General features: G+C 59.0%; 60 protein-coding genes (1 of these 60 only partly in view). 49 read left to right on the top strand and 11 right to left on the bottom strand.

Annotated features, from left to right (window positions below):
* The 21 genes from AAIE04_RS10430 to AAIE04_RS10330 all read left to right on the top strand — a co-directional run.
* On the top strand, positions 1 to 660 hold the 3' portion of the coding sequence (locus AAIE04_RS10430; protein WP_063918520.1) for a flippase. Its footprint begins 639 nt before the window's first position; the window shows 660 of its 1,299 coding nt (coding positions 640-1,299); its start codon lies beyond the left edge, outside the window; the stop codon is at positions 658 to 660.
* Positions 641 to 1,489: an ATP-grasp fold amidoligase family protein gene (locus AAIE04_RS10425; RefSeq protein WP_019452891.1), complete on the top strand. Its 849-nt coding sequence runs from the start codon at positions 641 to 643 to the stop codon at positions 1,487 to 1,489. Before AAIE04_RS10430 ends, AAIE04_RS10425 begins: the two co-directional genes overlap by 20 nt.
* A gap of 6 nt (positions 1,490 to 1,495) precedes the next feature.
* Complete coding sequence (locus AAIE04_RS10420; RefSeq protein ID WP_498576890.1) at positions 1,496 to 2,650, top strand: hypothetical protein; 1,155 nt, start codon at positions 1,496 to 1,498, stop codon at positions 2,648 to 2,650.
* 3 nt (positions 2,651 to 2,653) lie between these two features.
* Entirely contained in the window at positions 2,654 to 3,559 is a 906-nt protein-coding gene (locus AAIE04_RS10415) for a glycosyltransferase family 2 protein (RefSeq protein WP_019452889.1), read from the top strand.
* Position 3,560: 1 nt separating this feature from the next.
* A complete protein-coding gene (locus tag AAIE04_RS10410; protein ID WP_498576889.1) occupies positions 3,561 to 4,616 on the top strand; it encodes a glycosyltransferase family 4 protein in 1,056 nt (351 codons plus the stop codon).
* 7 nt (positions 4,617 to 4,623) lie between these two features.
* Entirely contained in the window at positions 4,624 to 5,367 is a 744-nt protein-coding gene (locus tag AAIE04_RS10405; protein ID WP_029988798.1) for a glycosyltransferase family 2 protein, read from the top strand.
* Between the two features lie 11 nt (positions 5,368 to 5,378).
* A complete protein-coding gene (locus AAIE04_RS10400) occupies positions 5,379 to 7,238 on the top strand; it encodes a carbohydrate binding domain-containing protein (RefSeq protein ID WP_074054879.1) in 1,860 nt (619 codons plus the stop codon).
* 292 nt (positions 7,239 to 7,530) lie between these two features.
* Positions 7,531 to 11,292: a nitrate reductase subunit alpha gene (locus tag AAIE04_RS10395; protein WP_498576888.1), complete on the top strand. Its 3,762-nt coding sequence runs from the start codon at positions 7,531 to 7,533 to the stop codon at positions 11,290 to 11,292.
* A complete protein-coding gene (gene narH / locus AAIE04_RS10390; RefSeq protein WP_049240570.1) occupies positions 11,289 to 12,833 on the top strand; it encodes a nitrate reductase subunit beta in 1,545 nt (514 codons plus the stop codon). The genes AAIE04_RS10395 and narH overlap by 4 nt, the downstream gene beginning before the upstream one ends.
* Positions 12,830 to 13,552 carry a nitrate reductase molybdenum cofactor assembly chaperone gene (narJ, locus tag AAIE04_RS10385; protein WP_498576887.1) on the top strand — a complete coding sequence of 241 codons (723 nt, stop codon included), beginning with the start codon at positions 12,830 to 12,832 and terminating at the stop codon, positions 13,550 to 13,552. The genes narH and narJ overlap by 4 nt, the downstream gene beginning before the upstream one ends.
* Before the next feature lie 2 nt (positions 13,553 to 13,554).
* Positions 13,555 to 14,232 (top strand): respiratory nitrate reductase subunit gamma, encoded by a 678-nt coding sequence (gene narI / locus AAIE04_RS10380; protein ID WP_019452883.1) that lies wholly within the window; start codon positions 13,555 to 13,557, stop codon positions 14,230 to 14,232.
* A gap of 273 nt (positions 14,233 to 14,505) precedes the next feature.
* The gene (locus AAIE04_RS10375) at positions 14,506 to 15,513 is read left to right on the top strand and encodes a 3-oxoacyl-[acyl-carrier-protein] synthase III C-terminal domain-containing protein (RefSeq protein ID WP_498576886.1); all 1,008 of its coding nucleotides are present in this window, start codon (positions 14,506 to 14,508) and stop codon (positions 15,511 to 15,513) included.
* Entirely contained in the window at positions 15,510 to 16,526 is a 1,017-nt protein-coding gene (locus AAIE04_RS10370; protein ID WP_154746366.1) for an NAD-dependent epimerase/dehydratase family protein, read from the top strand. The genes AAIE04_RS10375 and AAIE04_RS10370 overlap by 4 nt, the downstream gene beginning before the upstream one ends.
* Positions 16,519 to 17,325 carry an MBL fold metallo-hydrolase gene (locus AAIE04_RS10365; RefSeq protein WP_019452880.1) on the top strand — a complete coding sequence of 269 codons (807 nt, stop codon included), beginning with the start codon at positions 16,519 to 16,521 and terminating at the stop codon, positions 17,323 to 17,325. The genes AAIE04_RS10370 and AAIE04_RS10365 overlap by 8 nt, the downstream gene beginning before the upstream one ends.
* On the top strand, positions 17,322 to 18,608 hold the full coding sequence (locus AAIE04_RS10360; protein WP_498576885.1) for a F390 synthetase-related protein: 1,287 nt from the start codon (positions 17,322 to 17,324) through the stop codon (positions 18,606 to 18,608). Before AAIE04_RS10365 ends, AAIE04_RS10360 begins: the two co-directional genes overlap by 4 nt.
* On the top strand, positions 18,605 to 19,222 hold the full coding sequence (locus AAIE04_RS10355; protein ID WP_498576884.1) for a phosphatase PAP2 family protein: 618 nt from the start codon (positions 18,605 to 18,607) through the stop codon (positions 19,220 to 19,222). The genes AAIE04_RS10360 and AAIE04_RS10355 overlap by 4 nt, the downstream gene beginning before the upstream one ends.
* Entirely contained in the window at positions 19,219 to 20,352 is a 1,134-nt protein-coding gene (locus tag AAIE04_RS10350; protein WP_154746363.1) for a sterol desaturase family protein, read from the top strand. Before AAIE04_RS10355 ends, AAIE04_RS10350 begins: the two co-directional genes overlap by 4 nt.
* A complete protein-coding gene (locus AAIE04_RS10345; protein ID WP_498576883.1) occupies positions 20,345 to 21,427 on the top strand; it encodes a fatty acid desaturase family protein in 1,083 nt (360 codons plus the stop codon). Before AAIE04_RS10350 ends, AAIE04_RS10345 begins: the two co-directional genes overlap by 8 nt.
* Complete coding sequence (locus AAIE04_RS10340) at positions 21,424 to 22,509, top strand: acyl-CoA desaturase (protein ID WP_498576882.1); 1,086 nt, start codon at positions 21,424 to 21,426, stop codon at positions 22,507 to 22,509. Before AAIE04_RS10345 ends, AAIE04_RS10340 begins: the two co-directional genes overlap by 4 nt.
* A gap of 106 nt (positions 22,510 to 22,615) precedes the next feature.
* Positions 22,616 to 22,840: a hypothetical protein gene (locus AAIE04_RS10335; protein WP_004934623.1), complete on the top strand. Its 225-nt coding sequence runs from the start codon at positions 22,616 to 22,618 to the stop codon at positions 22,838 to 22,840.
* Positions 22,837 to 23,103: a hypothetical protein gene (locus AAIE04_RS10330; RefSeq protein ID WP_063918511.1), complete on the top strand. Its 267-nt coding sequence runs from the start codon at positions 22,837 to 22,839 to the stop codon at positions 23,101 to 23,103. The genes AAIE04_RS10335 and AAIE04_RS10330 overlap by 4 nt, the downstream gene beginning before the upstream one ends.
* Positions 23,104 to 23,112: 9 nt before the next feature.
* Here the strand turns inward: AAIE04_RS10330 and AAIE04_RS10325 are convergent, their stop codons facing one another.
* From AAIE04_RS10325 to AAIE04_RS10315, 3 genes are read right to left on the bottom strand one after another with little or no spacing between them, the layout of a single operon-like run.
* Positions 23,113 to 23,265 (bottom strand): DUF2474 domain-containing protein, encoded by a 153-nt coding sequence (locus AAIE04_RS10325; RefSeq protein ID WP_004934619.1) that lies wholly within the window; start codon positions 23,263 to 23,265, stop codon positions 23,113 to 23,115.
* A gap of 14 nt (positions 23,266 to 23,279) precedes the next feature.
* The gene (gene cydB, locus AAIE04_RS10320) at positions 23,280 to 24,287 is read right to left on the bottom strand and encodes a cytochrome d ubiquinol oxidase subunit II (protein ID WP_063918510.1); all 1,008 of its coding nucleotides are present in this window, start codon (positions 24,285 to 24,287) and stop codon (positions 23,280 to 23,282) included.
* Between the two features lie 2 nt (positions 24,288 to 24,289).
* Positions 24,290 to 25,690, bottom strand: coding sequence for a cytochrome ubiquinol oxidase subunit I (locus AAIE04_RS10315; RefSeq protein ID WP_004934615.1), 1,401 nt, complete (start codon positions 25,688 to 25,690; stop codon positions 24,290 to 24,292).
* Between the two features lie 144 nt (positions 25,691 to 25,834).
* Between AAIE04_RS10315 and AAIE04_RS10310 the strand changes: the two genes are divergently transcribed.
* From AAIE04_RS10310 to AAIE04_RS10285, 6 genes are all read left to right on the top strand, one after another.
* Positions 25,835 to 27,253, top strand: a complete 1,419-nt coding sequence (locus tag AAIE04_RS10310; protein WP_019452872.1) for an aminotransferase-like domain-containing protein — start codon at positions 25,835 to 25,837, stop codon at positions 27,251 to 27,253.
* A gap of 187 nt (positions 27,254 to 27,440) precedes the next feature.
* Positions 27,441 to 29,096 carry an ABC transporter substrate-binding protein gene (locus tag AAIE04_RS10305; protein WP_498577065.1) on the top strand — a complete coding sequence of 552 codons (1,656 nt, stop codon included), beginning with the start codon at positions 27,441 to 27,443 and terminating at the stop codon, positions 29,094 to 29,096.
* A 48-nt stretch (positions 29,097 to 29,144) separates the two neighbouring features.
* Positions 29,145 to 30,101: an ABC transporter permease gene (locus AAIE04_RS10300; RefSeq protein WP_498576881.1), complete on the top strand. Its 957-nt coding sequence runs from the start codon at positions 29,145 to 29,147 to the stop codon at positions 30,099 to 30,101.
* A 4-nt stretch (positions 30,102 to 30,105) separates the two neighbouring features.
* Positions 30,106 to 31,056, top strand: a complete 951-nt coding sequence (gene opp4C / locus AAIE04_RS10295; RefSeq protein ID WP_063918507.1) for an oligopeptide ABC transporter permease — start codon at positions 30,106 to 30,108, stop codon at positions 31,054 to 31,056.
* Positions 31,053 to 32,039, top strand: coding sequence for an ABC transporter ATP-binding protein (locus AAIE04_RS10290; RefSeq protein ID WP_019452868.1), 987 nt, complete (start codon positions 31,053 to 31,055; stop codon positions 32,037 to 32,039). Before opp4C ends, AAIE04_RS10290 begins: the two co-directional genes overlap by 4 nt.
* A complete protein-coding gene (locus AAIE04_RS10285; protein ID WP_498576880.1) occupies positions 32,029 to 32,997 on the top strand; it encodes an ABC transporter ATP-binding protein in 969 nt (322 codons plus the stop codon). The genes AAIE04_RS10290 and AAIE04_RS10285 overlap by 11 nt, the downstream gene beginning before the upstream one ends.
* Before the next feature lie 2 nt (positions 32,998 to 32,999).
* Here AAIE04_RS10285 and AAIE04_RS10280 read toward each other — a convergent pair whose 3' ends face one another.
* On the bottom strand, positions 33,000 to 33,974 hold the full coding sequence (locus AAIE04_RS10280; protein ID WP_498576879.1) for an alpha/beta hydrolase: 975 nt from the start codon (positions 33,972 to 33,974) through the stop codon (positions 33,000 to 33,002).
* Positions 33,975 to 34,614: 640 nt separating this feature from the next.
* On the opposite strand from AAIE04_RS10280, the gene AAIE04_RS10275 reads away from it, so the two are divergent.
* The 7 genes from AAIE04_RS10275 (at position 34,615) to AAIE04_RS10245 (ending at position 43,997) form a co-directional block, all read left to right on the top strand.
* Positions 34,615 to 35,829 carry an aspartate aminotransferase family protein gene (locus AAIE04_RS10275; RefSeq protein WP_154746358.1) on the top strand — a complete coding sequence of 405 codons (1,215 nt, stop codon included), beginning with the start codon at positions 34,615 to 34,617 and terminating at the stop codon, positions 35,827 to 35,829.
* Positions 35,830 to 35,881: 52 nt separating this feature from the next.
* Entirely contained in the window at positions 35,882 to 36,916 is a 1,035-nt protein-coding gene (astA, locus tag AAIE04_RS10270) for an arginine N-succinyltransferase (protein ID WP_004934585.1), read from the top strand.
* Complete coding sequence (astD, locus tag AAIE04_RS10265; protein WP_498577064.1) at positions 36,916 to 38,388, top strand: succinylglutamate-semialdehyde dehydrogenase; 1,473 nt, start codon at positions 36,916 to 36,918, stop codon at positions 38,386 to 38,388. The genes astA and astD overlap by 1 nt, the downstream gene beginning before the upstream one ends.
* 52 nt (positions 38,389 to 38,440) lie before the next feature.
* Positions 38,441 to 39,781, top strand: a complete 1,341-nt coding sequence (astB, locus tag AAIE04_RS10260; protein WP_498576878.1) for an N-succinylarginine dihydrolase — start codon at positions 38,441 to 38,443, stop codon at positions 39,779 to 39,781.
* 10 nt (positions 39,782 to 39,791) lie between these two features.
* Entirely contained in the window at positions 39,792 to 40,775 is a 984-nt protein-coding gene (astE, locus tag AAIE04_RS10255) for a succinylglutamate desuccinylase (protein ID WP_498576877.1), read from the top strand.
* Positions 40,776 to 41,342: 567 nt separating this feature from the next.
* Positions 41,343 to 42,425, top strand: a complete 1,083-nt coding sequence (ompC, locus tag AAIE04_RS10250; protein WP_498576876.1) for a porin OmpC — start codon at positions 41,343 to 41,345, stop codon at positions 42,423 to 42,425.
* Positions 42,426 to 42,803: 378 nt separating this feature from the next.
* The gene (locus AAIE04_RS10245) at positions 42,804 to 43,997 is read left to right on the top strand and encodes an acyltransferase family protein (protein ID WP_498576875.1); all 1,194 of its coding nucleotides are present in this window, start codon (positions 42,804 to 42,806) and stop codon (positions 43,995 to 43,997) included.
* Positions 43,998 to 44,133: 136 nt separating this feature from the next.
* Here AAIE04_RS10245 and AAIE04_RS10240 read toward each other — a convergent pair whose 3' ends face one another.
* Positions 44,134 to 44,358, bottom strand: coding sequence for a biofilm development regulator YmgB/AriR family protein (locus AAIE04_RS10240; protein ID WP_063918502.1), 225 nt, complete (start codon positions 44,356 to 44,358; stop codon positions 44,134 to 44,136).
* 122 nt (positions 44,359 to 44,480) lie between these two features.
* A complete protein-coding gene (locus AAIE04_RS10235; protein ID WP_004934567.1) occupies positions 44,481 to 44,672 on the bottom strand; it encodes a YdfD/YebW family protein in 192 nt (63 codons plus the stop codon).
* 228 nt (positions 44,673 to 44,900) lie between these two features.
* On the opposite strand from AAIE04_RS10235, the gene lysM reads away from it, so the two are divergent.
* The 5 genes from lysM (at position 44,901) to AAIE04_RS10210 (ending at position 47,782) form a co-directional block, all read left to right on the top strand.
* Complete coding sequence (gene lysM / locus AAIE04_RS10230; protein ID WP_019452859.1) at positions 44,901 to 45,347, top strand: peptidoglycan-binding protein LysM; 447 nt, start codon at positions 44,901 to 44,903, stop codon at positions 45,345 to 45,347.
* A 262-nt stretch (positions 45,348 to 45,609) separates the two neighbouring features.
* On the top strand, positions 45,610 to 45,765 hold the full coding sequence (locus tag AAIE04_RS10225; protein ID WP_019452858.1) for a hypothetical protein: 156 nt from the start codon (positions 45,610 to 45,612) through the stop codon (positions 45,763 to 45,765).
* Between the two features lie 23 nt (positions 45,766 to 45,788).
* Positions 45,789 to 45,953: a hypothetical protein gene (locus AAIE04_RS10220; RefSeq protein ID WP_019452857.1), complete on the top strand. Its 165-nt coding sequence runs from the start codon at positions 45,789 to 45,791 to the stop codon at positions 45,951 to 45,953.
* A gap of 106 nt (positions 45,954 to 46,059) precedes the next feature.
* Entirely contained in the window at positions 46,060 to 47,001 is a 942-nt protein-coding gene (locus AAIE04_RS10215) for a pirin family protein (RefSeq protein ID WP_498577063.1), read from the top strand.
* A 427-nt stretch (positions 47,002 to 47,428) separates the two neighbouring features.
* Positions 47,429 to 47,782 carry a DUF1304 domain-containing protein gene (locus AAIE04_RS10210; RefSeq protein WP_019452855.1) on the top strand — a complete coding sequence of 118 codons (354 nt, stop codon included), beginning with the start codon at positions 47,429 to 47,431 and terminating at the stop codon, positions 47,780 to 47,782.
* 24 nt (positions 47,783 to 47,806) lie between these two features.
* Here AAIE04_RS10210 and AAIE04_RS10205 read toward each other — a convergent pair whose 3' ends face one another.
* Positions 47,807 to 48,193: a helix-turn-helix domain-containing protein gene (locus tag AAIE04_RS10205; RefSeq protein ID WP_004927697.1), complete on the bottom strand. Its 387-nt coding sequence runs from the start codon at positions 48,191 to 48,193 to the stop codon at positions 47,807 to 47,809.
* Positions 48,194 to 48,640: 447 nt separating this feature from the next.
* Complete coding sequence (locus tag AAIE04_RS10200) at positions 48,641 to 48,853, bottom strand: YccJ family protein (protein ID WP_004927694.1); 213 nt, start codon at positions 48,851 to 48,853, stop codon at positions 48,641 to 48,643.
* 184 nt (positions 48,854 to 49,037) lie between these two features.
* On the opposite strand from AAIE04_RS10200, the gene AAIE04_RS10195 reads away from it, so the two are divergent.
* The gene (locus tag AAIE04_RS10195) at positions 49,038 to 49,277 is read left to right on the top strand and encodes a DUF2766 family protein (protein ID WP_025303170.1); all 240 of its coding nucleotides are present in this window, start codon (positions 49,038 to 49,040) and stop codon (positions 49,275 to 49,277) included.
* Positions 49,278 to 49,317: 40 nt separating this feature from the next.
* Here AAIE04_RS10195 and AAIE04_RS10190 read toward each other — a convergent pair whose 3' ends face one another.
* Positions 49,318 to 49,551 (bottom strand): YobH family protein, encoded by a 234-nt coding sequence (locus AAIE04_RS10190; protein ID WP_004927690.1) that lies wholly within the window; start codon positions 49,549 to 49,551, stop codon positions 49,318 to 49,320.
* Positions 49,552 to 49,727: 176 nt separating this feature from the next.
* Between AAIE04_RS10190 and mgrB the strand changes: the two genes are divergently transcribed.
* Together mgrB and AAIE04_RS10180 are read left to right on the top strand one after the other, a co-directional pair.
* Positions 49,728 to 49,871, top strand: a complete 144-nt coding sequence (mgrB, locus tag AAIE04_RS10185) for a PhoP/PhoQ regulatory lipoprotein MgrB (RefSeq protein WP_016927395.1) — start codon at positions 49,728 to 49,730, stop codon at positions 49,869 to 49,871.
* 80 nt (positions 49,872 to 49,951) lie between these two features.
* Entirely contained in the window at positions 49,952 to 50,227 is a 276-nt protein-coding gene (locus tag AAIE04_RS10180) for a YebO family protein (RefSeq protein WP_019452852.1), read from the top strand.
* Between the two features lie 38 nt (positions 50,228 to 50,265).
* On the opposite strand, the gene fos is transcribed toward AAIE04_RS10180, so the two are convergent.
* A complete protein-coding gene (gene fos, locus AAIE04_RS10175) occupies positions 50,266 to 50,673 on the bottom strand; it encodes a fosfomycin resistance glutathione transferase (protein WP_498576874.1) in 408 nt (135 codons plus the stop codon).
* A 168-nt stretch (positions 50,674 to 50,841) separates the two neighbouring features.
* On the opposite strand from fos, the gene AAIE04_RS10170 reads away from it, so the two are divergent.
* The 3 genes from AAIE04_RS10170 (at position 50,842) to AAIE04_RS10160 (ending at position 52,997) form a co-directional block, all read left to right on the top strand.
* Positions 50,842 to 51,144: a phage protein NinX family protein gene (locus AAIE04_RS10170; RefSeq protein ID WP_154746352.1), complete on the top strand. Its 303-nt coding sequence runs from the start codon at positions 50,842 to 50,844 to the stop codon at positions 51,142 to 51,144.
* A gap of 76 nt (positions 51,145 to 51,220) precedes the next feature.
* Complete coding sequence (locus tag AAIE04_RS10165; protein WP_004927680.1) at positions 51,221 to 51,457, top strand: DUF4060 family protein; 237 nt, start codon at positions 51,221 to 51,223, stop codon at positions 51,455 to 51,457.
* A gap of 175 nt (positions 51,458 to 51,632) precedes the next feature.
* A complete protein-coding gene (locus AAIE04_RS10160) occupies positions 51,633 to 52,997 on the top strand; it encodes an amino acid permease (RefSeq protein ID WP_498576873.1) in 1,365 nt (454 codons plus the stop codon).
* A gap of 41 nt (positions 52,998 to 53,038) precedes the next feature.
* Here AAIE04_RS10160 and AAIE04_RS10155 read toward each other — a convergent pair whose 3' ends face one another.
* The gene (locus AAIE04_RS10155) at positions 53,039 to 53,329 is read right to left on the bottom strand and encodes a hypothetical protein (RefSeq protein WP_498576872.1); all 291 of its coding nucleotides are present in this window, start codon (positions 53,327 to 53,329) and stop codon (positions 53,039 to 53,041) included.
* Positions 53,330 to 53,548: 219 nt separating this feature from the next.
* On the opposite strand from AAIE04_RS10155, the gene AAIE04_RS10150 reads away from it, so the two are divergent.
* The 4 genes from AAIE04_RS10150 to cspE all read left to right on the top strand — a co-directional run bounded on the left by AAIE04_RS10150 (position 53,549) and on the right by cspE (position 55,621).
* Complete coding sequence (locus AAIE04_RS10150) at positions 53,549 to 54,574, top strand: MBL fold metallo-hydrolase (RefSeq protein WP_498576871.1); 1,026 nt, start codon at positions 53,549 to 53,551, stop codon at positions 54,572 to 54,574.
* Positions 54,575 to 55,017: 443 nt separating this feature from the next.
* Positions 55,018 to 55,185, top strand: coding sequence for a hypothetical protein (locus AAIE04_RS10145; RefSeq protein ID WP_154746349.1), 168 nt, complete (start codon positions 55,018 to 55,020; stop codon positions 55,183 to 55,185).
* 68 nt (positions 55,186 to 55,253) lie between these two features.
* A complete protein-coding gene (locus tag AAIE04_RS10140; RefSeq protein WP_002211058.1) occupies positions 55,254 to 55,370 on the top strand; it encodes a DUF2627 domain-containing protein in 117 nt (38 codons plus the stop codon).
* A 41-nt stretch (positions 55,371 to 55,411) separates the two neighbouring features.
* The gene (gene cspE / locus AAIE04_RS10135; RefSeq protein WP_002221949.1) at positions 55,412 to 55,621 is read left to right on the top strand and encodes a transcription antiterminator/RNA stability regulator CspE; all 210 of its coding nucleotides are present in this window, start codon (positions 55,412 to 55,414) and stop codon (positions 55,619 to 55,621) included.
* Positions 55,622 to 55,659: the final 38 nt, after the last annotated feature.

The raw sequence follows: 55,659 nt of genomic DNA, 5'->3' as shown, positions 1-55,659 counted from the left end.
CTGCCGTTGGCCATCTCCAGCCTGTCGATAGTGATCTATACCCGCATCGATCAAATCATGCTGGGCAATCTGGTCGGCGAGCAGGCGGTAGGTTGGTTCAGTGCCGCCACCACCCTCAGCCAAGGCTGGGTTTTCGTGCCGATGGCGCTGATCACCTCGTTGATGCCGGGCATTGCCAGCTGTCGCGATCCGTTGGAGCAAGAATACCGTATACGGGTGCTGTATTTGGTGGTCTTGGGCCTATCGTTGCCGGTGTTGCTGGGCCTGTGGTGGTTCGCCCACCCGGCCATTGCGCTGCTGTACGGTGCCGCTTTCCAACCGGCCGCCAGCATCCTGGCTATTTGTACGCTGACCTCGTTGTTCTCGGTAATGGGGACAGTTTCTTACCGCAGCATCGTGCTGTTCGCCGGCTATCGCTTTATCGCCATCAAGATGCCGTTGGTGGCAGTGGCGAACGTGGTGATGAATCTGCTGCTGATCCCGCGCTACGGCCTGATCGGCGCGGCGGTGTCTACGCTGCTGGCGGAATTCATTTCGTTCTTCGTGCTGAACAGTTTATTCCGTGGCGGAAAAATTACCCGACTGCAGCTGACCTGTTTTTACTGCTTGCCGCGTCTTGTCAGCAAATTAAGGAGAGAACATGTTAAACATCCTGGTTAAAAACATTTCCAAGCGCCTGCCCGATGCCTGGCACCATCAGGTTAAATACGCGCTCTATTTCAAGAAGCTGCCGCACCTGTCAAAACCGACCGGCTTCAGCGAAAAGATCATGCGACGCAAAATTTACCCGCGCAGCATCTACACCACCTTGTCGGACAAGTTCAAGGTACGTGAATTTATCGCCGGTCTGTGGGGCGAGGAGTATCTGGTAGAGCTGTATGCGCATGGCACCGAGCTCAGCTACGACATGTTCAGGCAATTGCCCAACGCCTTTGTACTGAAGGCCAACCACGGCAGCGGTTATAACCGGTTGGTGTTCGACAAACAGCAGGTTAGCTACGCGGAGTTGTACGATCTCAGCAACGCGTGGATGCGCAGCAACTTCTACGAGCAGAGTCGCGAAAAGCATTATCTGGATATCGAACCCTGCATCATGGTGGAGCGCCTGTTGCTGGATGGCGAGCAGGTGCCGAACGATATCAAGTTTCATTGTTTCAACGACAATCATGAAATTCGCATGTTCATCCAGGTGGATTATCAGCGTTTTGGCACTCATCGGCGCGATATTTTTGATATCGACTGGAACCGCACCGAAATCCGTATCAGCTTGCCGAATGCCGACGAACCGATGCCGCGTCCTACGCGGTTGGACGAAATGACGCGTTTGGCTCGCCAGGCAGCGCAGCAGTTCTCTTATGTCCGTGTGGATTTCTACCAGATCGGCGAGAAGGTGTATTTCGGTGAGTTGACGTTTACGCCTGGCGCGGGGCTAAGCAAGCTCATGCCGAAAAACATTGAGCAGGAATGGGGCAGTTATTTTACTGAGTAAACACTTATGCAAAGAGTCGCCTCCAATTTTCAAATGCATGCCAATGCCGGTTATAATCAGTCACGGGATTTAGTCAATCAATCCATCGTATTGACCTTTCTGCTGATGTTTTTCGTGAAAACTTTCCTGACCTCGGGATCGTTCAACAGCGAGCTGATTAATAAAACCGTGATGGGGCTTAATGGCCTGATGTTGCTCTATGTCGGTTATGCATTTTTTATCGCTACGCTGGCGGAAAAAGCGGTTGCGGGTTTTTTGGCTCTGTTGTTTCTGGTTAATATTGCCACCGGGCATGGCGATTATCTTTTTGGCGCGGTATTCAGTACGGCGGTGATAATTTTATTTCGCCGCATAGACATGGGACGTGGCGCTGAAATGTTTGCCATTGCCTTTGTGGTGGCAGGGTTGCTGATGGTCATTCCCTATACCTTTTACACCAATGGATTTGTTTATCTTGATGAGCGTTACGGCAACAGATTAACGCTGGGTTTCGATAACCCGAATACCCTGGCGTATTATTCTTTTGCCTTGTTCGCCACCCTGCTGTGCCTGATCGACCATGCGAAATTAACGCGTGGAATGAAAAATATCGCGTCGTTGGCGGCGTCGACGTTAATTCTCCCGGTGCTGATGTATTCCTATTCGCGCACCTGTTTTATGCTGGCGTTGTTGATGTTATTGCTGTTTTGGCTGGCGCCGCTGCTGCGTGTCGCCCCCAATAGAAAAGTCTGCATCGTGCTGACGTTGATCATTATCGGCTTTCAATTCGCCAGCGTTATGCTCTGGGGTAGCAATCCGGCATTGGACGTCCTCTTGAACCAGGCGTTGACCGGGCGAGTCTGGTTCTCCTGGCAGATGTTTCAGGCGGTGGGACTACCCAATCCTCTGTTCGGTATGAATATAGAACCTTATAAACCCGTCGATTTCTTCTTCATTGCCATGTTTTATTCGGCCGGTGGCATCGCCTCTGTTGTCATGCTTTTCTGTTATTTTCACCTGTTGGGTAACATGCGCAAACTGAGTCGATTCATGCGCTGGGTGGTGGTGGTTTTCCTGTTAACTACGTTGACGGAAACCTATTTTTTGGTCCCGGTATTTAACGTGTCGTTATTGTTGCTTTGCCGTGGAAAAGAAATGATAAATTCTAAATTAGAGGGCTAAGAAATGGATTTCTCGATCGTGATCCCTATTTATAATAGTGCACGTTATCTGCCTAAAACTCTGAAGCGGGTTTTCAACGCTTGCCAGGGGTTCGACTATCAGGTGATTTTGGTTGATGATTGCTCTGACGAGGATGATATCAAATATATTCGCCAGATAGCAGCGACCAATAGCAACGTGATGTTGCATGAGAAAAAAAAGAAGAGCAATGCGGCGGTATCGCGTAACTTAGGTATCAGGTTGGCGCAATCGGAGATCGTGTTTTTTCTCGACTCTGATGATTACTTCACGACCAACTATATTATTCGCCGCATGAATAAACATGAAGATCGCCAGATTGATATTATCTTCGGTAACTATGCGGAGGTGAGCGGCGATTCGGTACGTGACTTCAACTTCAACTACAAATCCGGTTCTTCCGGCGAAGATTTCCTTTTTCTGGAAATGGGTGATATCCGTTCATCCACCATCAGCATACGTAAAAAAAGCGATCGCCGCTTTTTATTTCCCGAATTCCTCAATAAGCATCAGGATTGGGGCTTTTTAGTCAATGCCACCAATTTGGGCGCGCATGTGGCACACGACGCCGGCGGAGGGGTGTTTCTCGACGTAGGACGCTACGGGCGCATGACGGCGAAGCTAAATTTGGAGGCCAGCGATCGCTTTATCAATACCTTTCTCAGCCCCAGCGATCGCCATATCAGCGGATTCGCCTGCAAGCACCTGCTGGCCTCGCTGTATTCGGAGAACGCCCAGGCGTTCAATTATTACTCGTCGCGCATCGTGCGGCACAGTCTGAGCGGCAAGTTCAAGATGATCAAATGGTATGGCGATTGTCTGGCGCGGTTGGGGTTGTTCTCGGTTGGCGGCCGGCTACTGCGCAATGTGCGCCAGGGATTCAGGAGATGATATGCAACCACGCAAGGTAATCATCGTTATCGAAAATATAGCGGGCAAGGGCGGTACTGAACGGGTCGCCAGCGGCTTGGCCAATGCGCTGGCACGTCTGCCGGGTTACGAGGTGGCGGTGTTTTCGCTGTTTGGCGAGCGGAGCTTCTTTCCGTTGGTGAGCGACGTCCGGCTGCGCTGCGGCGGCGGCGATTCGCTGTTCTGGCCATGGCGGCTGGCGATGGCCCTGCGGCGTGAACGCGCGGACGTGATCATTACCGTTTCCATGGGGAAACTATCGGTGGTGATGACGCCTTTTCTGCGTTTGTTCTGTGCCCGCAGCCGGCTGCTGTTGAGTGAACACGTCAGCTTTCACCAGTATCCACGCGTATTTAAGTGGTTGAAGTTGCTGGTTTACCGTCTGGGCGACCGCGTGATTTTCCTGACGCAGCAAGATAGCGACGCCATCGCTCGCTGGGTGGGGGCCGGGAAATGTCGGGTGATCGAGAACGTTTCACCGTTCGGCACGCAGGCGCCGACGCCGGCGCTGCAGAACAAGGTGGCGCTGGCGGTGGGGCGATTGAGCAATCAGAAAGGCTTCGATCGTCTGATCGCGTTGTGGCGAGGAGTGGCGGCGCAGGTGCCGGATTGGCGGCTGTTGATTATTGGCGACGGTCCAGAGCGCGACGCATTGCGGCGGCAGATTGAAGACGCCGGGTTGGAGCAGCAGGTGAGCCTACTACCGGCCACCGCCGACGTGGCGGCCTATTATCGCCAAGCCAGTCTGTATCTGATGACTTCTCGCTATGAGGGGTTGCCGATGGTGCTGATCGAAGCCATGAGTTTCGGCCTACCGCTGGTGGCCTACGACTGCAAGACCGGCCCGGCCGAGTTGATAGACGACGGCGTCAACGGCTATCTGGTGCCCGATGACGACGCCGCCGCCTTCAGCGAAGGGGTGATCAAATTGATGCTCGATCCGGGTTTGCGCGAGCACTTTTCTATTGCCGCGTTAGAGAAGTCTCGTCGTTTTACCCCCGAACGTATTTATCCCCAGTGGCAACAGCTCACCGAGTGAGGACAGTATGGAAAAGATATCCGTGATAATGCCGGCCTACAATGCTGCGAACTCTATTAAAGAGTCGATTTTAGGCGTGCTGAACCAGCGATTTACCGATTATCACCTGTATGTGATCGATGATGCGTCTACCGACGATACTGCCGAGGTTGTGCGGCCGTTTATCCACGATCGCCTCACCTATATACGTAATGAGCATAACCAGGGCGTGGCGGAAACGCGCAACATCGGCATTGAGGCGGCGAAGGGCGACTATATCGCCTTCTGTGACAGTGATGACGTATGGCTGCCCAACAAGCTGTCGCGCCAGGCGAGCATTTTGCAAACCCGCCGCTATGACGTGGTGTGTTCCCATTATTACACCTTCGAAGACGACCTGAAATTGGTCAAAAACACCCGTGGTGCGGATGAGCTTATTGGCTATCAGGACATGTTGAAAAGCAACTGGATCGGCAATCTCACCGGGATCTATAACCAGAAGCGCATCGGTAAGGTGTATCAGCAAAAAGTAGGCCATGAGGACTATTTGATGTGGCTGGCGGTGCTGCAGAAGGCGCGCAACGGCCTGGCTTACTGCATTCCTGAACCGCTGGCCTGCTACCGATTGTCTACCCATTCGCTGTCGGGCAACAAAATCCGCGCCGCAGACTGGCAATGGCGGATTTACCGTCAGCATTTGGGGCTGTCTTACCAGAAATCCTGTTATCTGTTCGCCACCTACCTGTTCAATGCCGTGGTGAAAAGGAAATGACCATGAAGGGGATGTATCAGAGGGTGGCTCTGGTCTGTTGTGCCTGGTGGAGTGCTTCTGCTCTGGCGCAGAGCTGCCAACCCAATCTGTTGGCCAACCCCGGCTTTGAACAGGGTCTCAGCGGCTGGCGTGCGCAAGGCGCGCAGGCCGACGGCGATACGCACAGCGGCCGTGGAAGTCTGCGTTATGACAATGCAGATGCCGCGCAGTACCGCACCTTCAGCCAGATGCTGCGGGTTGTGCCCGGTCAGACGATCGATTTCGGCGTCTGGCTCAAGACCCATGGCGTACGCGGGCAAAGCCGCGACGGTGGTGCCGGGGTTTATCTGCAGAGCTTCGATGCGCAAGGGCGCTTTCTGGAAGGCAGCTACCCGGCAGGGGTGACCGGTGACAGCGGCTGGCGGCAGGTGAGCGCCAGCTATACCGTGCCGCCGCAGGCGGCGCGAGTCACTTTTGGCGTCTATCTGCGCAAGGGGAGCACCGGTACCGCCTGGTTTGATGACGCCTATGCGTGTGCTCGAGCGCCTACGCCGGCGTTATATCAGCTCGGCGCGTCGACACAGGGGAAAGTCGACACGCTGCTGGTTACTCCGCAGCCGCAGCATTTGCAGGTCGACAGCGAATTGCTCAATGCCGCAGGGCAGGTTGTTCACAGTAGCCGCGACCGTTATCAGGTTGAAGGGCAGCGCCGTATCGAATATCAACTGCCGACTGGCCTGGCCCAGGGGGAATATCGCCTGCGTCAGCAGGTCACCGGGCAGCAGTCCCAGCCGGTACAGGGTAGCGAGCTGTCTTTTCGCGTCGGGCAGCCTGCGGCCAAAGTGGCGATCGACAGCGAAGGCTTTACCCTGCGAGATGGTCAACGACTTTTCCCGTTGGGCATTTATGCCAACGTGGCTACCGATGAGCATTTGGCGCGCATCGCATCGGCGGGATTCAACACGGTGCTGAACTATGATTATGGGGAAAAGAAAGATCCTTACACCTTTTTCCGCAACGCACGCAACCGCGGGCTGCTGGTCATTTACTCCGTCAAAGATCAGTACAGCGGCAGCCGTTTCGCTCCGGCCGTTCGCGGTGGCGACTACGCGGCGATGACGGCCTGGTACGTGCAGCGTTTGCGCTCTCAGCCCAACCTGCTCGCCTGGTACATCAACGATGAACTGGGGCCGGAATATCTCGATAAGATCGAGGAAAAAAACCTGCAAATAAAGCGGCTTGACGGCGATCATCCTACCTTCCAGGTGTTGAACAAAACCGGGGAGTTGGACGCCTACTTTAACAGCAGCGACATTTTGGCGACCGATCCTTACCCGGTGGGGAACGATAGCGATCTGACGCGCACCACGCGTTATACCGCCCTGACGGTACAGGCCGCCCGTCAGGCTCGCGGGGCTTGGGTGGTGATGCAAATCATGGATCACGCCGCTTATGACGCTCGCCGTAGGCCACATCCACCGTCAGAGGCGGAAATTCGCAATCAGGCCTGGCAGGCGCTGATCGGCGGCGCCAAGGGACTGTTGTTTTATTCTTATACCGATCTGTTTTACAAGCGCAAAACCGGCCGCTTCGACCAACGGGAGTTTGACGCTACCTGGCGTGGTGTGGCTGCCGTGTCGCAGCAAATCGCCGCCTTCACCCCTTATCTGCTGACAGGAAAATCGACGCCGCTGGCGGGAAGCGACCCTCAAATGCCGGCGCGGATGTTTATTCTGGGCGATCGCGCCTTGCTGCTGGTAGCCAACCCCTATTATCGAGAGGGGAGCACCCGATTGCGCCTTCCGGCGGGCTGGCGGCAGCAGGGAGGGGGGGCGGAGCTCATGCTGGCGTTGCCCGCCGTGGGCACCGCGACGCTGTGGCTTCAACGCTGAAAGCATCGAGTGAACGTCACGCGGGAGGTTTCTCCCGCGTCCTACCCCCAAATACCTCGTCTTGCCTCCCGCCCGTTCGCCTTTACCCTAATGCTCCATTTTATTTATTTTAATTCAATCAATTAACCTCATTTTTCACCCCTATACTTTGGTGGTATTCCTCTTCCGACGCGCGCGTCGCCGCCCGCTTTCTCTTGATCGCAATCAATTTGCCGCCGCTTGGCCGTCAGTAGGCTGGCGGCAGATTGAGCATGTCTTCTTATAACGACAAGAGCCTTCAGGAGCATTCCGGATGAGCAAATTTTTAGACCGTTTCCGCTATTTCAAGCAGTTGGCGGAGCCTTTTTCTGGCGAGCACGGCCAGACCTTGAACACCAACCGCGACTGGGAAGACGGCTACCGCAGCCGCTGGCAGCACGACAAAGTGGTGCGTTCCACCCACGGCGTGAACTGCACCGGTTCCTGCAGTTGGAAGATCTACGTGAAGAATGGTCTGGTGACCTGGGAAACCCAGCAAACCGACTATCCGCGCACCCGTCCCGATCTGCCCAACCATGAACCGCGCGGCTGCCCGCGCGGCGCCAGCTACTCCTGGTACCTGTACAGTGCCAACCGGCTGAAATACCCGCTAATGCGCAAGCGCCTGCTCCAGCTGTGGCGCGAGGCGAAAGCGCAGCACAGCGATCCGGTCGCGGCCTGGGGCTCTATCGTCGGCGATGCGGAAAAAGCCAAAAGTTACAAGGTCGCGCGCGGCCGCGGCGGTTTCGTCCGCTCCAGCTGGCAGGAGGTCAATGAACTGATCGCCGCCGCCAACGTCTACACCGCCAAAACCTTCGGTCCTGATCGCATTATCGGCTTCTCGCCGATCCCGGCGATGTCGATGGTGTCCTACGCCGCCGGCGCCCGCTACCTGTCGCTGATCGGCGGCGCCTGCCTGAGCTTCTACGACTGGTATTGCGATCTGCCGCCGGCCTCGCCGATGACCTGGGGCGAACAGACCGACGTGCCGGAATCCGCCGACTGGTATAACTCCTCCTACATTATCGCCTGGGGCTCCAATGTGCCGCAGACGCGCACCCCGGACGCCCACTTCTTTACCGAAGTGCGTTACAAGGGCACCAAAACCGTGGCGGTGACGCCGGACTATGCCGAAGTCGCCAAGCTGTGCGACCACTGGCTGAACCCGAAACAGGGCACCGACAGCGCGATGGCGCTGGCGATGGGCCACGTGATGCTGAAAGAGTTCCACCTGGATCGCGAAGTTGGCTACTTCCGCGACTATGTGCGTCGCTATACCGACATGCCGATGCTGGTGCTGCTGGAGCCGCGTGAAGGCGGCCATTACGCCGCCGGTCGCCTGCTGCGCGCCGCCGATCTGGTGGACGGGCTGGGCCAGGAAAACAATCCCGAGTGGAAAACCGTCGCTATCGACGGCCGCAGCGGCGATCTGGTGGCGCCGCAGGGCTCCATCGGTTTCCGCTGGGGCGAAAAGGGCAAGTGGAACCTGGAACAGCGCGAAGGCAAGGCGCAGCAGGAAGTCGAGCTGCAGCTCAGCCTGTTGGGCGTGCATGACGAGGTTGCCGAGGTGGGCTTCCCATACTTCGGCGGCGCCGACAGCGAGCATTTCAACAGCGTGGCGCTGGACGAGATCCTGCTGCACAAGCTGCCGGTGAAACGCCTGCAGCTGGCTGACGGCAGCGAAGCGCTGGTGACCAGCGTGTACGATCTGACGCTGGCCAACTACGGCCTCGAGCGCGGGCTGGGCGACGCCAACTGCGCCGCCGACTATGACGAGGTCAAGGCCTACAGCCCGGCCTGGGCCGAACAGATCACCGGCGTGTCGCGCCACAACATCATTCGCATTGCCCGCGAGTTCGCGGAAAACGCCGAGAAGACCCACGGCCGTTCGATGATCATCGTTGGCGCCGGCGTCAACCACTGGTATCACATGGACATGACCTACCGCGGCCTGATCAACATGCTGATCTTCTGCGGTTGCGTCGGCCAGAGCGGCGGCGGCTGGGCGCACTACGTCGGCCAGGAAAAACTGCGGCCGCAAACCGGCTGGCTACCGCTGGCGTTCGGCCTCGACTGGCAGCGCCCGCCGCGCCACATGAACAGCACCTCGTTCTTCTACAACCATTCCAGCCAATGGCGCTATGAAACCGTCGGCACCGACGAGCTGCTGTCGCCGCTGGCGGACAAGTCGCGCTTCGGCGGCAGCCTGATCGACTTCAACGTGCGCGCCGAGCGCATGGGCTGGCTGCCGTCGGCGCCGCAGCTGGGCACCAACCCGCTGCGCCTGGCGGAGCAGGCCCGCGCGGCCGGCCAATCGCCGGTCGAATTTACCGTCGACAGCCTGAAGAACGGCTCGCTGGGCTTTGCCGCCGAGCAGCCGGACAATCCGCAGAACTTCCCGCGCAACCTGTTCGTCTGGCGCTCCAACCTGCTGGGCTCTTCCGGCAAGGGCCATGAGTACATGCTCAAATACCTGTTGGGCACCGAAAACGGCATTCAGGGCAAAGATCTCGGCCAGCAGGGTGGCGTGAAGCCGCAGGAAGTGGAATGGCGCGAGCAGGGCGGCGAAGGCAAGCTGGATCTGGTGGTGACGCTCGATTTCCGCATGTCGAGCACCTGCCTGTACTCCGACGTGGTGCTGCCGACCGCCACCTGGTACGAAAAAGACGACATGAACACCTCCGACATGCACCCGTTCATTCATCCGCTGTCGGCGGCGGTCGATCCGGCCTGGGACTCGAAGAGCGATTGGGAGATCTACAAAGGCATCGCCAAGGCCTTCTCCGAGGTGTGCGTCGGCCATTTGGGCCAGGAAACCGACGTGGTGACGCTGCCTATCCAGCACGATTCCGCTGCCGAACTGGCGCAGCCTTACGGCGTGCAGGACTGGAAGAAAGGCGAATGCGACCTGATCCCCGGTAAAACCGCGCCGCACATCATCGCGGTGGAGCGCGATTACCCGGCCACCTACGAGCGCTTCACCTCGCTGGGGCCGCTGCTGGACAAACTGGGCAATGGCGGCAAGGGCATCAGCTGGAATACCCAAACCGAGGTCGATTTCCTCAAGCAGCTGAACTACGTCAAGGCCGACGGCCCGGCGGCGGGGCGGCCGAAGATCGAAAGCGCGATAGACGCGGCGGAAGTGATCCTGTCGCTGGCGCCGGAAACCAACGGCCAGGTGGCGGTAAAAGCCTGGGAAGCCTTAAGCAACGTCACCGGCCGCGATCACCGGCATCTGGCGCTGAACAAGGAAGACGAAAAGATCCGCTTCCGCGACATTCAGGCGCAGCCGCGCAAAATCATCTCCAGCCCGACCTGGTCTGGCCTGGAGGATGAACACGTTTCCTATAACGCCTGCTACACCAACGTGCACGAGCTGATCCCGTGGCGCACGCTCAGCGGCCGCCAGCAGCTGTATCAGGATCACGAGTGGATGCGCGCCTTCGGCGAAAGCCTGCTGGTGTACCGGCCGCCGATCGACACTCGCGCCGCCCAGCCGCTGCTCAACAGCAAGCCGAACGGCAACAAGGAGAAAGCGCTGAACTTCCTGACGCCGCACCAGAAGTGGGGTATCCACTCCACCTACAGCGACAACCTGCTGATGCTGACGCTGTCGCGTGGCGGGCCGATCGTCTGGCTGAGCGAAGACGACGCCAAAGATCTGGGCATCGCGGACAACGACTGGATCGAGGCCTTCAACGCCAACGGCGCGCTGACGGCGCGCGCGGTGGTCAGCCAGCGTATCCCGGCCGGCATGACCATGATGTATCACGCGCAGGAGCGCATCGTGAATCTGCCTGGCTCGGAGATCACTAGCCAACGCGGCGGCATCCACAACTCGGTGACCCGCGCCTGTCCGAAGCCGACCCACATGATCGGCGGCTATGCGCAGCTGGCCTACGGCTTCAACTACTACGGCACCGTCGGCTCTAACCGCGACGAGTTCGTGGTGGTGCGCAAGATGAACCGCATTGATTGGTTGGACGACGAAGGCAACGACTACGCGCAGGGCAGTCAGCAGGAGAACAGCAAATGAAAATTCGTTCGCAAGTCGGCATGGTGCTGAATCTGGACAAGTGCATCGGTTGCCACACCTGTTCGGTCACCTGCAAGAACGTCTGGACCAGCCGAGAAGGCATGGAATACGCCTGGTTCAACAACGTGGAAAGCAAACCCGGCGTCGGCTATCCGCACGCCTGGGAAGATCAGGAAAAATGGAAGGGCGGCTGGATCCGTAAAATCAACGGCAAGCTGGAGCCGCGCATGGGCAACCGCGTCGGCGTGCTGGCGAAAATCTTCGCCAACCCGGACGTGCCGGCGCTGGACGACTACTACGAGCCGTTCGATTACGACTACCAGCATCTGCACACCGCCAAACAGGGCAAACACCAGCCGGTGGCGCGCCCGCGCTCGCTGATCACCGGCCAGCGCATGAACAAGATCGAAAGCGGCCCGAACTGGGAAGAGATCCTCGGCGGGGAATTTGAAAAGCGCTCGCAGGACAAGAACTTCGACAACCTGCAGAAGGCGATGTACGGCCAGTTCGAAAACACCTTCATGATGTATTTGCCGCGTCTGTGCGAGCACTGCCTTAATCCGGCCTGCGTCGCCACCTGCCCGAGCGGGGCGATTTACAAACGCGGCGAAGACGGCATCGTGCTGATCGACCAGGACAAGTGCCGCGGCTGGCGCATGTGCCTGACCGGCTGCCCGTACAAGAAAATCTACTTCAACTGGAAGAGCGGCAAGTCCGAGAAGTGCATCTTCTGCTACCCGCGCATCGAAGCCGGGCAGCCGACGGTGTGTTCGGAGACCTGCGTCGGCCGCATTCGTTACCTCGGCGTGCTGCTGTACGACGCCGATCGCATCGAGCAGGCGGCGGCGGTGGAGAACGACAAGGACTTGTATCAGAGCCAGCTCGATATCTTCCTCGATCCGCATGACCCGGCGGTGATCGCTCAGGCGTTGGCGGACGGCGTGCCGCAGGGCGTCATTGAAGCCGCCCAGCAGTCGCCGGTGTACAAAATGGCGATGGACTGGAAACTGGCGCTGCCGCTGCACCCGGAATACCGCACGCTGCCGATGGTCTGGTACGTGCCGCCATTGTCGCCGATTCAGTCTGCCGCTGACGCCGGCGAGCTGGCGCACAGCGGCGTATTGCCGGACGTCGAGAGCCTGCGCATTCCGGTGCAGTATCTGGCGAACCTGCTGACCGCCGGCGATACCGAACCGGTATTGTTGGCGCTGAAGCGCATGCTGGCGATGCGCCACTACAAACGGGCGGAAACCGTCGACGGCGTAGTGGACACCAGCGCGCTGGAGCAGGTCGGTCTGAGTGAAGCGCAGGCGCAGGAGATGTACCGCTACCTGGCGATCGCCAACTATGAAGATCGCTTTGTGGTGCCGTCGAGCCACCGCGAACTGGCGCGCGAAGCCTTCCCGGAAAGCAAAGGCTGCGGCTTCAGCTTCGGCGACGGTTGCCACGGCAGCGACGGCAAGTTCAACCTGTTCAACAGCCGCCGTATCGATGCCATCGACGTGACCGCGAAAACCGCGCGGCCGGAGGACGCCTCATGATCAGCCTGAAAGTGATCGCCCGCCTGCTGGATTACCCGGAGCAGGCGCTGTTTGACCATCAGCAGGCGCTGATCGAAGCATTGGAGCCGGCCAGCGAGCTGGATCTGCACCACAGCGCGCAGCTGATTCTGTTTATCCGCCGCCTGTGCGCGCGCCCGTTGCTGGACGCGCAGGCCGACTATTGCGAACTGTTCGATCGCGGCCGCGCCACCTCGCTGTTGCTGTTTGAACACGTGCACGGCGAATCGCGCGATCGCGGCCAGGCGATGGTCGATCTGATGGCCCAGTACCGCGCCGCCGGGCTGGAGATCGACAGCCGTGAGCTGCCGGACTTCCTGCCGCTGTACCTGGAGTATCTGGCCAGCCGCAACGCGGCGCAAGCGCGCGAAGGGTTGCAGGACATCGCGCCGATCCTGGCGCTGCTGGGTGCGCGTTTGCAGCAGCGTGAAAGCCTGTATGCGGTGCTGTTCGATTTGCTGCTGGCGTTGTCCGGCAGCGAGGTGCAGGCGCAGGCGCTGGAGACGCAGGTGGCGCAAGAGGCGCGCGACGATACGCCGCAGGCGCTGGATGCGGTGTGGGAAGAGGAGCAGGTCAAGTTTCTCGGTGAACAGGGCTGCGCTTCCGCCCAGCAGACGGCGCACCAGCGGCGCTTCGCCGGCGCGGTGGCGCCACAGTATCTGGACCTGACGGATGCGTTAACCGGAACCAAAGGACTCTAATCATGCAATTTTTGAATCAGTTCTTCTTCGACATCTACCCTTATCTGGCCGGTGCGGTGTTCCTGATCGGCAGCTGGCTGCGCTACGACTACGGGCAGTACAGCTGGCGCGCCGGCTCCAGCCAGATGCTGGATAAAAAGGGCATGCGCCTGGCGTCCAACCTGTTTCACATCGGCATTATCGGCATCTTCGCCGGCCACTTCCTCGGCATGCTGACGCCGCACTGGATGTATGAGGCCTTCCTGCCGATCGACGTGAAGCAGAAGCTGGCGATGATCGCCGGCGGCGCCTGCGGCCTGATGACGCTGATCGGCGGCGCACTGTTGCTCAAACGCCGGTTAACCAACCCGCGGGTGCGTGCTACCAGCAGCTTCGCCGACATCATGATCCTGACGTTGCTGGTGGTGCAGGTGTGCCTCGGCCTGCTGACCATTCCGTTCTCCGCCCAGCATATGGACGGCAGCGAAATGATGAAGCTGGTGGCCTGGGCCCAGGCGGTGGTGACCTTCCACGCCGGCGCCTCTGCGCATCTCGAAGGGGTGGCGCTGATCTTCAAGCTGCACATGGTGCTGGGTATGACGCTGTTCGTGCTGTTCCCGTTCTGCCGCCTGGTGCATATCTGGAGCGCGCCGGTGGAATACCTGACCCGCCGTTACCAGCTGGTGCGCAACCGCCGTTGAGCCTGACCTCGCCGCCGCTGATCGCCAGCGGCGGCGCTATTCCGATAATTCGCCCGCCGTCTGCCCATTCTCCCCGCCATGTCGTAAACTGAATATCTCAGTCATGTTACGCTTATGCTTACGCCGACGGACGTCGGCCCGTGGTAGCCGATAACAAGAGATACCGCCTTGATGAAAGGCATTTTGGGATATAAAAACCGGGGATGATCCGCGTGGCCTTCGCGTCGTGCGGGAGAATCGCTTTATGGATAGTCAGGTTAATCAATAACAATAATGACCACACAATTTCGCTCACCCGAGCCGCTGCCTCTGAAAATCATCGCCACCGGGGCTGCGTTGCCGCCCAACCGCGTGGCTTCTTCTACGCTCGATGCCCGCCTGGGGAAACCGGCCGGCTACGTTGAGAAACGCTCGGGCATCGTTTACCGCTATCATGCCGCCGACGACGCCAGCCAGGCCGAGCTCGCCGCCGCCGCGCTGCAAGACGCGCTGGCTCGCAGTGCCCTCCCGGCAGCCTCTATCGACCTGCTGATCTCCGCCTCGGCGATTTCGGTGCAGGCGCTGCCGTGCACCGCCGCGCATATTCTCAAGGTGGCGGGGCTGGCGCCGGGCACGCCGGGCTTCGACATCAACAGCAGCTGCGTCAGCTTTATCTCTGCGCTGCAGGTGGCGGCGGGGCTGTTGAACGCCGGAACGTATCGACGCATCGCCATCGTCTCGGCCGATCTCGCTTCACGCGGCATCGACTGGCAGCACGAAGAGTCGTCGCTGATCTTCGGCGACGGCGCCGCCTGCGCCATCGTGGAACGCGGCGACGGCGCCAGCGGCATCCTCGCCAGCCTGGTGGAAACCTATCCCGCCGGCAGCGAGCTGTGCGAAATCCGCGCCGGCGGCACGCGGCGCAACCCGCGCGCCGGCATGTGCGAGCAAGATTTCCTGTTTCATATGCAGGGCAAGCCGCTGTTCCGCCAGGCGTCGGCGCTGATTGAGGATTACCTCGACCGGCTGCTGAGCGCCAGCGGCTTGACCCTGGCGCAGATCGCCACCGTGGTGCCGCATCAGGCCAGTCATCTGTCGCTCGAACATATGCGCAAGCGGCTGCACGTCTCCAGCGAGGCGCTGGTGGATATCTACCGCCATCATGGCAATCAGGTGGCGGCGTCGATTCCGACGGCGCTGCATGCCGCCGTGACCACCGGGCGCTTCAATCCCGGTCGGCCGGTGATGCTGATCGGCACCGCCGCCGGGCTGGCGCTGGCCGGCATGGTGTTGCTGCCATGAGGGTGCTGGTCACCGGGGCGACCAGCGGGCTGGGGCGCAACGCGGCGCAGTGGCTGCTGGAGGCGGGACATCAGGTGCGCGCCACCGGCCGCGACGAGCGGGCCGGCGAAGCGTTGCGTCAACTGGGTGCCGAGTTTTTCTCGCTCGATCTGGCGCAGGCCACACCGCAGCAGTGCCGGCAGTTGGTGACCGGCTGCGAGTGGGTGTGGCACTGCGCGGCCAAGTCCTCGCCCTGGGGCGGCAAAGCGGAGTTTCACCGCATCAACGCCGCCGCAACGGAGAAACTGGCGGAGGCGGCGGGGCGCTGCGGCGTGCGGCGCTTCGTGCATATCTCCACGCCGGCGATCTACTTCGATTTTCGGCCGCATTACGATCTTGACGAAGGTTTCCGTGCCCGGCGCTTCGCCAATCATTATGCCGCCAGCAAGCACGCCGCCGAGCAGCGGCTGTTGGCGCAGGCGAAAACCTATCCGCAAACCACCTACATTATTCTGCGGCCGCGCGGCCTGTTTGGCCCGCACGATCGAGTGATCGTGCCGCGGCTGTTACAGCAGCTCGAACGCGATCGCGGCGTGCTGCGGCTGCCCGGCGGCGGGCAAGCGCTGCTGGACCTGACCTTCGCCCCCAACGTCGTGCACGCGATGGAACTGGCCAGCCGGCAGCGCGGGTTGCCGTCCGGCGCCGTTTACAACATTACCAACCACCAGCCGCAGCGGTTGGCGGAGATGCTGGATGCGTTGCTGCGTCAGGAGCTGGGGCTGAGCTACCGGCTGCAGGCCGTGCCTTATCCGCTGCTGCACGCGCTGGCCGGCGGCATGGAGCTGTGGGCGACGCTGAGCGGCAAGGAACCGCTGCTGACGCGCTACAGCGTGGCGGCGGTGCATTTTGACATGACGCTGAGCCAGACCCGCGCGATTGAAGAGCTGGGCTATCGGCCGCGTTACTCGATGGAGGAGGGCATCCGCCTGACCGGCGAGTGGCTGCGGCAGCAAGGAGGCATACAGCATGGCTAAGGTCACCGTTTTTGAAGTGGGTTACTGCACGCATATCGGCTGCATGGCGCTGCGCGGCGCCGGGTTCCGGGTGTGCAAATTCCCGGCGCGCGCCTATCTGCTGGAGGTGGGAGAGCGGCGCTGGCTGTGGGATACCGGCTATGCGCGTTATTTTCAGCAGCACACGCAGTCGGGGCTGTTCAGCCTTTACCGCCGAATGACGCCGGTCTATTTCGATCCCGCCGAGTCGTTGGCGCATCAGTTGCGCGCCGCCGGTTACGCCGAGGGGGATATTCAGACGCTGATCGTCTCGCATTTTCACGCTGATCACATCGCCGGGCTGCATGATTTCGGTCAACTCGACTTTATTTGTTCAGGCGAGGGCTGGCGGCAAACCCGTGATCTGCGCGGTTTCGCGGCGCTGAAGCGCGCCTTTATTCCCGGCCTGATCCCGCCGGATTTCGAGAGCAACCTGCAGTTTATGGAAGCTTTTCCCTCGGTGGCGTTGCCCGCGCTGCTGGCACCGTTCGAGCGCGGCTATGCGTTGCCGGGCAGCGAAGGGCAGATCGTGCTGGTGCCGTTGCCGGGGCATGCGGCCGGTCATATCGGCGCCTTTATTCTCACCGACGCCGGTTGGACGCTGCTGGCCAGCGACGCCGCCTGGTCGCCGCAGAGTTACCAGACGCTGCGTGGGCCTTCGCGCCTGGCCAATCTGGTGATGGACGACGCGGCGGCCTATACCCGCACGCTGGAGCGGCTCAACCAGCTGTGGGCGGGCGGCCAGGTCAACATTTTGCTGTGCCACGAGGGGGACCTGTGATCCCCTTCATGACCCTTTGGCACTATTTCCGTGCCCGGCGCCTGCGCTTTGGCGATCGTGCGGCGCTGGAGGCGCATCAGGCCCGCCAGCTCGCGGGCTTTGCCCGCCGGGTGCTGAGCAAGAGCCCCTATTTTCAAGGCTTCAGCCGCCGGCCGTTCGCCGAATGGCCGCAGATGGACAAGGCGTTGATGATGGAGCTATTCGATCGGATGAACACCGCCGGGCTGCAGCGCGATGCGGTGCTGGCCTGCGCGCAGCGCAGCGAGGCGGATCGCGATTTCACGCCGAAGATCGGGCGCTACAGCGTCGGATTGTCGTCCGGCACCTCCGGGCAGCGCGGCGTGTTTGTCGTCAGCCCGCGCGAACAACAGGTGTGGGCCGGCGGCATGCTGGCGAAGATGCTGCCGGACGGGCTGTTGGCCGGCGAGCGCGTCGCGCTGTTTCTGCGGGCGGACAATAATCTTTATCACAGCGTGAACAACCGTTGGCTGAGCCTGGCGTTTTACGATCTGCTGGCGCCGTTCAGCGGGCATCTGCCCGCATTGGAACGGCAGGCACCCAGCATCATCGTGGCGCCGGCGCAGGTGCTGCGCGCGTTGGCGTTGGCGGTGCTGGCCGGGCAGGTGAAGCTGCCGGTCAAAAAAGCGATCTCGGTCGCCGAGGTGTTGGAAGAGCAGGATCGCCGCCTGCTGTTGCAGGTATTTCCGGCGGTCGGTGAAGTGTATCAGGCTACCGAAGGTTTCCTCGCCGCCACCTGCGCGCACGGTACGTTGCATCTGAACGAAGAGTTCTTGCATATTGAACCGCAGTGGATCGACGAATTGCGTTTCACGCCGCTGATCACCGACTTTACCCGCCGCACCCAGCCTATCGTGCGCTATCGGCTGGACGATGTGCTGGTGCTGCGCAAGGAGCCCTGTCCGTGCGGGCAACCGACGCGGGCGATCGCCCGCATCGAGGGGCGGCGTGACGATCAGCTGATGCTGCCTGATGCGCAGCGGCAACCGCAGGCGGTGTTCGCCGATGCCTGCAGCCGGACGATCGCCAATGCGCTGCCGTTAACCAGCGATTACCGGCTGATCCAGCATGGCGAACGGCGACTGGAGCTGATCGCCGATTGCAGCCAGTCTGAATTGGCGCACTGCCAGGCGCAGTTGAGCGCGCTGTTCGCTCGCCAGGGCATCGCCACCGAGCGGCTGGAATGGCGGTTGACGGCGCAGGCGGTGCTGCCGCAGTTCGACCGCAAACGGCGGCGCATCGTGCGCCAGGCGGAGGAGGCATGAAAAACGCACTGTTCAGGCTGTGGCAGATGCTGCTGGGCTGGGGGACGGTTGGCATCGTGTATAACCTGACCGATCGCTTGCAGGGGGCGGGAACGCTGTTGCCGCCGTCGGCGCTTGACCGGGCGATCCCGTTCAGCTCCTCGGCCATCTGGCTGTATCTGTCGTTCTTCCTCATCGTCCCGGCGGGCTATCTGTTGGCGCCGCTGCAGCGGATAAAATGGCTGACGCTGGCGATGCAGCTCACCGCGTTGGGCGCCGGTGCGGTTTATCTGTTGTGGCCGACCACCATGGCCTATCCTCAGAACGATGGCGTTGGGATCAGCGCGCAGCTGCTGGCGGCGTTAACCCAGGTGGATTCGCCGCAAAACTGTTTACCTTCGTTGCACATGGCGTTGACGGTATTGGCGGTGTGGGCGCTGAGCGACGGCGAGCGCAAAATGCGCACGGTGCTGTGGATGCTGTGGGGCGTGGCGATCGCGTTCTCCATTCTGCAACTGCGCCGCCATTTGTTTGTCGATCTGGCCGGCGGCGTGCTGTTGGCGCTGTTCGCCGGCTGGTTGGCTCTGCGCATGCAGACCCTGCGTGGGCGCGTGGTTAAAGGAGAAATGGGATGAGCGATCTGGCGTTGCCGATAGTGTTCATGCTGTTCATCGTGGTGGCCGAGGCGGTGGCGTTGCAGTGGGGGCGCCGTGAACCGGTTAACTGGCACGATCTGGTGTTCAACCTGAACTCCGGCCATATCATGCTGTGGCTGTTCCGCGGCCTGGAAATTACCTGCTACGGCTACGTGGCCGCACATTTCAGTCTGGGGCTGCTGGACGCCTGGCCGCCGCTGTTGATGTGGCTGTTCGCTTTGCTGGCGTGGGACTTCGGTTTCTACTGGCTGCACCGTCTGCACCACCGTTTCCGGCTGCTGTGGGCGGTGCACGTGGTGCACCATCAGGGCGAGCATTTCAATCTGTCGTTGGGGGTGCGCAACTCCTGGTATTCGTCGTTGACGTCGATCCCGTTCTTTTTGCTGCTGGCGCTGGCGGGCGTGCCGCTGTCGGTATTCGTCACGGTGTCGATTTTTCATTACAGCATCCAGCTGTTTAATCACAACGCGCTGACGCCGAAGCTCGGCGTGCTGGAAAACATTCTGGTCACGCCCGCGCACCACCGGGTGCACCACGTCAAGGACATGGCGTATTCCAATAAGAATTTCGGCGGCAGCTTTATCTTCTGGGACAAGCTGTTCGGCACCTTCTGCCCGGCATTGCCGACCACGCCGTTCAGCTATGGCGTCAGCGGCGACAGACCATCCGCCAACCCGTTCTGGGCGAGCAATCTGCCGTTCCTGCGTTATTTACGGCTGGGTTGGCGCCCGACGCCCGGGCGGCCGCGCGACCGCCGTTCGGCGTTCAGCGTATTCAGCGGCGCCATGCTGTTGTTCTCATTGGTGGTCGGTTACGTCTACCAATACGGCTATGGCTACGCTGACGTCAGCTGGCCGCAAATGGCGCTGCTGGCGTTGCTGGCGTTGGGATCGGTGGCATTGGGCGGCATGACGGAAGGGCGGCCGTGGGCGAGCGCGCTTTGGTTGTTGATCGCAGTAGGCATGCCGCTGCTGTTTATCGGCTATCTCGGCTGGCCGCAGCGCTATTGGCATATCGCCATGGCTGCCGTGGCGCTGCATGCCCTGTGTGTCGCGCTGGGCTGGGGGCGCATGGCCGCGTCGGTCGCCGTGGAGGAGCCGCATGGTTGAATCACTGCCGCCGCTGAGTTTTCCCGCCGATGGCGAACAGGCATTCCACCGCGATCTCAAACGTGCGGCGCATGCCTGCCTGGCGGGCGATCATCGCTATGCCGATGCCGCGCGATTGGCCAAGGCCGCGCTGCTGATGGCGTTGTGCATCGGCTTTTACGCGCTGAGCCTGCTGCAGCATCAGCCCTGGGCGTTTTTCCTCTGTTATTTCCTGTTCGTGACCATGGGCATGCTGCTCAACGTCAACGTCAATCACGATGCTTCGCACAACGCTTTCCTGCGCGCGCCCTGGGCCAATCGCCTGGTGGGTCGGTTGGTGACGTTGCCGCTGGGCGTCGATCCGGACTATTGGCGCACGCGGCACGTGGATTACCACCATGTTTACGCCAACGTCGAACACTACGATCTGGACACCGAAGAGAACGGCTTTTTCCGCCAGACGCCGTTCCAGCGCTGGCGGCCCCATATGCGCTATCAGCATCTTTACTGGCCGCTGATCGCCGCGCTCTCGTTGCCTTACATCGCCTGGATTTTCGATTGGTCCGATCGGCTCGATAAAACGCCGCTGCGCGAAAAACGCGTGCTGGCCGGGCGCGGCGGTTGGGCGCTGTTCGTGCTGTGCAAGCTGGCCCATCTGGCGCTGGTGCTGATTGTGCCGCTGATCCTGTGTCATTTGCACGGCATCGGTTGGGGATGGGTGTTGCTGGCCTACGCGCTTAGCCAGATGTGCGCCTCGCTGCTGGTGGTGTTCCTGCTGTTGGGCACCCACTGGGCGCAGGCCGAGTTTTACCCGGCGCCGACGGGCGAGACCATGCCGCACGGCTGGTACCGGCACAATTTTGCCACCGCCTGCGACTGGCAGCCCGAGCCGCGCTGGCTGGAGCACCTGACCGGCGGCTTGAACTATCACCTGACGCATCACCTGTTCCCCGGCTGGAATCACCGCCATTACCCGGCGCTGGCCGCGGCGGTGGCGGAGGTGGCGCAGCGGCACGACATGGCGTACCGCTGCATCGGCTATCGCGAACTGCTGGCGCAGCAACAGCGTTTCCTGCGCCGCATGGGGCAGCCATGAAAGCGCTGCGACCGTTAGCCTATCGGCGCGACGACAGCGGGTTGCATCGCGCGCTGATGCAGGCCGCCCAGCATTATCTGGCGATCAATGGCGACCACCGCTTCGCCGACGGCGGCATGCTGGCGAAGGTGGCACTGCTGCTGGCGCTGTGCGGTCTGTGTTACGGGCTGAGCCTGCAGCAGCAGAACGGCTGGGCGTTTTTCGCCTGTTACTTCGGTTTTATCTTTATCGGCATGTTCCTGACGGTCAATGTGGTGCACGACGCCTCACACAACGCGTTTTTCCGTCGGCCCTGGGCCAACCGCTGGCTGAACGCCCTGGTGAGCGTGCCGCTGGGGCTGGATCCTGACTGCTGGCGCGTGCGGCATGTGCTGTTCCACCATGCCCATAACAATATCGAACATTACGACCCCGACATCGACGCCAACGGCGTGCTGCGGCAAACGCCGTTCCAGCGTTGGCGGCCCTTTATGCGCGCACAGCGTTACTATTGGCCGCTGGTGGCGGCGCTGACGTTCCCGTACTACATCTGGCTGTTCGACTGGCTGGACCGGGCGGGCTGCACTCGCGTCGCGGCCCGCATGGCGCAGCAGGGCGTGCGTGGCTGGAGCGCTTTTCTGGCGGGGAAGGCGGCGCACCTGCTGCTGGCGCTGGCGATCCCGTGCTGGCTGCTGCCGCCGGCCATCGGCATCGGGCAAATCCTGCTGGTCTATTTGCTGAGCCAGATGCTTTCTTCATTGCTGTTCGTGATGTTGATCATCGGCACCCACTGGGCCAAGGCCAACTTTTACCAGGCGCCGGCGCAGGGCGCGATGCCGCACGGCTGGTATCATCATGTGTTCGCCACTACCTTCGACTGGTTGACCCGGCCGCGCTGGCTGGGCTACTGGCTCGGCGGGGCGAACCTGCATTTGACGCATCATCTGTTCCCGCACTGGAGCCACCGCCATTACCCGGCGCTGAGCCGCATTATCGGCGAGGTGGCGCCGCGTTTCGGCATCGACTACCGGCTGCTTGAGTTGGAGGAACTGTTGCGTCTGCAGCAACGCTTCCTCAGCGCGATGGGACGCAAGCCGCACTAGCGTTGCATGCGGGTTATGCGAGACGTTACGCAGTTCACTAATTGAACGATATTTACCCTTCCAGTAGACTTTCTCCCTGTGAATCAACGGCCACAGGAGGTGGAGTATGCGGAGTTTACCTATTCGGTTATCCAATGAGATCGACGACAGTTTGAACGATATCGCCCGGCGTCACGGGATGGCCAAAACTGACGTCATACGGCTGGCGTTTGCTTTAATGACGATTGCCGACCGTGAGTGGATGAAACAGGATGGTTCCCGCCTCGGTATCGTGCGTGAAAGCGACGAGGGGCTGGAGGCCGTCGCCGTGGTGGTGGGGATTTTTCCATGAAGCCGCAAAATGAGCGCCCGCAGCTCGATGCTGAAAGGTTGTATTTGGATCCTTCGCTGGTTTTCGACGAAATGGAGCGGCTGCGCCTGGCGCGTCAGGTGCTGTGCGGGATATTTGCGGTCAGCGTGGGCGTATTCGCCGCCCACGCGTATTGGGATAAAAATGAAGCGCTGAATCAGGTGTTCGAGCTGGTGAAGATCGGTGCCTTGCCGCTGGTCACGCTGGTGGTCTCTTTCTACTTTCCCAACAGCGCGGCCAGATAAGGCGCCGCGTTAATGCGACTTCATGCCCGCCGCGGTCATCAGCAAGCGGAACAGTGAGGCGACCACGAACAGCCCCAGCACGCTGGCGCTCCAGATGATCACCAGCCAACCGATGCGTTTCCACCAGGGCGCCGGGGCGGCTGCGGCCGTTTTATCTTGCATAGCGTCCTCCCTCCTCAGTGATAGCCGTGTTCATGGCTGATCTTGCCGCGGAACACGTAGTAGCTCCAGAAGGTGTAGACCAGAATGATCGGGATGATAAACAGCGCGCCTACCAGCATAAACCCAAGGCTCTGCGGCGGTGCGGCGGCGTCCCACAGGCTGATGGCCGGCGGGATCAGGTGCGGCCAGATGCTGATGCCGAGCCCGCTCAGGCCGAGGAACACCAGCAGCAGCGTCAGCATGAACGGCGAGTAGTGCGCGCCGCGTTTCACCCCGCGTTGAATTCCCCAGGCGCTGAGCAGCACCAGCACCGGCACCGGCAGCAGCCAGAACAGGTTCGGCAAGGTAAACCAGCGGGCGGCGATTTCCGGATGGGCGATCGGCGTCCAGATACTGACCGCAGCCAGCACCAACAACAGGATCGCCAGCAGCGGCGTCGCCAGGTGATACATGCGCGCCTGCAGATCACCGGCGGTTTTCATCACCAGCCAGGTGCAACCGAGCAGGGCGTAGGTCACCACCAGCCCCAGCCCGCAGAACAGTGCGAACGGCGTCAGCCAGTCCAGCGCGCCGCCGGCGTAGGTGCGCCCCTCGACCGGGAAGCCGTTGATCACGGCGCCCACCACCACCCCCTGGCTGAAGGTGGCGAACAGTGAGCCCCAGATGAACGCCTTGTCCCAGATATGGCGCTTTTCCGGTGTTGCCTTGAAGCGAAACTCGAAGGCTACGCCGCGGAAAATCAGCCCGATCAGCATCAGCGTCAGCGGGATCGCCAGCGCATCGAGGATCACCGAGTAGGCCAGCGGGAAGGCGCCGAACAGCGCCGCGCCGCCCAGCACCAGCCAGGTCTCATTGCCGTCCCACACCGGGGCGACGGTGTTCATCATCAGATCGCGGTCGTCGCTCGCTTTCACCCACGGAAACAGGATGCCGATGCCCAAATCGAAACCGTCCATCACCACGTACATCATGGTGCTGAACACGATGATCACAAACCAAATCAGCGGAAGATCGATGCCCATGTTCAGCTCCTGTCATCCAGAGTGTCGTTGACCGCGGACAGCGGACGCGCCGGGCGGCCCTCGGTATTGTCTTCTTGGTGCTCATGCGGCTGCGGCCCTTTGCGGATCAGGCGCATCATGTAGGAATAACCCACGCCGAACACCGAGCAATAGACGATAATAAACGCCAGCAGGCTGATGCTCATGTGCAGATCGCCATGCGCGGAGACCGCATCCTTGGTGCGCAGCAGGCCATACACCACCCAGGGCTGGCGGCCGATCTCGGTGGTGAACCAACCCGCGAGCAGCGCCAGCAGCCCGGACGGGCCCATCCACAGAATGAAGTACAGGAACGGACGCGACTGATACAGCCCGCCGCGCCAGCGCAGCCACAGGCTCCATACCCCGGCCAGAATCATCAGCATGCCCAGCCCGACCATGATGCGGAACGACCAGAACACCACGGTGGAGTTGGGGCGATCTTCCGGCGGGAAGGATTTGAGCGCCGGCACTTGCTCGGTCAGGCTGTGCGTCAGGATCAGGCTGCCGAGATAAGGCACCTCCAGCTTGAAGCGAGTCTCTTCACGCTGCATGTCCGGCCAACCGACCAGGATCAGCGGCGTAGCTTCGCCCGGCGGGTTTTCCCAATGGCCTTCGATGGCGGCGATCTTCGCCGGCTGGTGTTTCAGCGTATTCAGGCCGTGCGCATCGCCGATCAGCGCCTGCACCGGCGCGACGATCAGCGCCATCCACATCGCCATCGACAGCATCTTGCGCATCGCCGGCGTATCGCGGCCGCGCAGCAGGTGCCAGGCGGCGGAAGCGCCGACGAAGAACGCCGAGGAGAGGAAGGCGGCGGTGGACATGTGCAGCAGGCGATACGGGAAGGACGGGTTGAATATCACCTTCAGCCAGTCGACCGGCACCACCTGGCCGTTGATAATTTCGTGTCCCTGCGGGGTTTGCATCCAGCTGTTGGAGGCCAGGATCCAGAAGGTGGAGATCAGCGTGCCGAGTGCCACCATACAGGTAGCGAAGAAGTGCAGCCCTGGGCCGACGCGGTTCCAGCCGAACAGCATCACACCGAGGAAACCGGCTTCGAGGAAGAAGGCGGTCAGTACTTCGTAGGTCAGCAGCGGCCCGGTAATGCTGCCGGCGAACTCGGAGAAGAAGCTCCAGTTGGTGCCGAACTGGTAGGCCATCACCAACCCGGAAACCACGCCCATGCCGAAGTTAACGGCGAAAATCTTTGACCAGAAATGGTAAAGCTCACGATAGGCTTCATTGTGCGTTTTCAACCATAATCCCTCCAGCACCGCCAGATAGCTGGCTAAACCGATGGTGATGGCGGGGAAGATGATATGGAAAGACACGGTGAAGGCGAACTGTATTCTGGCGAGTTCCAGTGCATCAAGACCCAGCATGGCGCCTCCTAGGGTTGAACATAAATTAACCTCTTGAGTATAGCTGTCATTTTTATGTGAAAAGCTTGGCGTGAAGTTAATCACGAAGTACAGTGACTATAATAGTGACAGTTATTTTACTTTTTCATATAACAGTTAAGAGCTATGACCCGATACGAACAGCTTGCGCAGCAGATTAGAGAACAGATCCAGAACCGGGTGTGGCGGGCGGGCGACAAGCTGCCTTCGCTGCGCGAAAGCGGCAAACGCGCCGGGCTGAGCCTGATGACGGTGGTGCAGTCTTACCAGCTGTTGGAGAGCCAGGGATGGATCGTCGCCCGGCCGCAGTCGGGCTATTATGTGGCGGCGCGCCCGCAGCCGTTGCCGCAGCCTTCGCGCGGCGAGAAGCTGGTGCTGAGCGAGCAGGTGGACATCAACGCCTTTATCTTCGACGTGCTGCAGGCCTGCAAGGACCCGGACATCGTGCCTTTCGGTTCGGCGTTTCCCGACGCCACGCTGTTCGCGCAGCCGAAGCTGGCGCGGGCGCTGAGCAGCGTGGCGCGCAAGTTCACGCCGCACAGCTCGCTGGCTAACCTGCCGCCGGGCAACGACGCGCTGCGGCGGCATATCGCCCAGCGCTATGCGCTGAGCGGCATGCAGGTGGCGCCGGACGAGATCGTCATCACCGCCGGGGCGATGGAGTCGCTCAGCCTCAGCCTGCAGGCAGTGACCCAGCCGGGTGACTATGTGGCGATCGAGTCGCCGGCGTTTTACGGCGCGCTGCAGGCGCTGGAGCGGTTGCGACTGAAGGCGGTGGCGATCGCCACCCATCCGCAGGACGGCATCGATCTGGATGCGTTGCAGCAGGCGGTGGAACAGTATCCGATCAAGGCCTGCTGGCTGATGACCCATTTCCAAAACCCGCAGGGCGCCACCTTGCCGGAGGCCAACAAACAGCGTCTGGTGGCGCTGCTGCGCGAGCGGCAGATCTCGCTGATCGAAGACGATGTCTACGGGGAACTCTATTTCAGCGCCGAACGGCCGCTGCCGGCCAAGGCGCTCGACAGCGGTGGCCAGATCCTGCACTGTTCGTCGTTTTCCAAATGTTTGGCGCCGGGCTTTCGCGTTGGCTGGGTGGCGGCGGGGCGTTACGCGCAACAGATCCAGCGTTTGCAACTGATGAGCACCGTTTCCACTAGCGTGCCGACCCAGATGGCGCTGGCGGATTATCTGTTGCACGGCGGCTACGATACCCACCTACGGCGGTTGCGTCGCCTGCTGGCTCAGCGCCAAAGCGCCATGCGTCAGGCGATCGCCCACCATTTTCCGCCGACGGTGAAAGTCAGCCAGCCTGACGGCGGTTATTTTCTGTGGCTGGAGCTGGATCCGGCGCTGTCGTCGATGGAACTGTACCGGCGCGCTCTTTCTCGGGGTATCAGCATCGCGCCGGGGCGCATGTTCACCACCGGCGACCATTTCAATCACTGCTTCCGTCTCAACGCCTCGTTTGAATGGAACGACCGGTTTGAAGAGGCGATAAAAACCTTAGCCAAACTTATCCGGGGGCTGGCGGCGACCGGTTGAACCGCGTTTGGCACGACGGTTCGCCCCAGAAAAATTCATAATGCTTTTTTCGGCAATGGAATGCCGGTTTCGTTGTTAGACAGCCCTCCAGCCGCCCATTACTCTGCGATAAATTTTGTCACATTTTTATCAACGGGAAGACGAGGGGCAGTGGGTGAGTGGAATAAAAAATAAACTAAACAAACTGTTGCGTTATCGGCTGACGCCGCTGGCGTTGGTCTGCGCGCTGGGGCTGAGCGCCGGCGTTCAGGCGGAAACGCTGGCCGAAGGCATCACGCCGGCCAGCGACGCCGCTCGGGTGCCGGCCGCCGCCAAACTGCGCAAAGACACCGTGGTGGCAGGCATCTCGGAGCCGCAGGGGATTTTCAACCCGTATCTGTTCACCAACGGCTGGGACGAGAACGTGACCGACGTGATCTTCAGCCGCCTGATCGGCCTGGACAGCCAGGGCAAGCCGGAAGGACGCCTGGCTGAGTCCTGGCAGGTCAGCCCCGATAATCTGACCTACACCATCAAGCTGCGGCCGAACCTGGTCTACAACGACGGTTCGCCGTTGAAGGCCGACGATATCGCCTTTACCCTGACGCTGCTGCACGACCCGGCCTATGACGGCGATACCGATATCACGCCGGCGCACATTCAGGGCGGCGCCGACTATAAAAACGGCACCGCGGCCAGCATCAGCGGGCTGAAGGTGATCGATGATCGCACCATTCAGATCGTCACCACGCAACCGGGCGCGACCACTTTACAATTGATCGGCGGGCCGGTGCTGTCTCGTGCTTACTACGGCAAAGACTATCAGCGCGGCAAGCTCGACGGCGTGCGCGCCTTCAACGGCAAGCCGCTCGGCAACGGCCCCTACATTTACGACAGGTATGTGCCGGGGCAAGAGATTCGCTTCCACGCCAACCCGAACTTCTACCTTGGCCCGCCGCCGATGGCGCGCTTTATCTATCGCGTGACCAACCCGGCTACCAACTTCCAGCTGTTCCAGACCGGCGAGACCGACTACGACGCCTTTACCGCCAAGCCTGACGATATCGAACAGCTGAAGCTGCTCGGCTTCGCCAATATCAACCTCTACAGTTCGAGCGATTACAGCCGCGTCGACTTCAACCTCCGGCGCCCGGCGCTGCAGGACAAACGGGTGCGCCAGGCGCTGATCTACGGTCTGGATCGGCAGAGGCTGATCGCCGTGGTATACCAGGGGTACGGCAAGGTCGCCAACCAGCCAATCTCGCCGATCTCCTGGGCCTATGACGCGAACGGCATCAATCCCTACGCTTACGATCTCGATAAGGCCGGTAAGCTGTTGGACGAGGCCGGTTGGCGAGTGGGGGCGGATGGCATTCGGCAAAAAGACGGTAAAAAGCTGGAGCTGACGCTGTTGGTGACCAAAAAACTGATCAACGATGCGTTGGTGCCGATCGCCAAGGACAACTACCGCCGGCTCGGCGTGGTGCTGAAACCGCAGGTATTGGATTTCAACGCGCTGCTGGCGCAGCGCAAGGCGGGCAATTATGACCTGGCGTCCCTCAGCACCAGTACGTTGAACGATCCGCACGACGGCGTGCGCGATTTCATCAGCCGCGAGAGCCAGACCGGGTATCACAACCCGCAGGTGGATGCACTGATCGCCAGGGCCAACGCCACGCTGGACATCGCGCAGCGCAAACCGCTGTACCATCAGCTGTATCAGGTGTTGGCGGACGATCCGCCGGTGATCTTGCTGGGCAACCGCGAAATCTTGAGCGCCAGCAGCGCGCGCGTCACCGGCTTTAAACCGGATATCTACAACGGCTTGGTCGGCAGCCTGCCGAACGTCAAACCGGCACCGTAACGCCCTGAAGCCGCTGCGCCGCTTCGGGCGGCGGCGATGGAAACCGCAATGAGAAACTTTATCCTGCGCCGTCTGTTGCAGACTATCCCGATGCTGCTGTTGGCTTCATTGCTGATTTTTTGCATCTTCGCCCTGGCGCCCGGCGACTTTATCGATGGCAACATCAACCTGACCGCGCAACGCGCCGCCGAGCTGCGGGCGCTGTACGGGTTGGATCAGCCGCTGTTCAGCCGTTACCTGCACTGGCTTGGCCGATTGCTGCAGGGCGACCTCGGCTTTTCGCTGCAGTACCAGATCCCGGTCAGCACGCTGCTGAATCAATACATCTGGAATTCGTTCCTGCTGGCGGCGGTGGCGATGGTGCTGTATTGGGGCATCGCGCTGGCGGTGGGGGTGGTCTCGGCGATGAAACCCTATTCGCTGTTCGATCATCTGATCACCGTGGCGGTGTTCGCGGCCATGTCGTTTCCGACCTTTTTTCTTTGCCTGTTGCTGATCAAATGGTTCGCCGTCGATCTGCACTGGCTGCCGGCGGGCGGTATGTTGCGCACCGGCAGTGAGTCGAGCGGGCTGGCCTGGGCACTGGAGGTGGCGGCGCATCTGCTGTTGCCGGTGCTGGCGCTGGTGATGCTGCAGGCCGGCAGCCTGACGCGCTATTTCCGCGCCAGCATGCTGGAGGTGATCCGCATGGACTATATCCGCACCGCGCGCGCCAAGGGGCTCAGGGAGAAAACGGTGATCCTCAAACACGCGCTGCGCAATGCGCTGTTGCCGATCATCACCCTGCTGGGGTTCGAGCTGCCGGGATTGTTCTCCGGCGCGCTGATCACCGAAAAAATCTTCAACTGGCCGGGGGCCGGGCATATTCATATCGATTCGCTGGCGGCGCGCGACTACCCGGTATTGATGGGTTTTACGCTGTTTCTGGCCGCCTTGACCATTCTCGGCAACCTGCTGGCGGACATTCTGTACGCCTACGCCGATCCGCGCATTCGCTTGAGGTAATACGATGTTGGTTACGCTGTTTTTCGGCCGCCGTCGCCGCTGGCGACAGGCGCAGCTGCCGGTGCTGGCTCAGCTGTCGCCGCCGCCCGCCGCGCAGGCCTGGCGACGTCTGCGCCGCCACCGGCCGGCGATGATTTCGCTGGCGTTGCTGGTGCTGCTGGCGTTGCTGTGCCTGATTGGGCCGCCGCTGTCGCCGTGGCGCGACGACGCTGGCGATATGCTGAATATCAATCAGGCACCGAGCGGTGCGCACTGGTTGGGCACCGACTTTCTCGGCCGCGATATCTGCACCCGGCTGCTGCTGGCGGGGCGAATATCGCTGACTATCGGCCTGGTGTCGATGCTGTTGTCGGTGACGCTGGGCTATGTGCTGGGAGCGCTCGCCGGTTATCTGGGGGGCGTGGCGGATCGGCTGATCATGCGTTTCGCCGATCTGCTGATGACCATCCCCGGCCTGCCGCTGCTGATCATCATGGGGGCGATGCTGACCGAGCTCGACGTCTCGCCGGACTACCGCATCTACATGGTGATGATCATGCTGAGCCTGCTGGGGTGGCCGTCATTGGCGCGGCTGGTGCGCGGCCAGATCCTGTCGCTGCGCGAACGGGATTTCATGCTGGCCACCGAAGTGCTGGGGCTCTCCACCCGGCGGCGGCTGTTTGGTCATCTGCTGCCCAACACCGTGCCGATTCTGGTGGTGGTGGCCACCATGGCGGTGGCCAATGCCATCCTCAGCGAATCGGCGCTGAGCTACCTCGGGCTGGGTGTGGTACCGCCGACGCCGTCGTGGGGCAACATGATGGACGCTGCCAATAGCCTGATCGATTTTCAGCGCCGCCCCTGGCTGTGGATGCCGCCGGGGCTGGCGATCTTCGTCACCGTGGTGGCGATCAATATTTTGGGCGACGGCCTGCGGGACGCGCTCGATCCGAAAATGAATGGGGTAAAACGATGAGTCAACCGCTGCTGGCGTTCGATCGATTGTCGGTGTCGTTTCAGGGGGAGCAAGGGCCGGTGCGGGCGGTGCAGCAGGTCAGCCTTGAACTGCATGCCGGGCAAACGCTGGGGATCGTCGGCGAATCGGGTTGCGGCAAAAGCGTGACCGCCATGGCGTTGATGGGGCTGTTGCCGCAGCCGCTGGCGCAGGTAGACGGCGGTGAAATCCGCTTCGAAGGGCAAAACCTGCTGTCGCTGCGGGCATCAAACATGGCGGATCTGCGCGGCAACCGGTTGGCGATGATCTTTCAGGAACCGATGAGCGCGCTCAATCCGGTGCTGACGCTCGGCGAACAGCTGGTGGAGCCGCTGATACGTCACCGGCTGCTGTCGCCGAAAACGGCCTGGCGGCAGGCGATTCAGTTGCTGGCGGAAGTGGGGCTGGCGCGTGCGGAGGCGCTGATGGGCTGTTATCCGCATCAACTGTCCGGCGGCATGCTGCAGCGCGTGATGATCGCCATGGCGATCGGGTGCCGACCGGCGCTGTTGATCGCCGATGAGCCGACCACGGCGCTCGACGTTACGGTACAGGCGCAGATCCTGGCGCTGCTGCGCGAACAGAGCCGGCGACACAATATGGCGATGATCTTGATCACCCACGATCTTGGGGTGATCGCCCAAATGGCGGACCGGCTGGCGGTGATGTACGCCGGGCGCGTTGTCGAACAGGGAACGACGCGGGAAGTGTTGGCCGAACCGCAGCATCCCTACACGCAGGGGCTGATCGCCTCGCGGCCGTCGCCGGGGCAGCGGCGTCATCGCTTATATTCCATTCCCGGCCAGGTACCGGATCTGGCGCGGCTGCCTGAGCATTGCGCTTTCGCCGAACGCTGTGCACAGGCCACCGCGCGCTGCCGCGACGGCATTCCTCCGCTGTACGGCTCCCGGCAGCGCCAGTCCGCCTGTTTTCTCAACGCCGGAGGGCGCCCGCATGTCGACTGAACCTTTGGTGGAAGTGAAGGGATTGAAGAAATATTTCCCGCTGCGCGACGGGCTGTTCGGGCGTACCACCGGCCAGTTGAAGGCGGTGGACGACGTCAGCTTCAGCATTCGCAAGGGCCGCATTTTCGGGCTGGTGGGCGAGTCCGGCAGCGGTAAAACCACCGTCGGCCGCACGTTGCTCGGCCTGCACGACAAAACCGCCGGCGAGGTGCGGTTTAACGGGCAGGCGCTGGATAGCCTGAGCAAAGAGGCGCTGCGCGCGCTGCGGCCGAAAATGCAGCTGGTGTTTCAGGATCCGTACAGTTCGCTGAATCCGCGCCTGCGCGTGGGCGACGCCATCGGCGAAGCGCTGTTGCAGCACGGTCTGGCGAGTAAGGCGGAACTGCGCGAGCGGGTGCTCGACACTCTGGCGATCTGCGGGCTGTCTCCACAGCATTACGGGCGGTTTCCGCATGAGTTTTCCGGCGGCCAGCGGCAGCGCATCGGCATCGCGCGCGCGCTGATCCTGCAGCCGGAGTTTATCGTCGCCGACGAACCGATATCGGCGCTCGACGTGTCGATTCAGGCGCAGATCATCAATCTGTTTTCCGATTTGCAGGAACGGCAGGGGGTGACGCTGCTGTTTATTTCGCACGATCTCGGTGTGGTGGAGCATCTGTGCCAGGACGTGGCGGTGATGTATCTGGGGCAGATTGTCGAGAGCGCCGACCGCGATGCTCTGTTTCGCCAACCGCTGCATCCCTATACGCAGGCCCTGTTGGCGGCGGTGCCGACGCTGGATACGCAACGTTTACCGACGCAGGTGGCAAACGGTGAACCGCCCAATCCCGCCAACCCGCCGCGCGGCTGCCGTTTCCACCCTCGCTGCCCGCAGGCTACGGCGCAGTGCCGTGAACAGGCGCCGCGCCTGCGCAGCGTGGCGCCCGGCCATCAGGTGGCCTGTCACCTTGTCGGTTAGCATCAGGACAGGTAATGCTTCAGCGCGCGCCCGGCCTGGTGGATCGCCGAATGCACCGTCGGGACATGGGCGAGCGGGTTCAACAGACCGTAGTCGTGGATCAATCCGTTGTAGCGGGTGGAAGTGACCTCGACCCCGGCGGCGTCGAGCAGGCGCGCGTAGGCTTCGCCCTCATCGCGCAACACGTCCAGCTCGGCGGTCTGCACCAGCGCCGGCGGCAACCCCTGCAGCTGTTCCGCCGTGGCGTTGAGCGGCGAGGCGTAGATCTCCTTGCGCTGCGCCTTATCGGGCGCATAGCTGTCCCAAAACCACTTCATCATGTTGCGGGTCAGGAAATGGCCTTCGGCGAACTGATGATAGGAGTCGGTATCAAACTGGGCGTGCGTGACGGGCCACAGCAGGATCTGGCAACGCAGCGCCGGTATGCCTTTCTCTTTGGCCATCAGGCTGACCACCGCCGCCATGTTGCCGCCGGCGCTGTTGCCGACCACCGCCAGTCGTGAGCCGTCGACGTTGATCTTTTCACCGTACTCGGCCACCCATTCCGTGGCGGCGTAAGCCAGGTTGATCGCCTCAGGGTATCGCGCTTCGGGCGAGCGGGGGTAGTTGACGAACACTGCCGCCGCCCCGGAGCTGTGCACCAGATCGCGCACCAGGCGTTCGTGGGTGGGGAAATCGCCCAGCACCCAACCGCCGCCGTGAAAGAACATGAAGACCGGCAGCTTTTCCTTGACCCTGGCCGGCCGCACCAGCTGCAGCAAAATATCCTGCCCCTCTACATGAATGCTTTTCTCGCTGATCTCGACCTCACGCAGCGGCACCTCGGCGCTGCGCTGCGCGTCTTCCAAAACCCTGCGCGCCTCTTTGGGCTTCATGTGTTCCATGGGTTTGTCGCCGGCGGCATTCAGCGCGTCGAGAAAGGTACTGATGTCATGCAGGGGGAGCGGCCGACCGAGGTCGACGTTTTTCTTGGACATGGTGACTCCTTGTGCGCGGAAGAAGAAAAGGTGCGATCAGAATCACAGTGTAGTCGTTGGCGCATAAAGCGAGAGCCGCGGTAGGCGGCATAGGCGCTTCGCCGCCGCATTGCACGATCCTGGCGCACCGCTGCACCGGATTGGGGCAAAAAGTGTGATGGTGAGCAAATCGGTAGAAATTATTTTTGCGAGCCCGATCAGAAATTCTGAAGTTTTTCGTAATTGAATAGGATTTCGCGGGCAATGATGATTTTAGGCCTTATTTTTTAATTTATGCATTACCAATGCATAAAAAATGAATATGTATGCATTATAAGCCGTTGTTTTAACGTAAAAAATAGCAAAATCCGGCAAAAATCCCGTTTTGGCACGATAGCTGCTCTACACTCTTTATCAAACGACATGTATTTTAACTGCTCGTTAACATTTACTCCCCGCTCAGGGACCGGATATACGCCATAAATAGTGAAAAACCGATTTTATGTAACAGATTTGTTTCTAAATCAGCGGTGAAAGGCAGCATTTTCTCCGCGGGGAAAGTCGGTTTTGAACAGCGTTTTTTTTGCATTGTGGCGGCCTAGCCGGGCTTGAGCGGCCCTTACAGTCAAAATTCAGCCTTTGCTGAGATTATGAGGTCACTATGGAACAGCCAATCGCAGTTACCCGCCAGTCTTTCGATGACTGGATGGTCCCGGTTTATGCCCCTGCCGATTTTATTCTGGTGCGGGGAGAAGGCTCGCAGGTGTGGGATCAACAGGGTAAGTCTTACATCGATTTCGCCGGCGGCATCGCGGTTAACGCGTTGGGCCATGCGCACCCGGCGGTCAAGGCGGCGCTGGTGGAGCAGGCGGGCAAACTGTGGCATCTGGGCAATGGCTATACCAACGAACCGGTGCTGCGTCTGGCCAAAAAGCTGATCGACGCCACCTTCGCCGACAAGGTGTTTTTCTGTAACTCGGGCGCCGAAGCCAACGAAGCGGCGCTGAAGCTGGCGCGCAAACACGCGCACGACCAGTACGGCGCCGGCAAAGATCAGATCGTGGCCTTCAACAACGCGTTCCACGGCCGCACGCTGTTCACCGTCTCCGCCGGCGGTCAGCCGAAGTATTCGCAGGACTTTGCGCCGCTGCCGGGCGGCATCACCCACACGCCGTATAACGATCTGGCGGCGGCGGCCGAGCTTATCAACGATCGCACCTGCGCGGTGATCGTCGAGCCTATCCAGGGCGAAGGCGGCGTGCTGCCGGCGGAGGCCAGCTTCCTGCAGGGGTTGCGCGAGCTGTGCGATCGCCATAACGCGCTGCTGATCTTTGACGAAGTGCAGACCGGCGTCGGCCGCACCGGCCACCTGTATGCCTACATGCAGTACGGCGTGGTGCCGGACGTGCTGACCACCGCCAAAGCGTTGGGCGGCGGCTTCCCGATCGGCGCCATGCTGACCACCGACGCCCTGGCGAAAACGCTGGGCGTCGGCACCCACGGCACCACCTACGGCGGCAACCCGCTGGCGACGGCGGTGGCGGGAGAGGTGTTCTCCATCATCAACACCCCGGAAGTGCTGGCAGGCGTCAAACAGCGGCACCAGTGGTTTATCGACGGGTTGAACGACATTAACCGCCAGTATCCGATCTTCGCCGAGATTCGCGGCGGCGGCTTGCTGATCGGCTGCCAACTGAAGAAAGACTATGCCGGCAAAGCGAAGCAGATCACCCAACTGGCCAACGAAGAAGGCGTCATCGCGCTGATCGCCGGACCGGACGTGGTGCGTTTCACGCCGTCGCTGATCATCCCTGAACAGGATGTGAAAGAGGGGCTGGCGCGATTCGCGCGCGCCGTGGCGCGCATTTGCAGCTAATCAGCGGGCTGCGCCTTCACCGGCGCAGCCTGATTCAGAAGAGGTTCGCATTATGATGATTATTCGCCCTATAGAGCGCCGCGATCTGGCAGATTTGCTGACGCTTGCTGGCAAATCCGGTATCGGTCTCACGTCGCTGCCGCAAAACGAAGATACTCTGTCGGCACGTATTGAGCGGGCGTTAAAAACCTGGCAAGGCGAACTTCCGCAAAGTGACCAGTGTTATTTGTTCGTGTTGGAAGACAGCGAGCGCCGGCAGGCGGTGGGGGTCTGCGCGATCGAAGTGGCCGTCGGCCTGGCGGAACCCTGGTACAGCTTCCGCGTCGGCACGCAGGTGCACGCGTCCAAACAGCTGAACGTCTATAAATCGGTGCCGACGCTGTTCCTCAGCAACGACCACACCGGCCATTCGGAGCTGTGTACGCTGTTCCTCGATCCGGACTATCGTCACGGCGAGAACGGCAAGCTGCTGTCGAAGGTACGTTTCCTGTTTATCGCCGCGTTCCGTGAACGCTTCTCCCGGCGTCTGATCGCCGAAATGCGCGGTTTCTCCGATGAAAACGGCCGTTCGCCGTTCTGGGAGAGCGTCGGTCACCGTTTCTTCTCCATCGAGTTCGCCAAGGCGGACTACCTGAGCGGCACCGGGCAAAAGGCGTTTATCGCCGAGCTGATGCCGAAGCATCCGCTGTATGTCGACTTCCTGGCCGAGGACGCGCAGAAAGTGATCGGCGAGGTGCACCCGCAAACCCTGCCGGCGCGCCGCCTGCTGGAAGCGGAAGGCCTGAGTTATCAGGGCTACGTCGATATCTTCGACGGCGGCCCGACGCTGGAAGCCGAGATCGACCACATCCGTGCGGTGAAGCAGAGCCGCCTGGTGAAAGTGGTACTGGATGACACGCCGATGCGCGCCGATGCGCCGGTGCATCTGGTGGCCAACGACAACTATCAGAATTACCGCGCACTGCTGGTCAATGCCGATCTGTATGACGACCGCCTGCATATCAACGCCGCCACCGCCGCGGCGCTGGGCGTCGAGCAGGGCAGCCCGGTGCGGGTGCTCCCCCTTATTGCACAGGAGAAAGCATGATGTCCCATCCTGCTCTGTTGATTAATGGCGTCTGGCGGCAGGGCCGCGGCGCTGAGTTCGGCAAGACTGACCCGGTCGGCAATCAGCCGCTGTGGCGCGCCAACGCCGCTGACGTCGATGACGTCGCCGCCGCCTGCGAAGCCGCGCGCGCCGCTTTCCCCGCCTGGGCGCGCACGCCGTTCGAGCAGCGTGAACAGCTGGTGAAACGCTTCGCCGCCTTGCTGGAAGAACACAAACAGTCGCTGGCGGAAACCATCAGCCGTGAGACCGGTAAACCGCGCTGGGAAACGCTGACCGAAATTCAGGCGATGATCGGCAAAGTGGGCATTTCGCTGCAGGCCTATCAGACGCGCACCGGATTTAGCCAGACGGCGATGGCCGACGGCGCTTCGGTGCTGCGCCATCGCCCGCACGGCGTACTGGCGGTGTTCGGCCCTTATAACTTCCCCGGCCATCTGCCCAATGGCCATATCGTGCCGGCGCTGCTGGCCGGAAACTGCGTGGTGTTCAAGCCGAGCGAACTGACGCCGCTGACCGCCGAAGAGACCCTGAAGCTGTGGCTGAAAGCCGGTCTGCCTGATGGGGTGATCAATCTGGTGCAGGGCGGCCGGGAAACCGGCGAAGCGCTGGCGGCCAGTACGGATATCGACGGGCTGTTGTTCACCGGCAGCGCCGGGACCGGCTACCATCTGCACCGCCAATTAGCGGGGCAGCCGGAGAAGATCCTGGCGCTGGAAATGGGCGGCAACAACGCCCTGATCGTCGATGGTTTCGAGGATCGCGATGCGGCGGTCAACCTGGCTATCCAGTCGGCGTTTATCTCCGCCGGCCAACGCTGCACCTGTTCACGCCGCATTCTGGTGAAGCAGGGAGCGGAAGGCGACGCCTTCATCGCGCGTTTGGTTCAGGTGGCGGGTGAACTGCGCGTCGGCCGTTGGGATGCCGAACCGCAGCCGTTTATGGGCGGCGTGGTGTCGTCCGCCGCGGCGGAAAACATGCTGAAAGCGCAGCAGCGCTTGCTGGCGCTGGGCGGCAAATCGCTGCTGACCCTGCGCCTGCTGGAGCCGGGCAGCTCGTTGCTCAGCCCGGGGATCATCGATCTGACCGGCGTGGCCGGCGTACCGGACGAAGAGTATTTCGGGCCGTTGACCACCATTGTGCGTTACCGCGATTTCGACGAGGCCCTGCGGCTCGCCAACCAGACGCGCTACGGCCTGTCGGTGGGGCTGGTCTCGCCGCAGCGCGAACTGTTCGAGCGGCTGCTGTTGGAAGCGCGCGCCGGCATCGTCAACTGGAACAAGCCGCTGACCGGGGCGTCCAGCGCGGCGCCGTTCGGCGGCGTGGGGGCCTCCGGCAACCATCGCCCAAGCGCCTTCTATGCGGCGGACTATTGCGCCTGGCCGATGGCTTCGCTGGAAAGTGAAAGCCTGTCGCTGCCGGCGACGCTGTCGCCGGGCTTGTCGTTCCGTTAATCGTCTGCGGCGGTGCTGTGGCGCCGCCGCAGGCCATCCCCAGGGGATAGCCATGTCAGGATATGAAGTCAATTTCGACGGTTTGGTGGGGCCGACGCACCACTATGCCGGGCTGTCGTTCGGCAACGAGGCCTCGACGCAGCATCAAAACAGCGTATCGAACCCGAAGCTGGCGGCGAAACAAGGGTTGCTGAAAATGAAGGCGCTGGCCGATCTCGGTTTCCAGCAAGGGGTATTGCCGCCGCAGGAGCGGCCGCATTTGCCGATGCTGCGGCGTCTGGGGTTCAGCGGCAGCGATGAGGCGGTGCTGGCGCAGGCGATGCGTCAATCGCCGCGCCTGCTGTCGGCGCTCAGCTCGGCGTCGTGCATGTGGACCGCCAATGCGGCCACGGTGTCGCCTTCGGCGGACAGCGCCGACGGTAAGGTGCATTTCACCGCCGCCAACCTGAACAACAAATTCCACCGCGCCATCGAAGCGGAAACCACCACCGACGTATTGCGGGCGATGTTCAACGACGATCGGCATTTCGCCCACCACGAGGCGCTGCCGCAGGTGGCGTTGTTCGGCGACGAAGGGGCGGCCAACCATAACCGTCTGGGCGGCGACTACGCCAAGCGCAGCGTGCAGGTGTTCGTTTACGGTCGTCAGGAGTTTGGCGGCGAAACGGCGCCGGCGCGTTACCCTGCGCGCCAGACGCGCGAAGCCGGTGAGGCGATCGTGCGTTTGCACCAGTTGGACGAGCGGCATACGGTCTTCGTGCAGCAAAACCCGGCGGTGATCGATCAGGGCGTGTTCCATAACGACGTGATTGCGGTCAGCAACCAGAACGTGCTGTTCCACCACCAGCAGGCGTTTTATCGCCAGCAACAGGCGCTGGATGAAGTGCGACGCAAGATGGCGACGCTGGACAGCGAACTGGTGGCGATCGAAGTGCCGACGGAGCGCGTGTCGGTAGCGGACGCGGTGGCGACCTATCTGTTCAACAGCCAAATTCTCACCAAGCCGAACGGCAAGATGATGATCGTGGTGCCGGAGGAGTCGCGCCAGCATGCCGGCGTCTGGCGTTATCTGAACGACATGGTTGGCGGCGGCGGCCCGATCGATGAGATCCGCGTGTTTGATCTGCGCGAAAGCATGCGTAACGGCGGCGGCCCGGCCTGTCTGCGCCTGCGGGTGGCGCTCAATGAGCAAGAGCTGCGGGCGGTGAATCCGCGCGTGATGATGAACGATCGGCTGTTTACGACGCTGAACGAATGGGTGGATCGCCATTACCGCGATCGTCTGACGCAGGATGACCTGGCCGATCCGGCGCTGCTGCGCGAAGGGCGTGAGGCGTTGGATTCGTTGACGTCGATCCTCGGTCTCGGCTCTATCTATCCGTTCCAACGCTAAGGGAGGCTGTATGATCGATCTACTGCCCCTGACGCTGGAAGGGAATGAACCCGCCGAATGGCAAGGTGAAACGCCGCAGCTGCGCTGGCGTTGGCAAGGGGAAGGGGTATTGGAGCTCACGCCGCGGCAGCCTTATCGCCAGGCGATGGTAGTGTCTGCGGGCGTGCATGGCAACGAAACTGCGCCGATTGAACTGCTCAATCAGCTGGTCGGCGATCTGCTGGCCGGCCGCTTGCCGCTGACGGTGCGGCTGTTGGTGGTGCTGGGTAATCCGGCGGCGATGCGTGCGGGCAAGCGTTACCTGCACAGCGACATGAATCGTATGTTCGGCGGCCGCTATCGCAACTTCGCCGCCAGCGGGGAAACGGCGCGTGCCCAGCAGCTGGAGCGCACGCTTGCCGCCTTTTTTGATGGCGAGCAGGCGGCGCGTTTCCACTACGATCTGCACACCGCCATTCGCGAGTCGCACTTGCCGCGCTTCGGTATTCTGCCATTTCAGAAACGGCCGTACAGCGATGCTATGTTAACGCTGCTGGATGCTGCCGATCTGGATGCGCTGGTGGTGCACAGTGCGCCGGGCGGTACCTTCAGCCACTATTCCAGCGAGCATCTCAATGCCGCGAGCTGTACGCTCGAGCTGGGCAAGGCACGGCCGTTCGGCAGCAACGATCTGCAGCAGTTCGCCGCCATCGATCGCGCTCTGCGGGCGGCGGTCAGCGAGGGGGCATTGCCGGTGCGCGCGGGTGATGCGATCCGGGTATTCCGTGTGATGCACTCGTTGATCAAACACAGCGAGGATTTCAAACTGCACCTGGACGATGATACGGCCAACTTCACCGAGCTGAAAGCGGGCATGTTGCTGTGCGAGCAGCCGCAGGAGGAATACCGCGTCGGCCAAGAGGGCGCATGGATCCTGTTCCCTAATCCCAATGTGGCGCTGGGGCTGCGTGCCGGGATGTTGCTGAACGAAGTTTCCCGCTCTACGTTGTATTGAATTATCCACGGTGGCGCCGTCAGCGCGCCGCCGTTATTCATTTAACTACTTTAATCTGCTATTTCCCGCTATTTTAATTGCCTCAAAGCGAATTTTATTCGCCGCAGATGCCTGCATTTCCGCGCATCAATAAAGATCCTATTAGGCCGTTATAGAAAAGCCTTAATTGCCTGATGTCTTTGTTAAGATAAAAATGTGAAATAAGTAACGTTTTTAATAACCATGCTAATCTTGTTGCTACTTTTGAATCGCGCAGAAAGCACGCAAAACGAAACCAAAATGCACCATTTTAGTGCAATGCACCATTTTGGTTATAACTTATGTGATAAAATATTCTTATATTCAATGGGTTGGGTGGTTGTTTTGTTGTAATATCTGGTTACAAATAAACATGCTTTCTCCTCGTTGTTTCATGAACTTTTTGATTTTAAGTTTTGATTCATGATGCTAATGTCACATCACCCCCACATTAGGGGCGCTCATAAAATACCAAAAGATAAAATCACAGCCCAAATTATAAATTGGGCGTGACGGGCAGGGTTCTAATTATAATATCTAGGAAAATAAATGATGAAACGCAGTGTATTAGCCTTAGCTGTCGCCCTCGGGGCGGTCACCTCCTTCGCCAACGCGGCTGAAATCTATAATAAGGATGGCAATAAACTCGACCTGTACGGCCGCGTTGCCGCCAAGCACGTTTTCAGCAAAGACAAAGGTGAAGACGGGGACAAAACTTATGTTCGTCTGGGTTTTAAAGGCGAAACCCAAATCAACGATCAGCTGACCGGTTACGGCCAGTGGGAATACCAGGTTGCTTCCAACCACGACGAAGCGCAGGGCACCACCGGCACCAAAACGCGTTTGGGCTTCGCCGGCCTGAAGTTTGCCAACTACGGCTCATTCGACTATGGCCGCAACTACGGCGTGGTGTATGACGCCGAAGCCTACACCGATATGCTGCCGGAATTCGGTGGCGACTCCTACAGCTACACCGACAACTACATGACCGCGCGTTCCAACGGCCTGGCGACCTACCGCAACCGTGACTTCTTCGGCTTGGTAGAAGGCCTGAACCTGGCGTTGCAATACCAGGGTAAAAACGACGGTGACGGCCGCAGCGTGACCAAGCAAAATGGCGACGGTTACGGCATGTCTCTGGACTATCAGGACATCGGCGGTACCGGCATCGGCGTAGCGGCGGCGTTCTCCGACTCCAACCGCACCAGCGCTCAGAAAGCGCTGCAGTACGGTAAAGGTGACAAGGCCACCGCCTGGACCACCGCGGTCAAATACGACGCCAACCAGGTCTACCTGGCGGCCATGTATGCCGACACGCGCAACATGACGCCGATCAGTGGCAACGGCGTTTCCGGCTTCGCCAACAAAACGCAAAACTTCGAAGTTGTGGCCCAGTACCAGTTCGAGAACGGTCTGCGTCCGTCCGTGGCCTACGTGCAGTCTAAAGGCAAGGATATTGAAGGGATTGGCGACGTCGATCTGGTGAAATACGTGGAAGTGGGCGCGACTTACTACTTCAACAAAAACATGTACACCTACGTCGACTACAAGATCAACCAGTTGAACGACGATAACAAACTGAAGCTGAGCACTGACGACATCGTTGCCGTCAATCTGACCTATCGCTTCTAAGCGGCTCCATTCATTGTTATCAGTCAGCAACAGGGACACCGCTGCCTGATAATGAAAGGTATTACCTTCTTCCTGTGTCGGGAAAAAGCGGCTTGTCCTTCATAGTGAAAGCTCGGATGAGGTTATCGCGGGCAATGAAGGGCAAGCCTTCCTTGTAATGCGCATCATGCTTTAATCCGCACGGCTGCTTATCGGCAAATTTTGACCGTCATGTCCCCTTGGTCATCGGGCTGAACATGGCGATTAGCGCTGATGACACCGAAAAATGTAGAGCTGGGGCTGAGGAGCGTACGTAACTATTAGAGATTATTTACTAAATCTTTACACATGAGATTCTGGTGATAGTATGAGAAGCTTGGTATCCATGGGGTCATAAGAATGTCCACTTCTCTAGTGTTTTTTTTCGCTTTTTTATTAGCGATAATATTAAGTTACATTACCGTATCAATTAGCAAATTCACCCCTTTAAACATCAGACTCCCCGAAGGGCGTCGGTCTGGCTGCATTGATGGCCTGCGCGGCTATCTGGCGTTAATGGTGGCTGCTCATCATTATTTTATATTTTATGGCTGGCTGCAAACTGGACAGTGGTTGCCACCGAAAATTAATTTTATAAATAACTTTGGCAAGGTTGCTGTTTGTTTATTCTTCATGATTACTGGTTATCTTTTTATTGGGAAAGTCTACAAAGATAAACAGGCGTCAATTAAAATCTCTTGGGCTAAAATCTATATGTCTCGGATATTTAGAATTTTCCCGCTGTACCTTGTGGCTGTTGCCGTGACGATACTTTATACGTTCATCGTGCATGGGTATCAGCTGAATGTAACGTTGCCCCAGCTTGCAAAAGAAATTGTCAATTGGTTACTATATTTCGGTGACTCGGTTAATGGTGATCCTGATGCAAAAAGAATCACTGCCGGAGTGACCTGGACCTTAAAGTATGAATGGCTTTTCTATCTTTCGTTACCATTGCTTGCTGTGTTTTTCAGTAAGAAAACCACCACTGCGTTGCTTGTAGTGCTGGCAATGGCGATTTATTTCAGTGGGTTATATGTTAAGGGGATTGATTGCAAATATATTATTTTCTTTGTTCTCGGTGGTTTAGCCTTTGCGATCGAGCAACGTTATGGTGAAGTGCTGCGCCCCGCCATAAATAATTCAGCGATATCAATGATAAGTGTTTTTGCTATATCTTTTGCGGTGTTTTTTGTTAAGGATCCGCTCGGGTTGTTGGGCGTGATGAGTATGTTTTTATTTTTTGTTCCTGTTGTAATGGGAAACTCTGTTTTCGGTTCTTTGTCCGGGGTTGGAGCAGTCAAGTTAGGTGAGATTAGTTTTAGTCTCTATCTGCTGCATGGCATTTTAATGTATACAATTTTGGTTTTCTTTATCGATAGCAGCCAATTAGGTAGTATGAACGGCTATCTTATTTTTATGCCGTTAGTTATGATTGCGTTAGTCATTCTTTCATTGATTACGTACAAAATGATAGAAAAACCGTTTATTAATTTTGGCAGAGCATTGGTTAACGGGAACAGTTTTAAAAAAAATCTGTCGAAGGTCCGCTGAGATACGGGACATATCGATAAGGGCGAAAATGCGATGAAAAACGCCAATCAGTGTAATCTGATTGGCGTTTTTTATTACTGCTTACATGCGCGGTTTTACAGTAAGAAATGTTCAATCTCTACACAATGCGAGTGGGTTAGCCTTTGGGTGCCAACCCAACCAGTTCAATGGCGGAACGCAGCGCGGCGAAACGCTGTTGATCCTGCTCATGCTCTATTTCGGTCACCAGCTGTGAAAGAATATTGCCGCCGGATACTTTTTTATGGTTTTTGATTAACTGCAACACTGCGTCGCCTAACGCCAGGCTGACGTCGCGCAGCAGAGTTTCATAATGCTCGTTAGAATGAGCCGATGCTGACATGACCTTTCTCTGTCTCTCTTCTTCGGGAGCCGCAATTTAGCAAAACAGCGGCCTCATGCCCCGGAGGAAGACGAAGTTTCCGATGAAATCAGAAATTCCTCAGCCATCAGCGTGGGAAAGGATTAAAAATCCGAGTATTCGCTGGCCGGCAACCAAAAGCCGTCGATAAACTCTTCCATGGGATAACAGCCGGCGTGGCGCAGGTTCTGCTCCTTCATCGCCACCAGGCATTGCGGTTCGTCGCGCAATATATCGACTACCATCTCACTGCAGCCGCCATCCAGATAACAGACAAACATCACCAATGCGTACATCGTTGCACGCCTCCTTCGTCGAGCCGCCCTGTCTGCAACAGTGTAGGCAAAAAAGCGCGATTTTTCAGCATCATTGCCTGATATATCGCCACCGAAGCGCGGCTTGCGGCACTTTCGGAATTCTCTAACCCTTTCTGGCGTCGCGAGCGGATGGCATATCCTTTTGACGGTGCTAAGCTTAACAGGCCTTACTTCAACGCATTAGTGCAACCATCAAAAGGAGTGAATATGGGCTTGTTTAACTTCGTCAAAGAAGCGGGCGAAAAACTGTGGGACACAGTCACCGGCAATGCCTCCGCCGAAGATCAAAGCGCCAAACTCAAGGAGCATCTCGATAAGAGCGGCTTGCCGGGTACCGACAAGGTCGATGTGCAGGTCGTCGATGGGAAAGCCGTCGTAACCGGCGACGCCGTCAGCCAGGAATTGAAAGAGAAGATTCTGGTCGCGATCGGCAACGTGGCGGGTATCAGCGGCGTGGAAGACAAGGTGGCGGTCGCGCAATCCGATGCCGAGAGCCGTTTCTATACCGTGAAGAAAGGCGATACGCTGAGCGCGATTTCCAAAGAGATGTACGGCAACGCCAATTTGTACAACAAGATTTTCGACGCCAACAAACCGATGCTGTCGAGCCCGGACAAAATCTATCCGGGGCAAGTCTTGCGTATCCCGCAATAACCCGGTGTTCCGCCATAGCCCGGTTGCATGCCGGGCTTTTTTTGCGCCCTGTCATAAGCATCTTTTATTTCCCTTCGAACCCAATAAAAGTTACCTATATCTGGCGTTTCCTGTCGTTTGCCTGATGGGGGAGTGTTGACCCTGATGGTGAAAATTGATAGCGTCATGCCCCGGTTGAGGCCTGAAAGACTATGATGGCGGCTTCAATCCCATTCTGAGGGGGCGTCTTGCCCCATCAAGCAGCAATGCAGTAGTTGAACGAGTGAAAACCGATTTAGTGAAACAGCAGCGCAATGCCTCAACGGATAAAAACTATCGAGAAACCTTGGGTGATGCGCAATTTGCGATCGTCGTGCTGGCGATTGCGTCCTGCTCGCTGATTATTTTTACGCTGGCGGTCACGTTGTGGGTGACCTGACGCGATTAACTAGGGGAGATAAAATGGAGCCTAATCTCCATGATGAAACCAAACTGCTGGCGATTATCGGCCTGTTGGTTTCCGTGCTGCTGGTCGTATCCATTCTTTTTGGCGTGACCTATTTTTCCGATCTCAGGCACGCGCAAGACGATATCGACATCAAAAGCTGCTATATCAAAGCGCCTTAATCCGCGCGAATGCGCCTGAGCGTGGTCGTTCTCCGGGGGAGGCTGTCCTGTGCTAAGCTGGGGCGGTTGCCTTTGGCGAATCGGCGTCATTCAGGAGGTCTTTGCGATGAGTCAGTCCCGTCCTACGCGTTCTTTACCTTCACGCGAGCGCCCCGTCGTTGACGGCGTGCACCAGATCCAGCGTATTGCCGTGCGTAACGCCGAAGTGGGGGGCATTCCGATCAACCGCGCGTTGCCCACTCGTGAGCGACGCACCGTCGGTGCCTGGTGTTTTCTCGATCACGCCGGGCCGACGGTATTTAACGGCACGTCGCCTGGCATGGATGTGGGGCCGCATCCGCACACCGGTCTGCAAACTTTTACCTGGATGATTGAGGGGGAGGTGCTGCACCGCGATAGCCTCGGCAGCGAACAGCTGATCCGCCCGGGCCAGGTCAATCTGATGACTGCGGGACACGGCATCGCGCATACGGAACAGTCGGTGGGCGAAGCGCGCCGATTACACGCCGCGCAACTGTGGATTGCGTTGCCGGCCGAGCATGCCGATATGGCGCCGCGTTTTGATCATTACCCTGATTTACCGCACTGGCAAAACAATGGCGTGAATCACCGTTTGTTGGTCGGCGAGTTTGGCGCTTATCGTTCGCCGGTGTTTACCCTTTCGCCGCTCATCGCCATTGATATGGAATGGCAGGAAACGGCGACGATAACATTGCCGCTGCGCGAGGATTATGAAATCGGTTTTCTGCCGCTGATTGGCACCTTTGAACTTAATGGCGACATCTTTTCACCTGACGAGTTTGCCTATTTGGGCATAAAAAATAACTCTATCGAGTTAAATGCTCAAAAAGGCAGCCGGGGATTATTAATCGGCGGAACGCCGTTAAACGAAGAGATCCTTATCTGGTGGAATTTTGTTGGCCATAGTAAGGCAGACATTATTCAGGCCCAGCATGATTGGGAGCAAGGAACACCGCGTTTCCCTGCCGTTAGCGGCTATTCCGGCGAGCGAATGACCGCGCCGCGCCTGCCCTGGAGCGATGTTTGATAGCATTAAGCTATAATCGCCGCGATTATTCGGTTTATTTTGCTCTAATAAGGCGCAATTAATGTGATCGCGGCACCAGCTTTACGACAGTATAAGCTTTCTCGGCGAAACAGTGATCGGGTTCATATAACGACAATGAAAAGAAGTTTAGGATAATCCTCAGGAAGTCAGGCTGTCTCCCGTTAGTCAGATGTCAGTGAGGTCATTATGAGCCAGGTACTCTATCGTGCAAGACTGTCCCATGTCGTGATCGCTACGGCGCTGTTTTGGGTCTCTGTCGCGGCATTATTGGTCGCCGTGTTTAATTAACCTCAAAAAATGACTCCTGCATAAACCCGCTTCGGCGGGTTTTTTTTCGCCAACATCTGGTGATATTGGCAGTACGCTTATACTTATTGGCATCTTCAAATAAGCGTTAAGGATAATCATGAAGCTATTCGCCGACATTTTGCTGCTGCTAATTGCCGCTCTCCATCTTTATATCCTGGTGCTGGAAATGTTCCTGTGGCGTGCGCCGCTCGGCAGACGGGCATTCGGCACGACGGCGGAGTTTGCCGCAGCCACGTGGGTATTGGCCGCCAATCAGGGGTTGTACAACGGCTTTCTGGCGTTGGGACTGGCATGGGGTTACTGGCGCGAGGATATCGCTCTGCAGCTGTTCTTTCTCGGCTGCGTGCTGGCGGCCGGCGTGTTCGGCGGACTGACCGCCAATCGCAAGATCCTGTGGGTGCAGGCGTTGCCGGCCCTGATCGCGCTGCTGGCGGTATGGGGCGCACGCTAGCCCGCCGGTTTACGGCGGGGAAGATCAGGCGGATTTTTGGTGAATGACGTGCAACGGCGGGTCGATGTGCAGATCGACGCTCAAATCCTGGCGGAAATCATAAGGCGTGATATTAAAACGCTTTCTGAACATGTAGGTGAAATGGGACTGCGAGCCGAAACCAAAGTCCAGGGCGATATCGAAGATCGACGCTTCGCTGCTGCGCAGTTGATAGACCGCGCCGGCCAGACGGCGTTCGCGAATGTATTTGCCCAGCGAAATCCCTGTCGCTTCTTTGAACAGCTTCTGCATGTGCCACAGCGAGTAGCCGGAGTACTCGGCCAGCTCTTCGAGATGGATCACTCGCCCGAGGTGAGTTTCGACCCATTTGCTGAGGGCGCAGACCAATGAGAGATGGTGTTCTTGTATCATCAGTGCGTCAGTGTGAGATCTACATAGCGGTGAAGTATACACAACTTGCCGCCGCGGACAAAAACGCCGCCGATGACAGAGGGCAATTATTCGGAAAAACCGTTCAACCGCCGCTTGTCAGTCGAAAGGAAAAACGTCTAATCTGAGACTGTCGCCGCCGCGGTGGGTGACGCAGAGCAGGCCACAGCAAATAACAGCCAAAACAGAGTCAGCCGTAACAACTCAACGTTGATGGGGTGATCGCATGTTAATGACAGTGATTATTACTCTGGTTGTAATCGTGGGCGTCGGCGCTTTTATGGCGATGCCGGTGATGAGCATGAAAAATGCGGAAGGTGTGGGAGGTGAAGAGCCGTGAGATCAAGAGAATTTGCCCGCCGCTGAGCAGGGCGATCGCCAATCGGGAAAGCCTGGGTCAGAAACCCGGGCTTTTTGTTGCGTGATGGCTTAAACGTTTTTCCGCTCGACGGTTTCCTCTCCCCAATACAGCTGGTCGGCGGTGGTTTTAGCGAACGCCTTCTCCAACGCTTCGTCGCTGCCTTCTTCCCAGATCTTCTGCGCCAACACTTCGTCGTTCCCTGCCAGTTCAAAAATGGCTTCGGCGATTTCCACCGAAGTTTCACGCACTGTCGCCCAGGATTTCACATTGTGATTCGCCATAACTTTCTCCTGTTGGTTGTGGCTTAGGGGTGGTTTTTGCCACCGTCATGCTGCAAGTATAGGCCAATCCGCCGCGGGCTTTTGCTCGGTGGTGCGCAGAATGGGGAAAAAGGCGGGGAGAGCAGGCAATGCCGCGGGCGGCGTGTTATTCTGTGCGGCGTTTGAATCAAGAGGAAAAATTATTATGTCTGACATGCTGAGCAACGAGCAGGAACTGGCTTCCGATCTGGTCGCTTGCCAACTGGTCATCAAACAGATTCTGGACGTTATCGACGTGATTGCGCCGACCGAAGTGCGCGACAAGATGGCGGGCCAGCTCAAAAGCATCGATTTCTCCACCCATCCTGCCGGCGCCGATCCGGTGACTCGCCGAGCGATTGACAAGGCGATTGCGCTGATCGAAATGAAGTTTACCCGCAGCTGAGGCGGGGCCGCCGCAGCGCGGCGGCATCTGGCGGTGGCGGTTAATCCACCACCGTTTCGATTTTCTTGAACAGCGGACAGTCGGCTACGCCGATGAAACCGTTGTCGCCATTGACATACTGGGCGATCGCCACGTTGCGCGCCGTCAGGTATTTGCACTGCAAACCCAACCCGCCGACGTTCTTGTTACTGCCGATCAGCACGCCGTAGCCCGAGATCAAAAAACCGCCGTAAATGACCGCCAATACCAGAACCCACTTAATCAATTTGCTCATTGCGCTTCCTCGTTATCCCTGAGTGTGCATCTAGCCACGGCGATGGCGTCTGGGCAAGGGTAACAGTCTGAAAAATGGGCGGTAGCCAGAAATCTAAACGACAAGTTAAACTTCGTTTAACTTCGCTGTGATAACATGCGCGATAGATTACCCAGATAACAATGAGGCTGCTAAATTTGTTGCGAAAAAAAATCCTCGTGATAATGACGGCCGTCGCTGCCTGCCTGTTTTTCTACCTGTTGGCGCTGGACAGTTATTGCGACGATGGCGGAAATTTCGCGCTGGGCATCTGTTCGGTGACGCGCTTCGTGCCCTGGTAAGCTTTTTTGGCGGGGATGTTCGCACGACCGCTGCGAGTGTTAAGATGGCGGCCTGAATGTCGCAGTAGATAGGGTTGTCCATGTACGATTTAGGTTTTGGCCAGAACGGCCTGCTGTCGCTGGCCCTCGCCGCCGTGGCGTTGCTGGTCGGGCTGTGGGTCTGGTTCCTGGTGAACCGCGCCAGCGTGCGCGCCAACGAGCAGGTTCGCCTGCTGCAGGAAATTGCCGAGCAGCAACGCCAGCAAACGGCGCTGTTGAAGCGTCTGGCGCACAGCGCCCGCGGCGCCGATGCTGACGCGGATGACGACGAACTCAGCCCCGCGCTGAACTTCAAAGGTTTTATCCCCGAACGCTGAACATGTGCTCCGGCTGGCGGCCGCGCCGCCGGAGCGCCTCAGTAAAACACCATGCCTTGATAGGGGGCTTCCCGGCACGCCGCCAGGCGGCTGGCCAGATCGCCGGCATGAATCTCCAACTGATGCCCATCGGGATCGAGAAAATAGAGCGATTCGCCTTCGCTGCGATTGCTTTTCCACTCTTCTACGCCGCTCTGGCGCAATCGCTCGCTGACCTGCTCCATGTGCTCCGGCACTACGCTGAAGGCGTAGTGGGTATAATCGCGCGCGTTTTGTGGCGTGCGCGATTCATCCACCGACAGGCACAGCCACAAGGCCCCCAACGAAAGATAGGCGCCGCCTTGCCAACGGGCGTGCGGGATAAACCCCAACAGATGATGATAAAAATCGACGCTGCGATCGAGATCGTGGACGGCGAGCGTCAGATGGTTGAGACCGGTCAACATGTAGGCGTTCCTGGGCGGTAAACAGGCAAAAAGTGTACGCAGGCGATGAGGAAAGATAAAGGGGATAAAACATTAGTAGAGATAATGTGAAAACCGGCGACGTTGTCATAAAACTGTCGTATAGACATCGTAATGTAGCGCGAACCTTACAAAAGATGGATAAAGCCGATGATTAAATGGTACGAAGAAAGCGATGCCGAAGTGAACCGCAGCATCGCGCTGCTGACCGGGGAGAACCCGGACAAGTGGTATCCTTACGGTGGTGTGAAAGGTAAAGATTACTGCAAGAATCCCTCCGATGCCTGGCCGATCATTTGCGCCAACAAAATCAGTCTGAACCCCGACCAGCAAAGCGACAGCCCGCAGTGGCAAGCGCGCATGAGCACCCAGGGCGGTGAATGGCAGGCGGACTGCGCCAGCCCGCTGCGCGCGGCGATGATCTGTTTCCTGATGAGCCAACAGGCTAACTGATTCGATAAAAATACCGGTGATTGGTAAGAGTTTCTCCTTTTTCTAATAACAGAGCTGTCGTTGGCGGAGGCTGTTTATGAAGCGCATTATCAAAGGTGATAAAAACTTGTCTCATCTGGTGATTGCCCACGCGGCGATCGATCGTCATGCCGAAAGCTTCGGCCAGCGTCGTCAGGGGTGGCCTTCGACCTACCTGATAAAATATCAAAACGATCGCGTGGCGGTGGAAGTGGTTACGCGTAGTCAATCTTATGTCGCGACGCTGATGATCGGCGCGCGCAACCTGACCAAACTGTGCGGTATGCCTGGCTGAACGCCGTCATTACTCGCTCTCCCTCGGTTAAAAAATCGCGCTCCGGCCTACCGTCTCGGGGCGCTACTCCTTGATGCTCACGGGGTTAAGTGTTAAAAAGCCGCCCGCAGATACATTTATTGATTGGTGAAATCTTGGCCGATAACGGCAAGGGTGTACGCCATATGAGGATAAGATGGGCGGTCAGCATCAGGATACCCCGCTAAAACGCGGCTTAAAAAACAGACATATACAGCTTATTGCCCTCGGGGGCGCCATCGGAACCGGTTTATTTCTCGGCATTGCGCAAACCATTAAAATGGCCGGCCCCGCCGTGCTGTTGGGCTACGCCATCGGCGGTTTTATCGCGTTTTTGATCATGCGCCAACTGGGCGAAATGGTGGTGGAGGAGCCGGTCGCCGGATCTTTCAGCCACTTTGCCTATAAATATTGGGGCGATTTCGCCGGCTTCCTTTCCGGCTGGAACTATTGGGCGATGTTCATTCTGGTCGGCATGGCGGAGTTGACCGCCGTCGGCATCTACATTCAGTACTGGTGGCCGGAGATCCCCACCTGGGCCTCCGCCGCGCTGTTCTTCGTGCTGATCAACCTGATCAACCTGGTGAACGTGCGCCTGTACGGCGAAACCGAGTTTTGGTTTGCGATCATCAAAGTGGTGGCGATTGTCGGCATGATCGTGTTCGGTGCCTGGCTGCTGGCCAGCGGCAACGGCGGACCGCAGGCCAGCATCACCAACCTGTGGCAGCAGGGCGGCTTTATGCCGCACGGCTTCTCCGGGCTGGTGATGGCGATGGCGGTGATCATGTTCTCGTTCGGCGGGTTGGAAATGGTCGGCATTACCGCAGCGGAAGCCGCGGACCCGCGTCGCAGCATTCCCAAAGCCACCAATCAGGTGGTGTACCGTATTCTGATCTTCTATATCGGCTCGCTGACCGTGCTGCTTTCGCTCTATCCGTGGGGACAAGTGGTGGAGGGCGGCAGCCCGTTCGTGCTGATCTTCCATGCGCTGAACAGCAATTTGGTGGCGACCGTGCTCAACGTGGTGGTGCTGACCGCCGCGCTGTCGGTCTACAACAGCGGCGTTTATGCCAACAGCCGCATGCTGTTCGGGCTGGCCAGCCAGGGCAATGCGCCGAAGGCGCTGACGCGCGTCAACAAACGTGGGGTGCCGGTGCTGTCCATCGCGCTGTCGGCGCTGATTACCTCGGTCGGCGTGCTGATCAACTACCTGATGCCCGGCAAGGCCTTTGAGCTGCTGATGGCGCTGGTGGTGTCCACGCTGGTGATCAACTGGGTTATGATCTGCCTGGCGCACCTGAAATTCCGCGCGGCGAAGAACCGGCAGGGCGTTATTCCGAGCTTTAAAGCGCTGTGGTATCCGTTCGGCAACTACCTGTGCCTGGCGTTCCTCGGCCTGATTCTGGTGATTATGTATTTCAGCGAAGGGATCCGCATTTCGGTGTTGCTGATGCCGGTGTGGGTTGCGGTGCTGTGGGGCGGGTTTATGCTGACGCGCCGCCGCAAAGGCGCCAAGCGTTAATCTGCGTGCGGAGGCGTATTGGCGCCTCCGCTCTCTTTTCGTCAGCCGCGCGGCATAAAGGCGCGCCCCTCACTGCGATCCCGCCCCAGCAGTTTCCGACACAGCAGCAGCAGAGTGCTGATCACGTCGATGGCTACCACGCTGAGCATCAGCAGGGTCAACATGAAGAACCCGAGCAGCGAACCGCCCAGCACCACCAGCGGTGCAGGTACGCGCGCGCGGCGCAGCTTCATGGCGAAATACATTTTCCAGTATTGCTTCTGCGCCAGCAGCGCGCTGCGAATACGGCGTCCCAGGCCTGCGCCTGATTTACGGGATGTAGAACGGCTCATAACTTCTCCTTTTCTGTATGCCCTACAAGTCAATCACAAAGATCTTAAGAGAGTCTTAACGGGCTCTTGGCGGCCCTGGCTGCTCACCGAAGTGAGACAACAGCATACGGCAAAAGCTCCCGCGATGCAGCGCACGGCTGACGAAGTGCGAGCTTCATCGGGTTTGTTACACTGAAGGTCATGCCCGTGCGGGGCGCAGCGGTCGGGAGAAGAGGCTGAATGAAAAGAATCAACCGTTATTACGACGCGGCCAAGGCGCATCACACGCCGGAGGGATTTCGCAACCCGGAGCCTTCGCAGCGCCAGGAGGGCGACCTTCAGCGTTGGCAGGATGAACGCAAGCGACAGGGATTGCCCAAGCCGCCGCAGCACGGTTACGCGCAGTTTACCGAGCGCTGGTGGCAACCTGCCGATCTCAGCGGCAGCGACGACAGCGTCTGGTGGTTGGGGCATGCCTCAATACTGCTGCGGTTGGGGGGGCGCTATGTCCTGATCGATCCGGTGTTGTCCGAACGCGCGTCGCCGCTGAGCTTTTACGGCCCGAAACGCAGAACGCCGCCGCCGCTGGCGGTGGGGCAACTGCCGGCGGTGGACGCGGTGCTGATCTCTCATAACCATTATGACCATCTCGACAGACGCACGGTGCGGCAACTGGCGCGGCGTTTTCCTCGGGCCGAGTTCATCGTGCCGCTCGGATTGAAGCGCTGGTTTCGCCGCTATCGGCTGAACGTGCATGAGCTGGACTGGTGGCAAAGTGTGTCGTTGGGCGAGCTGACGGTCTATGCCACGCCGGCGCGGCACTGGAGCATGCGCACGCTGTGGGATCGCAACCGTTCTCTGTGGTGCGGCTGGGTGATCCACCATCCGGCGCTGCGCTTCTACTTTTCCGGCGACAGCGGCTATTCGGAGCGGCTGGCGGAGATCGGACACCGGCTGGGGCCGTTCGACGTGGCGGCGTTGCCGATTGGGGCCTATGCGCCGCGCTGGTTTATGCAGGAACAGCATATGGATCCGCAGCAGTCGGTGACGCTGTATCGACAGCTGAATCAACCACGCGCCATTCCCATCCATTGGGGGGTGTTCGAATTGGCGGATGAATCGCTGGATGAGCCGCCCCATCAGTTGAATCTGGCGTTGAGCGAAGCGGGGTTGGAACAACATCAATTCCATCCGCTGAAGATTGGCGAGCGCATTGCATTGCAGAACTTGCAGCAAGCATCGCCTATCCGCCCGCCGGAGGAATAATGTCAACGGTTTGAAAGCGTGACAGTAATTAGCAGAATTGATAAGCGCGGGCGGTGATTCAAATAACCACTCTGTTTCAGGATTTAATTCAACGTTGAACTTTCACCATGCATAAGATTATTCCGGCTATTGAGGCTAACAGCCTTCGGATTATTTATGCGAAAGCCGCAGGTCGGCGGAGACGCGCCATGGCTTTGCATGCTTATGCATCCGTTGCGCAGGGCGGGGCGCTGCCTCTTGCCCGCGTGGCGCTGCCGTTTGCGCCGTTTGGCAGCAGGGCTGAAGACCGGCGATGAGTGCGTTCTCGTGCGGTAAATGGTCGGAGGAGCATGGCGTAAATGGCTCCCCGTTCATCGATATTCAAATGTTGCATATCAAATTCCATAAAGATTCAAATTTTTTAACGCTATAAGCGCAGAAAAGGTGAAAAAGAGCGGATAGACATGCGTCAAAACGATGAAAGTTTTGTTAAAACATCACCAGAATGCGGGGCTTGGCGTGATGTTTTCGGCAAGCAGAAAATAGCCGATGCTTCAACATCTTTTGGCCTATTTAGGCAAATGTGGCTCTCGACCGTTTCAAATATGTGCGACATGTCGTTCAGTGATTAAAAATGGCTTGCCATCGCATACAGAGTATGTGATAACGCATCTGGGTAAAACGAGGTACAGTTCTGTATATGTGTGGCATTTTCAGTAAAGAAGTTCTGAGTAAAGACGTTAGCGTTGAATACCGCTTCTCTGCCGATCCTTATCTTAGTGCCTCAAGCAGTAACGACTCTAGTTTGTCTATGTAACGCCCTCGGGCGGTTTAAACAATCCAAAGGAAATACTCAAGATGGCAAAGATCAAAGGTCAAGTTAAGTGGTTCAACGAGTCTAAAGGTTTCGGTTTCATCACCCCGGCTGACGGCAGCAAAGACGTGTTCGTACACTTCTCTGCAATCCAGGGTAACGGCTTCAAAACCCTGGCTGAAGGCCAGAACGTTGAGTTCGAAATCCAAGATGGCCAGAAAGGTCCATCTGCAGTAAACGTTACTGCTATCTAATCAGCGTCAGCTGTACAAAAAGCCCGCCTTCGAGCGGG

The organism is Serratia sp. Ae19-1, assembly GCF_059801225.1.
The sequence above is the reverse complement of the archived record's forward strand: the minus strand, read 5'-3'. Positions and strand labels throughout refer to the sequence as shown.

Coding starts and splice junctions, on each gene's coding strand:
- AAIE04_RS10425 (WP_019452891.1), top strand. CDS start 641: ATGTTAAACATCCTGGTTAAAAACATTTCCAAGCGCCTGCCCGATGCC.
- AAIE04_RS10420 (WP_498576890.1), top strand. CDS start 1,496: ATGCAAAGAGTCGCCTCCAATTTTCAAATGCATGCCAATGCCGGTTAT.
- AAIE04_RS10415 (WP_019452889.1), top strand. CDS start 2,654: ATGGATTTCTCGATCGTGATCCCTATTTATAATAGTGCACGTTATCTG.
- AAIE04_RS10410 (WP_498576889.1), top strand. CDS start 3,561: ATGCAACCACGCAAGGTAATCATCGTTATCGAAAATATAGCGGGCAAG.
- AAIE04_RS10405 (WP_029988798.1), top strand. CDS start 4,624: ATGGAAAAGATATCCGTGATAATGCCGGCCTACAATGCTGCGAACTCT.
- AAIE04_RS10400 (WP_074054879.1), top strand. CDS start 5,379: ATGTATCAGAGGGTGGCTCTGGTCTGTTGTGCCTGGTGGAGTGCTTCT.
- AAIE04_RS10395 (WP_498576888.1), top strand. CDS start 7,531: ATGAGCAAATTTTTAGACCGTTTCCGCTATTTCAAGCAGTTGGCGGAG.
- narH (WP_049240570.1), top strand. CDS start 11,289: ATGAAAATTCGTTCGCAAGTCGGCATGGTGCTGAATCTGGACAAGTGC.
- narJ (WP_498576887.1), top strand. CDS start 12,830: ATGATCAGCCTGAAAGTGATCGCCCGCCTGCTGGATTACCCGGAGCAG.
- narI (WP_019452883.1), top strand. CDS start 13,555: ATGCAATTTTTGAATCAGTTCTTCTTCGACATCTACCCTTATCTGGCC.
- AAIE04_RS10375 (WP_498576886.1), top strand. CDS start 14,506: ATGACCACACAATTTCGCTCACCCGAGCCGCTGCCTCTGAAAATCATC.
- AAIE04_RS10370 (WP_154746366.1), top strand. CDS start 15,510: ATGAGGGTGCTGGTCACCGGGGCGACCAGCGGGCTGGGGCGCAACGCG.
- AAIE04_RS10365 (WP_019452880.1), top strand. CDS start 16,519: ATGGCTAAGGTCACCGTTTTTGAAGTGGGTTACTGCACGCATATCGGC.
- AAIE04_RS10355 (WP_498576884.1), top strand. CDS start 18,605: ATGAAAAACGCACTGTTCAGGCTGTGGCAGATGCTGCTGGGCTGGGGG.
- AAIE04_RS10350 (WP_154746363.1), top strand. CDS start 19,219: ATGAGCGATCTGGCGTTGCCGATAGTGTTCATGCTGTTCATCGTGGTG.
- AAIE04_RS10345 (WP_498576883.1), top strand. CDS start 20,345: ATGGTTGAATCACTGCCGCCGCTGAGTTTTCCCGCCGATGGCGAACAG.
- AAIE04_RS10340 (WP_498576882.1), top strand. CDS start 21,424: ATGAAAGCGCTGCGACCGTTAGCCTATCGGCGCGACGACAGCGGGTTG.
- AAIE04_RS10335 (WP_004934623.1), top strand. CDS start 22,616: ATGCGGAGTTTACCTATTCGGTTATCCAATGAGATCGACGACAGTTTG.
- AAIE04_RS10330 (WP_063918511.1), top strand. CDS start 22,837: ATGAAGCCGCAAAATGAGCGCCCGCAGCTCGATGCTGAAAGGTTGTAT.
- AAIE04_RS10325 (WP_004934619.1), bottom strand. CDS start 23,265: ATGCAAGATAAAACGGCCGCAGCCGCCCCGGCGCCCTGGTGGAAACGC.
- cydB (WP_063918510.1), bottom strand. CDS start 24,287: ATGGGCATCGATCTTCCGCTGATTTGGTTTGTGATCATCGTGTTCAGC.
- AAIE04_RS10315 (WP_004934615.1), bottom strand. CDS start 25,690: ATGCTGGGTCTTGATGCACTGGAACTCGCCAGAATACAGTTCGCCTTC.
- AAIE04_RS10310 (WP_019452872.1), top strand. CDS start 25,835: ATGACCCGATACGAACAGCTTGCGCAGCAGATTAGAGAACAGATCCAG.
- AAIE04_RS10300 (WP_498576881.1), top strand. CDS start 29,145: ATGAGAAACTTTATCCTGCGCCGTCTGTTGCAGACTATCCCGATGCTG.
- opp4C (WP_063918507.1), top strand. CDS start 30,106: ATGTTGGTTACGCTGTTTTTCGGCCGCCGTCGCCGCTGGCGACAGGCG.
- AAIE04_RS10290 (WP_019452868.1), top strand. CDS start 31,053: ATGAGTCAACCGCTGCTGGCGTTCGATCGATTGTCGGTGTCGTTTCAG.
- AAIE04_RS10285 (WP_498576880.1), top strand. CDS start 32,029: ATGTCGACTGAACCTTTGGTGGAAGTGAAGGGATTGAAGAAATATTTC.
- AAIE04_RS10280 (WP_498576879.1), bottom strand. CDS start 33,974: ATGTCCAAGAAAAACGTCGACCTCGGTCGGCCGCTCCCCCTGCATGAC.
- AAIE04_RS10275 (WP_154746358.1), top strand. CDS start 34,615: ATGGAACAGCCAATCGCAGTTACCCGCCAGTCTTTCGATGACTGGATG.
- astA (WP_004934585.1), top strand. CDS start 35,882: ATGATGATTATTCGCCCTATAGAGCGCCGCGATCTGGCAGATTTGCTG.
- astD (WP_498577064.1), top strand. CDS start 36,916: ATGTCCCATCCTGCTCTGTTGATTAATGGCGTCTGGCGGCAGGGCCGC.
- astB (WP_498576878.1), top strand. CDS start 38,441: ATGTCAGGATATGAAGTCAATTTCGACGGTTTGGTGGGGCCGACGCAC.
- astE (WP_498576877.1), top strand. CDS start 39,792: ATGATCGATCTACTGCCCCTGACGCTGGAAGGGAATGAACCCGCCGAA.
- ompC (WP_498576876.1), top strand. CDS start 41,343: ATGATGAAACGCAGTGTATTAGCCTTAGCTGTCGCCCTCGGGGCGGTC.
- AAIE04_RS10245 (WP_498576875.1), top strand. CDS start 42,804: ATGTCCACTTCTCTAGTGTTTTTTTTCGCTTTTTTATTAGCGATAATA.
- AAIE04_RS10240 (WP_063918502.1), bottom strand. CDS start 44,358: ATGTCAGCATCGGCTCATTCTAACGAGCATTATGAAACTCTGCTGCGC.
- AAIE04_RS10235 (WP_004934567.1), bottom strand. CDS start 44,672: ATGTACGCATTGGTGATGTTTGTCTGTTATCTGGATGGCGGCTGCAGT.
- lysM (WP_019452859.1), top strand. CDS start 44,901: ATGGGCTTGTTTAACTTCGTCAAAGAAGCGGGCGAAAAACTGTGGGAC.
- AAIE04_RS10220 (WP_019452857.1), top strand. CDS start 45,789: ATGGAGCCTAATCTCCATGATGAAACCAAACTGCTGGCGATTATCGGC.
- AAIE04_RS10215 (WP_498577063.1), top strand. CDS start 46,060: ATGAGTCAGTCCCGTCCTACGCGTTCTTTACCTTCACGCGAGCGCCCC.
- AAIE04_RS10210 (WP_019452855.1), top strand. CDS start 47,429: ATGAAGCTATTCGCCGACATTTTGCTGCTGCTAATTGCCGCTCTCCAT.
- AAIE04_RS10205 (WP_004927697.1), bottom strand. CDS start 48,193: ATGATACAAGAACACCATCTCTCATTGGTCTGCGCCCTCAGCAAATGG.
- AAIE04_RS10200 (WP_004927694.1), bottom strand. CDS start 48,853: ATGGCGAATCACAATGTGAAATCCTGGGCGACAGTGCGTGAAACTTCG.
- AAIE04_RS10195 (WP_025303170.1), top strand. CDS start 49,038: ATGTCTGACATGCTGAGCAACGAGCAGGAACTGGCTTCCGATCTGGTC.
- AAIE04_RS10190 (WP_004927690.1), bottom strand. CDS start 49,551: ATGAGCAAATTGATTAAGTGGGTTCTGGTATTGGCGGTCATTTACGGC.
- AAIE04_RS10180 (WP_019452852.1), top strand. CDS start 49,952: ATGTACGATTTAGGTTTTGGCCAGAACGGCCTGCTGTCGCTGGCCCTC.
- fos (WP_498576874.1), bottom strand. CDS start 50,673: ATGTTGACCGGTCTCAACCATCTGACGCTCGCCGTCCACGATCTCGAT.
- AAIE04_RS10170 (WP_154746352.1), top strand. CDS start 50,842: ATGATTAAATGGTACGAAGAAAGCGATGCCGAAGTGAACCGCAGCATC.
- AAIE04_RS10165 (WP_004927680.1), top strand. CDS start 51,221: ATGAAGCGCATTATCAAAGGTGATAAAAACTTGTCTCATCTGGTGATT.
- AAIE04_RS10160 (WP_498576873.1), top strand. CDS start 51,633: ATGGGCGGTCAGCATCAGGATACCCCGCTAAAACGCGGCTTAAAAAAC.
- AAIE04_RS10155 (WP_498576872.1), bottom strand. CDS start 53,329: ATGAGCCGTTCTACATCCCGTAAATCAGGCGCAGGCCTGGGACGCCGT.
- AAIE04_RS10150 (WP_498576871.1), top strand. CDS start 53,549: ATGAAAAGAATCAACCGTTATTACGACGCGGCCAAGGCGCATCACACG.
- AAIE04_RS10145 (WP_154746349.1), top strand. CDS start 55,018: ATGCGTCAAAACGATGAAAGTTTTGTTAAAACATCACCAGAATGCGGG.
- AAIE04_RS10140 (WP_002211058.1), top strand. CDS start 55,254: ATGTGTGGCATTTTCAGTAAAGAAGTTCTGAGTAAAGACGTTAGCGTT.
- cspE (WP_002221949.1), top strand. CDS start 55,412: ATGGCAAAGATCAAAGGTCAAGTTAAGTGGTTCAACGAGTCTAAAGGT.